This window comes from Pseudomonas sichuanensis, from assembly GCF_003231305.1.
In the GTDB taxonomy this organism is placed as follows: domain Bacteria; phylum Pseudomonadota; class Gammaproteobacteria; order Pseudomonadales; family Pseudomonadaceae; genus Aquipseudomonas; species Aquipseudomonas sichuanensis.
Map to the genome: position 1 here is coordinate 1 of NZ_QKVM01000032.1, position 55368 is coordinate 55368.

General features: G+C 66.1%; 53 protein-coding genes, 2 tRNA genes and 1 pseudogene (1 of these 56 only partly in view). 30 read left to right on the forward strand and 26 right to left on the reverse strand.

The genetic code is table 11. The annotated features are described in order from the left end of the window. Positions 1–134: 134 nt before the first annotated feature. Both DM373_RS17140 and DM373_RS17145 read right to left on the reverse strand, forming a co-directional pair. Positions 135–1421 (reverse strand): Zn-dependent hydrolase, encoded by a 1287-nt coding sequence (locus DM373_RS17140; protein WP_110994703.1) that lies wholly within the window; start codon positions 1419–1421, stop codon positions 135–137. Between the two features lie 82 nt (positions 1422–1503). Continuing rightward, positions 1504–2994 (reverse strand): NCS1 family nucleobase:cation symporter-1, encoded by a 1491-nt coding sequence (locus DM373_RS17145; RefSeq protein ID WP_110994704.1) that lies wholly within the window; start codon positions 2992–2994, stop codon positions 1504–1506. Between the two features lie 604 nt (positions 2995–3598). Here DM373_RS17145 and hydA point away from each other — a divergent pair. The 3 genes from hydA (at position 3599) to preA (ending at position 7881) form a co-directional block, all read left to right on the forward strand. Next, positions 3599–5038, forward strand: coding sequence for a dihydropyrimidinase (hydA, locus tag DM373_RS17150; protein ID WP_110994705.1), 1440 nt, complete (start codon positions 3599–3601; stop codon positions 5036–5038). 200 nt (positions 5039–5238) lie between these two features. Beyond that, on the forward strand, positions 5239–6606 hold the full coding sequence (locus DM373_RS17155; RefSeq protein WP_110994706.1) for an NAD(P)-dependent oxidoreductase: 1368 nt from the start codon (positions 5239–5241) through the stop codon (positions 6604–6606). Beyond that, positions 6607–7881, forward strand: coding sequence for an NAD-dependent dihydropyrimidine dehydrogenase subunit PreA (gene preA, locus DM373_RS17160; protein ID WP_110994707.1), 1275 nt, complete (start codon positions 6607–6609; stop codon positions 7879–7881). It begins immediately after the preceding gene. A 387-nt stretch (positions 7882–8268) separates the two neighbouring features. Here the strand turns inward: preA and DM373_RS17175 are convergent, their stop codons facing one another. After that, the gene (locus DM373_RS17175) at positions 8269–8676 is read right to left on the reverse strand and encodes a DUF4440 domain-containing protein (RefSeq protein ID WP_110994708.1); all 408 of its coding nucleotides are present in this window, start codon (positions 8674–8676) and stop codon (positions 8269–8271) included. After that, the gene (locus DM373_RS17180) at positions 8669–10024 is read right to left on the reverse strand and encodes an MFS transporter (protein ID WP_110994709.1); all 1356 of its coding nucleotides are present in this window, start codon (positions 10022–10024) and stop codon (positions 8669–8671) included. Before DM373_RS17180 ends, DM373_RS17175 begins: the two co-directional genes overlap by 8 nt. A 90-nt stretch (positions 10025–10114) precedes the next feature. Between DM373_RS17180 and DM373_RS17185 the strand changes: the two genes are divergently transcribed. Beyond that, positions 10115–11017 (forward strand): LysR family transcriptional regulator, encoded by a 903-nt coding sequence (locus tag DM373_RS17185; protein ID WP_110994710.1) that lies wholly within the window; start codon positions 10115–10117, stop codon positions 11015–11017. Positions 11018–11023: 6 nt separating this feature from the next. Here the strand turns inward: DM373_RS17185 and DM373_RS17190 are convergent, their stop codons facing one another. Beyond that, positions 11024–11608 carry a TetR/AcrR family transcriptional regulator gene (locus DM373_RS17190; protein ID WP_110994711.1) on the reverse strand — a complete coding sequence of 195 codons (585 nt, stop codon included), beginning with the start codon at positions 11606–11608 and terminating at the stop codon, positions 11024–11026. 109 nt (positions 11609–11717) lie between these two features. Here DM373_RS17190 and DM373_RS17195 point away from each other — a divergent pair, with 109 nt between their 5' ends. Both DM373_RS17195 and DM373_RS17200 read left to right on the forward strand, forming a co-directional pair. Further along, positions 11718–12803 (forward strand): sugar phosphate isomerase/epimerase family protein, encoded by a 1086-nt coding sequence (locus tag DM373_RS17195; RefSeq protein ID WP_110994712.1) that lies wholly within the window; start codon positions 11718–11720, stop codon positions 12801–12803. Continuing rightward, positions 12800–13684 (forward strand): alpha/beta fold hydrolase, encoded by an 885-nt coding sequence (locus DM373_RS17200; RefSeq protein WP_110994713.1) that lies wholly within the window; start codon positions 12800–12802, stop codon positions 13682–13684. Before DM373_RS17195 ends, DM373_RS17200 begins: the two co-directional genes overlap by 4 nt. A gap of 9 nt (positions 13685–13693) precedes the next feature. On the opposite strand, the gene DM373_RS17205 is transcribed toward DM373_RS17200, so the two are convergent. Then, positions 13694–14314, reverse strand: coding sequence for a TetR/AcrR family transcriptional regulator (locus DM373_RS17205; RefSeq protein ID WP_110994714.1), 621 nt, complete (start codon positions 14312–14314; stop codon positions 13694–13696). 113 nt (positions 14315–14427) lie between these two features. Between DM373_RS17205 and DM373_RS17210 the strand changes: the two genes are divergently transcribed. After that, the gene (locus DM373_RS17210; protein WP_110994715.1) at positions 14428–15048 is read left to right on the forward strand and encodes a LysE family translocator; all 621 of its coding nucleotides are present in this window, start codon (positions 14428–14430) and stop codon (positions 15046–15048) included. Positions 15049–15051: 3 nt separating this feature from the next. Here DM373_RS17210 and DM373_RS17215 read toward each other — a convergent pair whose 3' ends face one another. Both DM373_RS17215 and DM373_RS28765 read right to left on the reverse strand, forming a co-directional pair. Then, positions 15052–15921, reverse strand: coding sequence for an AraC family transcriptional regulator (locus DM373_RS17215; protein WP_110994716.1), 870 nt, complete (start codon positions 15919–15921; stop codon positions 15052–15054). A 114-nt stretch (positions 15922–16035) separates the two neighbouring features. Next, the gene (locus DM373_RS28765) at positions 16036–16227 is read right to left on the reverse strand and encodes a hypothetical protein (protein ID WP_157966853.1); all 192 of its coding nucleotides are present in this window, start codon (positions 16225–16227) and stop codon (positions 16036–16038) included. Between the two features lie 124 nt (positions 16228–16351). On the opposite strand from DM373_RS28765, the gene DM373_RS17220 reads away from it, so the two are divergent. The 7 genes from DM373_RS17220 (at position 16352) to DM373_RS17250 (ending at position 25220) form a co-directional block, all read left to right on the forward strand. Continuing rightward, positions 16352–17749 (forward strand): DUF3300 domain-containing protein, encoded by a 1398-nt coding sequence (locus DM373_RS17220; protein ID WP_110994717.1) that lies wholly within the window; start codon positions 16352–16354, stop codon positions 17747–17749. Further along, on the forward strand, positions 17746–18636 hold the full coding sequence (locus tag DM373_RS17225) for a DUF2950 domain-containing protein (protein ID WP_110994718.1): 891 nt from the start codon (positions 17746–17748) through the stop codon (positions 18634–18636). The genes DM373_RS17220 and DM373_RS17225 overlap by 4 nt, the downstream gene beginning before the upstream one ends. 86 nt (positions 18637–18722) lie before the next feature. Then, positions 18723–20510: a monovalent cation:proton antiporter-2 (CPA2) family protein gene (locus tag DM373_RS17230; RefSeq protein WP_110994719.1), complete on the forward strand. Its 1788-nt coding sequence runs from the start codon at positions 18723–18725 to the stop codon at positions 20508–20510. After that, entirely contained in the window at positions 20507–21604 is a 1098-nt protein-coding gene (locus DM373_RS17235) for an AI-2E family transporter (protein ID WP_110994720.1), read from the forward strand. Before DM373_RS17230 ends, DM373_RS17235 begins: the two co-directional genes overlap by 4 nt. A gap of 13 nt (positions 21605–21617) precedes the next feature. Next, positions 21618–23111: an efflux transporter outer membrane subunit gene (locus DM373_RS17240; protein WP_110994721.1), complete on the forward strand. Its 1494-nt coding sequence runs from the start codon at positions 21618–21620 to the stop codon at positions 23109–23111. Continuing rightward, positions 23108–24193, forward strand: coding sequence for an HlyD family secretion protein (locus DM373_RS17245; RefSeq protein ID WP_110994722.1), 1086 nt, complete (start codon positions 23108–23110; stop codon positions 24191–24193). The genes DM373_RS17240 and DM373_RS17245 overlap by 4 nt, the downstream gene beginning before the upstream one ends. Beyond that, on the forward strand, positions 24183–25220 hold the full coding sequence (locus tag DM373_RS17250; RefSeq protein WP_110994723.1) for a DUF2955 domain-containing protein: 1038 nt from the start codon (positions 24183–24185) through the stop codon (positions 25218–25220). The genes DM373_RS17245 and DM373_RS17250 overlap by 11 nt, the downstream gene beginning before the upstream one ends. Here DM373_RS17250 and DM373_RS28770 read toward each other — a convergent pair. From DM373_RS28770 to DM373_RS17265, 4 genes are all read right to left on the reverse strand, one after another. Further along, positions 25181–25345, reverse strand: a complete 165-nt coding sequence (locus tag DM373_RS28770; protein ID WP_157966854.1) for a hypothetical protein — start codon at positions 25343–25345, stop codon at positions 25181–25183. The genes DM373_RS17250 and DM373_RS28770 overlap by 40 nt on opposite strands. A gap of 13 nt (positions 25346–25358) precedes the next feature. Further along, the gene (locus DM373_RS17255; protein ID WP_110994724.1) at positions 25359–25598 is read right to left on the reverse strand and encodes a hypothetical protein; all 240 of its coding nucleotides are present in this window, start codon (positions 25596–25598) and stop codon (positions 25359–25361) included. A gap of 123 nt (positions 25599–25721) precedes the next feature. Beyond that, entirely contained in the window at positions 25722–27842 is a 2121-nt protein-coding gene (locus DM373_RS17260) for a TonB-dependent receptor (protein WP_208642804.1), read from the reverse strand. 587 nt (positions 27843–28429) lie between these two features. Then, positions 28430–29131 (reverse strand): YoaK family protein, encoded by a 702-nt coding sequence (locus DM373_RS17265; protein WP_110994725.1) that lies wholly within the window; start codon positions 29129–29131, stop codon positions 28430–28432. Positions 29132–29455: 324 nt separating this feature from the next. Between DM373_RS17265 and DM373_RS17270 the strand changes: the two genes are divergently transcribed. Continuing rightward, positions 29456–30193 (forward strand): alpha/beta fold hydrolase, encoded by a 738-nt coding sequence (locus DM373_RS17270; RefSeq protein ID WP_110994767.1) that lies wholly within the window; start codon positions 29456–29458, stop codon positions 30191–30193. A 9-nt stretch (positions 30194–30202) separates the two neighbouring features. Here the strand turns inward: DM373_RS17270 and DM373_RS17275 are convergent, their stop codons facing one another. Together DM373_RS17275 and nhaB are read right to left on the reverse strand one after the other, a co-directional pair. After that, positions 30203–30817, reverse strand: a complete 615-nt coding sequence (locus DM373_RS17275) for a dihydrofolate reductase family protein (protein ID WP_110994726.1) — start codon at positions 30815–30817, stop codon at positions 30203–30205. A 143-nt stretch (positions 30818–30960) separates the two neighbouring features. Next, positions 30961–32463 carry a sodium/proton antiporter NhaB gene (gene nhaB, locus DM373_RS17280; RefSeq protein WP_110994727.1) on the reverse strand — a complete coding sequence of 501 codons (1503 nt, stop codon included), beginning with the start codon at positions 32461–32463 and terminating at the stop codon, positions 30961–30963. A gap of 150 nt (positions 32464–32613) precedes the next feature. Between nhaB and DM373_RS17285 the strand changes: the two genes are divergently transcribed. Then, complete coding sequence (locus DM373_RS17285; RefSeq protein ID WP_110994728.1) at positions 32614–33426, forward strand: crotonase/enoyl-CoA hydratase family protein; 813 nt, start codon at positions 32614–32616, stop codon at positions 33424–33426. Between the two features lie 34 nt (positions 33427–33460). Then, positions 33461–34292: pseudogene (nudC, locus tag DM373_RS17290) on the forward strand (NAD(+) diphosphatase). Here nudC and DM373_RS17295 read toward each other — a convergent pair. The 4 genes from DM373_RS17295 to DM373_RS17310 form a co-directional block, all read right to left on the reverse strand. Then, the gene (locus tag DM373_RS17295; RefSeq protein WP_110994729.1) at positions 34260–35039 is read right to left on the reverse strand and encodes a TSUP family transporter; all 780 of its coding nucleotides are present in this window, start codon (positions 35037–35039) and stop codon (positions 34260–34262) included. The pseudogene nudC and the gene DM373_RS17295 sit on opposite strands and share 33 nt — an antisense overlap. Before the next feature lie 242 nt (positions 35040–35281). After that, on the reverse strand, positions 35282–36634 hold the full coding sequence (locus DM373_RS17300) for a glutamine synthetase family protein (protein ID WP_110994730.1): 1353 nt from the start codon (positions 36632–36634) through the stop codon (positions 35282–35284). 16 nt (positions 36635–36650) lie between these two features. After that, positions 36651–37211: a helix-turn-helix domain-containing protein gene (locus tag DM373_RS17305; protein ID WP_110994731.1), complete on the reverse strand. Its 561-nt coding sequence runs from the start codon at positions 37209–37211 to the stop codon at positions 36651–36653. After that, a complete protein-coding gene (locus DM373_RS17310; protein ID WP_110994732.1) occupies positions 37204–38493 on the reverse strand; it encodes an NAD(P)/FAD-dependent oxidoreductase in 1290 nt (429 codons plus the stop codon). The genes DM373_RS17305 and DM373_RS17310 overlap by 8 nt, the downstream gene beginning before the upstream one ends. Positions 38494–38703: 210 nt before the next feature. Between DM373_RS17310 and DM373_RS17315 the strand changes: the two genes are divergently transcribed. The 3 genes from DM373_RS17315 (at position 38704) to DM373_RS17325 (ending at position 41886) form a co-directional block, all read left to right on the forward strand. Beyond that, a complete protein-coding gene (locus DM373_RS17315; RefSeq protein ID WP_110994733.1) occupies positions 38704–39591 on the forward strand; it encodes a LysR substrate-binding domain-containing protein in 888 nt (295 codons plus the stop codon). A gap of 94 nt (positions 39592–39685) precedes the next feature. Continuing rightward, the gene (aguA, locus tag DM373_RS17320; protein WP_110994734.1) at positions 39686–40795 is read left to right on the forward strand and encodes an agmatine deiminase; all 1110 of its coding nucleotides are present in this window, start codon (positions 39686–39688) and stop codon (positions 40793–40795) included. Then, positions 40795–41886, forward strand: coding sequence for an extracellular solute-binding protein (locus tag DM373_RS17325; RefSeq protein ID WP_110994735.1), 1092 nt, complete (start codon positions 40795–40797; stop codon positions 41884–41886). Before aguA ends, DM373_RS17325 begins: the two co-directional genes overlap by 1 nt. A gap of 3 nt (positions 41887–41889) precedes the next feature. Here DM373_RS17325 and DM373_RS17330 read toward each other — a convergent pair whose 3' ends face one another. Continuing rightward, complete coding sequence (locus DM373_RS17330; RefSeq protein WP_110994736.1) at positions 41890–42069, reverse strand: hypothetical protein; 180 nt, start codon at positions 42067–42069, stop codon at positions 41890–41892. 154 nt (positions 42070–42223) lie between these two features. Here DM373_RS17330 and DM373_RS17335 point away from each other — a divergent pair, with 154 nt between their 5' ends. Further along, positions 42224–42967, forward strand: coding sequence for a peptidase C39 family protein (locus DM373_RS17335; RefSeq protein WP_110994737.1), 744 nt, complete (start codon positions 42224–42226; stop codon positions 42965–42967). Positions 42968–43052: 85 nt separating this feature from the next. On the opposite strand, the gene DM373_RS17340 is transcribed toward DM373_RS17335, so the two are convergent. After that, positions 43053–44336, reverse strand: coding sequence for an NAD(P)/FAD-dependent oxidoreductase (locus tag DM373_RS17340; protein WP_110994738.1), 1284 nt, complete (start codon positions 44334–44336; stop codon positions 43053–43055). A gap of 202 nt (positions 44337–44538) precedes the next feature. Between DM373_RS17340 and DM373_RS17345 the strand changes: the two genes are divergently transcribed. Next, positions 44539–44615 (forward strand) — tRNA-Val (locus tag DM373_RS17345). Between the two features lie 125 nt (positions 44616–44740). Here DM373_RS17345 and DM373_RS17350 read toward each other — a convergent pair. From DM373_RS17350 to DM373_RS17375, 6 genes are all read right to left on the reverse strand, one after another. Beyond that, positions 44741–45646 carry a MurR/RpiR family transcriptional regulator gene (locus tag DM373_RS17350; RefSeq protein ID WP_110994739.1) on the reverse strand — a complete coding sequence of 302 codons (906 nt, stop codon included), beginning with the start codon at positions 45644–45646 and terminating at the stop codon, positions 44741–44743. 82 nt (positions 45647–45728) lie between these two features. Beyond that, positions 45729–46493 carry an ABC transporter ATP-binding protein gene (locus DM373_RS17355; RefSeq protein ID WP_110994740.1) on the reverse strand — a complete coding sequence of 255 codons (765 nt, stop codon included), beginning with the start codon at positions 46491–46493 and terminating at the stop codon, positions 45729–45731. A gap of 19 nt (positions 46494–46512) precedes the next feature. After that, complete coding sequence (locus DM373_RS17360; RefSeq protein WP_110994741.1) at positions 46513–47625, reverse strand: succinylglutamate desuccinylase/aspartoacylase family protein; 1113 nt, start codon at positions 47623–47625, stop codon at positions 46513–46515. 9 nt (positions 47626–47634) lie between these two features. Further along, a complete protein-coding gene (locus DM373_RS17365) occupies positions 47635–48333 on the reverse strand; it encodes an ABC transporter permease (protein ID WP_110994742.1) in 699 nt (232 codons plus the stop codon). 13 nt (positions 48334–48346) lie between these two features. Next, complete coding sequence (locus tag DM373_RS17370) at positions 48347–49036, reverse strand: ABC transporter permease (RefSeq protein ID WP_110994743.1); 690 nt, start codon at positions 49034–49036, stop codon at positions 48347–48349. Positions 49037–49060: 24 nt separating this feature from the next. Next, positions 49061–49837 (reverse strand): ABC transporter substrate-binding protein, encoded by a 777-nt coding sequence (locus DM373_RS17375; RefSeq protein WP_110994744.1) that lies wholly within the window; start codon positions 49835–49837, stop codon positions 49061–49063. 351 nt (positions 49838–50188) lie between these two features. On the opposite strand from DM373_RS17375, the gene DM373_RS17380 reads away from it, so the two are divergent. The 8 genes from DM373_RS17380 to DM373_RS17415 form a co-directional block, all read left to right on the forward strand. After that, the gene (locus tag DM373_RS17380; protein WP_110994745.1) at positions 50189–50641 is read left to right on the forward strand and encodes an HvfA family oxazolone/thioamide-modified RiPP metallophore; all 453 of its coding nucleotides are present in this window, start codon (positions 50189–50191) and stop codon (positions 50639–50641) included. Positions 50642–50878: 237 nt separating this feature from the next. Further along, positions 50879–50955 (forward strand) — tRNA-Val (locus DM373_RS17385). A gap of 190 nt (positions 50956–51145) precedes the next feature. Continuing rightward, complete coding sequence (locus tag DM373_RS17390; RefSeq protein ID WP_110994746.1) at positions 51146–51934, forward strand: alpha/beta fold hydrolase; 789 nt, start codon at positions 51146–51148, stop codon at positions 51932–51934. Between the two features lie 63 nt (positions 51935–51997). Further along, the gene (locus tag DM373_RS17395; RefSeq protein ID WP_110994747.1) at positions 51998–52399 is read left to right on the forward strand and encodes a PaaI family thioesterase; all 402 of its coding nucleotides are present in this window, start codon (positions 51998–52000) and stop codon (positions 52397–52399) included. A gap of 77 nt (positions 52400–52476) precedes the next feature. Continuing rightward, positions 52477–53466: an acyl-CoA desaturase gene (locus DM373_RS17400; protein WP_110994748.1), complete on the forward strand. Its 990-nt coding sequence runs from the start codon at positions 52477–52479 to the stop codon at positions 53464–53466. 15 nt (positions 53467–53481) lie between these two features. Further along, a complete protein-coding gene (locus tag DM373_RS17405) occupies positions 53482–53751 on the forward strand; it encodes an acyl carrier protein (RefSeq protein ID WP_110994749.1) in 270 nt (89 codons plus the stop codon). A 2-nt stretch (positions 53752–53753) separates the two neighbouring features. Continuing rightward, on the forward strand, positions 53754–54617 hold the full coding sequence (locus tag DM373_RS17410; RefSeq protein ID WP_110994750.1) for a class I SAM-dependent methyltransferase: 864 nt from the start codon (positions 53754–53756) through the stop codon (positions 54615–54617). A gap of 25 nt (positions 54618–54642) precedes the next feature. After that, positions 54643–55368, forward strand: partial view of a cytochrome P450 gene (locus DM373_RS17415; protein WP_110994751.1) — the 5' portion only. Its footprint extends 525 nt past the window's final position; only the first 726 of its 1251 coding nucleotides appear in the window; it begins with the start codon at positions 54643–54645; its stop codon lies beyond the right edge, outside the window.

Sequence of the window (55368 nt, forward strand, 5' to 3'; positions counted from 1 at the left end):
CTTTGCCTACTTTGGCCAAGACCAAAGTAGGCCGCCGTAAGGGCGGAAAGGTGACTGCGCGTCACCATCGCCGCCGAATGCGCATACATCTATCAAAACCAACACTCTGAAAGCCGAAGCCGAAGCCGAACCCCTCAAGCCGCCAACCGCCCCCCCGCAATCGCCTCCGAAGCCGCCAGCATCGCCCGCAACAACACCGCACACCCCGCCGCCAAATCCCCAGGCGTAGCATTCTCGATCTCGTTATGGCTGATCCCCCCTTCGCAAGGCACGAAGATCATCCCCGCCGGCCCCAGCTCCGCCAGGAAAATCGCGTCATGCCCGGCGCCACTGACAATATCCATGTGCGCCAACCCCAGCGCCGCCGCCGAATGACGCACGGCATCAACGCAGACAGTGTCGAAATACAGGGCCGGGAAGTCGGCAGTCGGCGTCAGCTCATAGCTCAGTCCATGCTTGGCCGTGGTCGCCTCGATCACCCCGCGCACCTCGGCGATCATCGCGTCCAGCTGCTCGCCCTCCAGGTGACGGAAGTCAAGGGTCATGCGCACCTCACCTGGGATCACGTTGCGCGACCCCGGATAGGCCTGCAGGCAGCCGACCGTGCCACAGGCATGGGGCTGGTGAGCGAGGGCGGTGCGGTTGACCGCCTCGACCACCGCGACGGCGCCGACCAGAGCGTCCTTGCGCAGGTGCATCGGCGTCGGGCCGGCATGCGCCTCGACACCGCGCAAGGTCAGGTCGAACCACTTCTGCCCGAGCGCGCCGAGCACCACGCCGATGGTCTTGGCCTGGTCCTCGAGGATCGGCCCCTGCTCGATATGCGCTTCAAAATATGCCCCCACCGGGTGCCCGAGCACCGCCCGCGGGCCGGCATAGCCGATGGCGTTCAGCGCCTCGCCAACGCTGACGCCCTGGGCATCGCGCTTGGCCAGGGTTTCTTCCAGGGTGAACTTACCGGCGAACACCCCCGAGCCCATCATGCACGGGGCGAAGCGCGAGCCTTCCTCGTTGGTCCACACCACCACCTCCAGCGGCGCTTCGGTTTCCACGCCCAGGTCGTTGAGGGTGCGGATCACCTCCAGCCCGGCCATCACCCCGAAGCAGCCGTCGAACTTGCCGCCGGTGGGTTGGGTGTCGATATGGCTGCCGGTCATCACCGGTGGCAGTTTGGGGTTGCGCCCCGGGCGGCGGGCGAAGATATTGCCGACCCCGTCGACCGTCACCGTGCAGCCGGCGGCTTCGCACCATTGCACGAACAGGTCGCGGGCCTGGCGGTCGAGGTCGGTCAGCGCCAGGCGGCATACACCGCCTTTCTGGGTGGCGCCGAGACGCGCGAGGTCCATCAGCGATTGCCACAGGCGTGCGCTGTCGATGTGGTGCTTGCTTGATTGCAGGACTTCCTTGGCGAGGGTGGTCATGGGTGTCTCCTCAGGCTTTTTTTGTCGGGCTGTTGCGGCCCCAGCGCGGGGCAAGCCCGCTCCCACGCAGGGAGCGGTGCGTTCATGGCAACGGCTTGGCCAGCCGTGCCTGGCCGCGCAGGGCCACGGCGCCGAGGGCGTAGTACAAGCCGCCACCCAGCAACGAACCGGTGAACCAGCCGTAGTCGTAGAACCAGCTGAAACTGCTGTTGCCGATGGCCATCACGGTCAGCGCCACCGGCACGCCGAAGGCGGCGAAACCGGCCCAGTTCCACGCCGGGTACACGTCGTCGCGGTACAGCCCGGCCAGGTCCAGTTGTTGGCGCCGCACCAGGAAGTAATCCACCACCATGATCCCGGCGATCGGCCCGAGCAGGCTGGAGTAGCCCAGCAGCCAGTTGGAATACACGCTTTCAAGGCTCAAGTCGGAGACGATCCAGCCGAGCTTCTTGAGCAGCTCGTGGCCCATCAGCGCCAGGCCGATGAAGCCGGTCAGCCATACCGCGCGGCTGCGCCCGATCAGCCGTGGGGCGATGTTCTGGAAGTCGTTGGTGGGCGAGACGATGTTGGCCGCCGTGTTGGTCGACAGCGTGGCGATGATGATCAGCGCCATGGCCAGCGCCACCCAGCCCGGGCTCTGGATATGGCCGATCAGGCTGACCGGGTCGGACACCGTCTGGCCCACCAGCGAGGCCGAGGCCGCGGTCATGATCACCCCCAGCGAGGCGAACAGGAACATGGTCAGCGGCAGGCCGAAGATCTGCCCGAGGATCTGGTCCTTCTGGCTTTTCGCGTAGCGGCTGAAGTCGGGGATGTTCAGCGACAGGGTGGCCCAGAAGCCGACCATGGCAGTGAGCCCGGCGCAAAAATAGCCGACCACGCTGGCGCCTTCCGGGCGCTTGGGCGGTTGTGCCAGCAACTCGGTCATGGACATGTGCGGCATCGCCCACAACAGCAGGCCGATACCCACCGCCACCAGCAGCGGCGCCGACAGGGTTTCCAGCCATTTGATCGACTCGGCGCCCCGCAGCACCACCCACAGGTTCAGCGCCCAGAACAGCATGAAACCGATCACTTCGCCGGTGCCGCCCAGCGCCTTCCACTCGGGGAACAGCGAGCCGAGGAACAGGTGGATGGCCAGCCCGCCGAACATCGTCTGGATACCGAACCAGCCACAGGCCACCACGGCGCGGATCAAGCAGGGCACGTTGGAGCCGAAGATGCCGAACGACGAGCGCAGCAGCACCGGGAAGGGGATGCCGTACTTGGTGCCGGGGAAGGCGTTGAGGGTGAGCGGGATCAGCACGATCAGGTTGGCCAGCAGGATCGCCAGCAGCGCCTCGCCCACGCTCAGGCCGAAGTAGGCGGTGAGCACGCCGCCGAGGGTGTAGGTGGGCACGCAGATGGACATGCCGACCCACAGCGCGGTGATGTGCCACTTGTTCCAGGTGCGTTGGTGCACTTTGGTGGGGGCGATGTCGTGGTTGTAACGGGGGCTGTCGAGCACGTCGCTGCCGGCGTCGAGTTCGAACAGGCCATGCTGCTCGACCACTTGTGATCTGCTTTGTTGCATGGGGCCTTCTCCAGGGTTTTTTTCTTGTTGTTTGCTCATCGGGCTAATGCGATGGCCGGAGTACACACACCACCAGTACTGCACCTGCGGTCCGGCCATGGCGGTTGTGGCCGGGGTTACAACAACCGTGCCGGGTTGGCCGTGGCCTTTCCCGGTGATCGCTGCTGACCGCAGGTAACTTACTGACTTGCAAAAGCATTCCTGATTGCGCCTGGAACGTGCGAACAACTGCAACGTCGATACAGGGCGGCACGCCGTGATTCAAAGCGGTGCGGCCTGGTATTTGCGCTGCGCTGCCTGCGCCTGCCCAGCCGTTTTTAAACAGCTGAATTTGCGTAGAAAATCTTGACCAAATTTGCATCCTGTCAAGTGCGTCAAAATGGTGAAGGGCTGTTCCGTTTTGGTGATTCTTGCAATTAATTCATATAAATCAACAAGATAAAATTTTGAGTATTTGCATATATTTTTTCTTGATGAATGTCAGAACCACAACTAGCCTCGATTCTTGTCAGGCCTGACAGGATTGACCGAAACCCGCAGGCACTGGCCCATGAAAATTCCAAGAACCGGCCACAAAGACCGGTCAGCCTGCGAGGAAGACGGCATGTCCCTGTTGATCCGTGGCGCCACCGTGGTTACCCATGAAGAAAGCTACCGCGCCGATGTGTTGTGTGCCGACGGCGTGATCCGCGCCATCGGTGAAAACCTCGAAGCGCCCACCGATTGCCAGGTGCTCGACGGCAGCGGCCAGTACCTGATGCCCGGCGGCATCGACCCGCACACCCATATGCAATTGCCGTTCATGGGCACCGTGGCCAGCGAGGACTTTTTCAGCGGCACCGCCGCGGGCCTGGCCGGCGGCACCACCTCGATCATCGACTTCGTCATCCCCAACCCGCAGCAGTCGCTGCTCGAAGCCTTCCACACCTGGCGTGGCTGGGCGCAGAAGAGTGCGTCCGACTACGGCTTCCACGTCGCCATCACCTGGTGGAGCGAGCAGGTCGCCGAGGAGATGGGCGAGCTGGTGGCCCAGCATGGGGTCAACAGCTTCAAGCACTTCATGGCCTACAAGAACGCGATCATGGCCGCCGACGACACCCTGGTGGCCAGCTTCGAGCGCTGCCTGCAACTGGGCGCGGTGCCCACCGTGCATGCCGAAAACGGCGAACTGGTCTATCACCTGCAGCGCAAGCTGCTGGCACAAGGGCTGACCGGGCCCGAGGCGCACCCGTTGTCGCGGCCCTCGCAGGTTGAAGGGGAGGCCGCCAGCCGCGCCATCCGCATTGCCGAAACCCTCGGCACGCCGCTGTATCTGGTGCACGTGTCCAGCCGTGAGGCGCTCGACGAGATCACCTATGCCCGGGCCAAGGGCCAGCCGGTGTATGGCGAGGTGCTGCCCGGCCACCTGCTGCTGGACGACAGCGTTTACCGCGACCCGGACTGGGCCACCGCCGCCGGCTACGTGATGAGCCCGCCGTTCCGCCCGCGCGAGCACCAGGACGCTCTGTGGGGGGGCCTGCAGTCGGGCAACCTGCACACCACCGCCACCGACCACTGCTGCTTCTGCGCCGAGCAGAAGGCCATGGGCCGCGACGACTTCAGCCGTATCCCCAATGGCACGGCAGGCATCGAGGACCGCATGGCGGTGCTGTGGGACGCCGGGGTGAACAGCGGGCGCCTGTCGATGCACGAGTTCGTCGCGCTGACTTCCACCAACACCGCGAAGATCTTCAACCTGTTCCCGCGCAAGGGCGCCATCCGTGTTGGCGCCGACGCCGACCTGGTGCTGTGGGACCCGCAGGGCACGCGCACCATCAGCGCCCAGACCCACCACCAGCGCGTCGACTTCAACATCTTCGAAGGCCGTACCGTGCGTGGCGTCCCCAGCCACACCATCAGCCAGGGCAATGTGCTGTGGGCCGACGGCGACCTGCGTGCCGAGCCTGGGGCAGGGCGCTATGTGGAGCGCCCGGCGTACCCGTCGGTGTACGAGGTGCTGGAGCGCCGGGCCGAGCGGCACAAACCGACGCCAGTTCAGCGCTGATCCCGTGGGAGCGGGCTTGCCCCGCGAAGCGAGCATCGCAGTGTGTGGCACCGGCTTGGCCGGTGATCGCGGGGCAAGCCCGCTCCCACGCTGGTCTATGAAAATCCGCTCCCACGCCAGCCCCTATTGACTGCCATCCCCAAAACGGACGCGGCCCTTGACCACCGCCGCCTCCAATAAAAACGAGAGAGGCTACAACCGTGATCGACGCCCTGAACCACTTGCCGCGCCCCCGGGCCGGCGCCGACCAGCTGGCCGAGGCCTTCAGCGACCTTGCGCCCCCGCTCACCGCCCGCCAGGCCGCCGTCGAAAGCGCACGCTGCCTGTACTGCTACGACGCGCCGTGCGTCAACGCCTGCCCCAGCGAAATCGACATCCCCTCGTTCATCCACCGCATCAGTGACGAGAACCTGCAAGGCGCTGCCGAGCGTATCCTTTCGGCCAACATCCTCGGCGGCAGTTGCGCCCGGGTGTGCCCCACCGAGATCCTCTGCCAGCAGGCCTGTGTGCGCAACAACGCCCAGGAATGTGCGCCGGTGCTGATCGGCCTCTTACAGCGCTACGCCCTGGACAACGCGCACTTCAGCGCTCACCCGTTCCAGCGCGCGCCGGCTACCGGCAAGCGCATCGCCGTGGTCGGTGCCGGCCCTGCCGGGCTGTCCTGCGCCCATCGCCTGGCCATGCACGGCCACGACGTGGTGATCTTCGAGGCGCGAGACAAAGCCGGCGGCCTCAACGAATACGGCATCGCCCGCTACAAGCTGGTGGACGACTACGCCCAGCGCGAAGTGGAGTTTCTGCTGGGCATCGGTGGCATCGAGATCCGCCACGGCCAACGGCTGGGCAGCAACCTGTCGTTGACCGAGCTGCACAGCCAGTACCATGCCGTGTTCCTCGGCCTGGGGCTGGATGCCGTGCGCCAATTGGGCCTGGCCGATGAAGAAGCCCCCGGCGTGCTGGCCGCCACCGAATACATCCGCGAACTGCGCCAGGCCGACGACCTCCGCCAATTGCCGTTGGCCGACCGCTGCCTGGTGATCGGCGCCGGCAACACCGCCATCGACATGGCGGTGCAGATGAGCCGCCTGGGCGCGCGCGACGTCAACCTGGTGTACCGCCGGGGCGAGGCCGACATGAGCGCCACCGGCCATGAACAGGAGATCGCCAAACACAATCAGGTGCGCCTGCACACCTGGGCTCGGCCGGATGCCGTATTGCTCGATGACTCAGGCCGGGTGCGCGGCATGCGCTTCGTGCGCACCCAGCTGGTCGATGGCCGCCTCGGCGACACCGGCGAAACCTTCGAACTGGCCGCCGACGCAATCTTCAAGGCCATCGGCCAACGCTTCGACGACGCCAGCCTCAGCGACCCACTGGCCGCGCAACTGGCCCGCGACGGCGAGCGCATACGCGTCGATGCGCGCATGCAGACCAGCCTGCCGGGCATCTATGCCGGCGGCGACTGCACCGCCCTGGGCCAGGACCTCACCGTCCAGGCCGTGCAGCACGGCAAGCTGGCCGCCGAAGCCATCCATGCTCAACTCATGCTCAACGTGGAGGCTGCATAAATGGCCGACTTGTCCATCGTGTTCGCCGGCATCAAGGCGCCCAACCCCTTCTGGCTGGCCTCGGCGCCACCCACCGACAAGGCCTACAACGTGGTCCGCGCCTTCGAGGCGGGCTGGGGCGGGGTGGTGTGGAAAACCCTGGGTGAGGACCCGGCAGCGGTCAACGTGTCGTCGCGCTACTCGGCGCACTACGGCGCCAACCGTGTGGTGCAGGGCATCAACAACATCGAGCTGATCACCGACCGTTCGCTGGAGATCAACCTGCGTGAAATCACCCAGGTGAAGAAGGACTGGCCCGACCGGGCGCTGGTGGTGTCGCTGATGGTGCCGTGTGTCGAGGAATCCTGGAAATTCATCCTGCCGCTGGTGGAGGCCACCGGCGCCGACGGCATCGAACTCAACTTCGGCTGCCCCCACGGCATGCCCGAGCGCGGCATGGGCGCTGCGGTCGGCCAGGTGCCCGAGTACGTCGAGCAGGTCACCCGTTGGTGCAAGATCCACTGCTCGCTGCCGGTGATCGTCAAGCTCACCCCCAACATCACCGACATTCGCCAGGCCGCGCGGGCGGCCCATCGTGGCGGGGCGGACGCGGTGTCGCTGATCAACACCATCAACTCGATCACCAGCGTCGACCTCGACCGCATGGTGGCCCACCCGATCGTTGGCGATCAGAGTACCCACGGTGGCTATTGCGGTTCGGCGGTCAAACCCATCGCCCTGAACATGGTCGCCGAGATCGCCCGCGACCCCGAGACGCGGGGCCTGCCGATCTGCGGTATCGGCGGCATCGGCAACTGGCGCGACGCGGCCGAGTTCATGGCCCTGGGCAGTGGCGCGGTACAGGTGTGCACGGCGGCGATGCTGCATGGTTTTCGCATCGTCGAGGACATGCAGGACGGCCTGGCGCGCTGGATGGACCAGCATGGCCACCGCAACCTGGACGCCTTCCGTGGCCAGGCTGTGGGGCATACCACCGACTGGAAGTACCTGGACATCAACTACAAGTCGGTGGCGCATATCGACCAGGCCGCCTGCATCGGCTGCGGGCGCTGCCACATCGCCTGCGAAGACACCTCGCACCAGGCCATCGCCAGCACGCTCAAGGCCGACGGCACCCATGCCTACAGTGTGATCGAGGAAGAGTGCGTGGGCTGCAACCTGTGCCAGATCACCTGCCCGGTGGAAAGCTGCATCGACATGCAGGCGCAGGACACCGGCAAGCCGTACATGAACTGGACCCAGGATCCGCGCAATCCCTATCGCGAGGTGGGTTGAACCGGGGCCTTCACATGTCTTACGCCATGCACCAAGGCTGGCAGCGGTACCCTCACAGGCATAATTGGCCCGAAACAAATGTGGGAGCGGGTTTACCCGCGAAGCGCCGCGCGGGCGGCGCTCGATCTTGAGAGCGCTGGACATCTTTCGTCATGCACATGGTGGCCCACATGCGATCCCAAGGCAGGCGCTTGGGCATCGCATTGGTGACCCTGGAAAATCAGGATTGGGTAATGGCCACCAGGTGGATGGAGGGGTATTGGGTGAGGGCCACCACGTGCCTGCCGGAGTTTTTGCAGCGCCTATGAGATCGAGCGCCGCCCGCGCGGCGCTTCGCGGGTAAACCCGCTCCCACATTTGTTGCAACGTGACCATGTCTGGTAGGCCTCAGTTCGCACCCACCGGCGTCTCCTGCAAACACCGCCACACCACCCCGCGCTCACTGCATTCGAGTATCGCCAACGCCCAGCGAGCCTGCGCCACGCCCTGCAGCCGCTGGACCTCCTTGTAGCGCACCGCCATATTCATGCCTGCTCGCCACACGACCTGCACTTCGTCGATTTCGATCTCAAGCCCCGGCCGCGCCCCGGCGACGCGTTTGAACAACTGCTCGACCTGCTGGCGATCGAACACCGTCCCCGCGATACCGACCATGCTGAAATCCTCGGCGAACACTGCCATCAAGCCGCCCAGTACCGTCTGGGCCTCGGCGGCGGGGCGGCTGAAGACCATCTGGATCAGCTCGTGTACGTGATGGATGCTGTGCTCGGCACGGGCAATCGCGGTGTCAGGCATGCTGGGGGTTCTCCTTGGGTAATGTGTGTAGCCGCGCAAGCGGCGCCAGCCCGAGCAGCGCCGCCAGGGCGAAGCTCAGGTGGTAGGCGAGGGTGCTGCCCAGCCGATCGAGCAGCAGGTTGAAGACCATCAACAGCAGCGCCGCGCCAACGCTGAAGGCCATCTGCCGGTTGAGGTTCCACAGCACGCTGGCCTGCTGGGTCCGCTGGCCGGTGAAGTCGAGCAATGCAGTGGTCTGCGCGGTGTTGGCGCCGATGCCGCCACCGATGCCCATCAAGGCGTAGGCGAGGATCAGCAGGTGGCCGTCCCGTGCGCTGTCGACCAGCACCAGCAGGGCGATGCCCAGGCTGTGCAGGAGCATGCCCAGCAGGAATAGGCGCCTTGCCCCGGCGCGGTTGTAGGCCCGGCCCACCATCAGCATGGCGGCGAAGGCGCCGGCGGCGTACACCAGCATGAACAGACCGCTGGCCTGGGCACTCAGGTGCAGGGTGTCCTGGAGGTAGAAGAGGTTCAGCAGATTGACCCCGGTGAAGATCCCGGGGATGGCCTGGTAGATCCACATGGAAACCTTCAGCCGCGCACTGCCGAGCAGATCGAGTTCGAGGATGGCGCTGTTCGTGCGGCGGTAATGCCGGCGATACAGCAAGGCACACACCGCGCCCAGGGCCAGGCACGGCAATGCCCAGGCCAGGCCATGGCCGGCGCCGTACAGCGACATCCCCAGCAGCAGGGCGGCGAGCGCGGCGCTGACCAGCAGCAGGCCGAGAAAGTCTGGCCGTGCCTGCGCCGTGCCGGGTACGTCGCGGATCCACAGCCAGGCCAGCCCGGCCGCCAACAGCGCCAGCGGAATGTTGGCGTGAAAGACCCAGGGCCAGCTGCCTCGGTCGACCATCAGCCCGCCCAGGCTCGGCGACAGCGCAGGCGCAATCAGTGCCACGGCCATCACCAGGGTGGATATCCGGGCGCGCTCCGGCCCCTGGAACAGGTTGAACGTCAGTGCCTGGCCCACCGGGATCAGCAGCCCGCCAGCCATGCCCTGGAGCAGGCGCCAGGCGATCAGCCCGGCAAAGCCGTCGGCCTGCCCGCAGCCCCACGCCGCCACGGCGAACCCGAGCATGCTGGCGCTCAGCAGCTTCCTGGCGCCCCATTGCGCCGCCAGCCAGGTACTGACCGGCATCACCAGGGCCAGCCCGAGGATGTAGGCGTTGCCCACCCAGGCACTGTTGGCGTTGTCGATGGCGAAGCTGGCCGCGATCCGTGGCATGGCCACGGCCGGCATGAAGATGTTGATGCAGTCGATGAAGAAGCCCAACAGGAAAACAGTCGCCACGCGGTATCGATTAGTCATTGCCACTCCTTTGCCGCGCGCAGCCTAAGCGGCTTGGACTGACCCGGTCGATGCCGTTACCCTTGAAACTCTGTTTGATGGAAATGAACAATGCTGCGCACGGCCCTCCACACCCAGCTCAACCGGGTGCAGACGTTTTTGGCAGTGGTCGATTTCGGCTCGTTTACCAAAGCGGCGGACTTCCTCGGGATCAGCAAGGCGATGGCCAGCCAGCACGTCAAGGCACTGGAACAGGCCCTGGCGGTGACCCTGCTGGTACGCACCACCCGCGCCATCGCGCCGACTGAAACCGGCCAGGCGTTCTACGACGACTTCAAGGTGATCGTCGGCGATGTCGAGAGCGCCTTCGAGAGCGTCATGCAGCGGCACAACGGCGTGGCCGGCACACTGCGCATCAGCACCACCGGCGAGTATGGCGAGCGCTTCATCCTGCCGCTGATCCCGCTGTTCGCCGAGCGCTACCCAGGGCTGTCGATCAGCTACGACATCGACTCGTCATTGAGTGACCTGATTGCGCAACGGCTCGACCTAGTGGTGCGCCTCGGCACCTTGGTGGATTCGAACCTGCGCAGCCGCAAGCTGGCCGATTACGACATCCTGCTGGTGGCAGCACCTGGGTTCATCGCCCGCCACGGCATCGAGCACCCGGCGGACCTGGCGAACCTGCCGTGGATCGCCAACAGCAACCTGCACAACCCGACCAGCTGGACCTTGCAGGCTGGGGAGGGCGACTGCCTGAGCATCACCGGCACTGCCGCTTTTCGGTCCAACGCCAGCCACGCCATCCGCGCCATGGCCCGCGCGTCGTTGGGGGTGGCCGTGCTGCCGGCGTGGTTGGTGGAGCAGGACCTGGCCAGTGGTGAGCTGCAGCGGGTGTTGCCGCAGTACAGCCTGCCTTCGCAGCCGATCAGCGTGGTGTACCCGCACAGCAGCCATGTGCCGCACAAGACCCGGGTGTTCATCGATTTCCTCTGTGAGCATCTGGGCCGCTGAGCAGGCCTATCGCGGCAGCACGGCCAAGGCGCTGTGGCAGGCACTGCGCAGGGCCGCCGCGGGTACGCCATCACGTGCCTGCACCGAGATGCCATGGAGAAAGATCGCGTAGAAATGCCCCAGGGCCTGGACATCGGTGTGGGGCGGCAACTGGCCCTGCTCGCGGGCACGGCTTAGCCGGGCAATGATCGATTCGCTGCGCTGGCGACGGTGATCCGCCAACCACTGCTGCACCGCGACGTTGTCCGGTGCAACGCCGCTGGCCGCGCTTACCACCAGGCATCCCTTGGGCTCGTCGACACGGGTATAGGTAGCGATGGCGTCCTCGAGCATCTGCTCCAGCGCCTGGTGGATATCCGGCAGGGCCAGGGCACGGTCGGCAAAACCGCCTTCGGCCGATTCGTACAGTGCCACGGCTTCTTCGAACAGTTGCTGCTTGCTGCCGAAGGCCGCGTAGATCCGCGCCGAGGCGATACCCAGCCCGGCGACCAGCGCCGCCATCGAGGTGCCTTCGTAACCGTGTTCCCAGAACAGCCGCAGCGCCTTGCGCAGTGCCTGCTGCTTGTCGAATTCCCGTGGTCGTCCTGCCATTGCCTGTCTGCCTGAATGCGCCAAACGGGCATTCTAGCCAATTCGCGATTGACGGGCAGCGTCGATCACACCTATTGTTTGTTGATCGACAAACAATAGGAAGGAATCGATGAAAACGCTCAAAGGCCCAAGCCTGCACCTGGCACAGTTCAGCAGTGACAACCCGCCGTTCGATTCGTTGGACAGCATCGCCGGTTGGGCCGCGCAGTTGGGTTTCAAGGCCCTGCAGGTCCCGGCCTGGGATGCTCGCCTGTTCGATGTGGCCCTGGCCGCGCAGAGCACGGGGTACTGCGACGAGATCAAGGGGCAGCTGGCAGGGCACGGCCTGCAGATCAGCGAACTGACCACGCATATGTTCGGCCAGTTGGTCGCGGTGCACCCGGCCTATGACCCCCTGTGCGACGCGTTCGCGCCCGCTTCACTGGCGGGGCGGCCGGCGGCGCGCACCGACTGGGCCATCGAACAAATGAAGCTGGCAGCGCGCGCCAGCCGCAATCTGGGCCTGGCCGACATGGGTACGTTTTCCGGTGCCTTGGCCTGGCCTTATCTGTTCCCCTTCCCGCAGCGCCCGAAAGGCCTGGTGGAGGCTGCCTTCGAAGAGCTGGCGCGGCGCTGGCGGCCGATTCTCGATGTCTGCGACGAGCAGGGCGTGAACCTGTGCTTCGAGATCCACCCGGCCGAGGACCTGCACGACGGCACCAGCTTCGAGCGCTTCCATGCCCTGGTGGGCGAGCACGAGCGCTGCCGTATCCTTTTCGACCCCAGCCATTTCGTGCTCCAGCAGCTCGACTACCTGGCCTATCTGGACCTGTACCACCCGTTGATCCGCATGTTTCACGTCAAGGATGCCGAGTTCAATCCGAGCGGCCGGCAGGGTGTCTATGGCGGCTACAGCGACTGGGCCGAGCGCGCCGGGCGCTTCCGCTCGCTGGGCGATGGGCAGGTCGATTTCAAGGCGATCTTCGCCAAGCTGGCGCAGTACGACTTCGATGGCTGGGCCACCCTTGAGTGGGAGTGCTGCCTCAAGGACCAGGAGGTCGGGGCCCGGGAGGGCGTCGAGTTCATCGACCGACACATCATCCAGGTCACCGGGCAGGTCTTCGACGACTTTGCCGGCGCACCGCTCGCCCCTGGGCAGATACAGCGCATGCTGGGGCTTGCCGTGGCTGGCAACGCAGTGGGAGTACGGGCATGAACCCAGTCATCGAGTCCCGGGACGACGCGTTCGCCCATGTCTATGTGCAGGTGGAAGGGCTGCGCATCCATTGCGCCGTGGCCGGGGAGGGCGAGCCCGTGCTGCTGGTGCCCGGCTGGCCACAGACCTGGTATGCCTGGCGCCATGTGCTGCCTGCGCTGGCCGCGCGAGGCTTCAAGGCGATTGCCGTCGACCCGCCCGGCCTGGGTGACTCGGACCGGCCCGAGCACGGCTACGACACCGGCAACGTCGCCCGCCTGTTGCATGCGCTCATGGCGCAGCTGGGGCATGAGCGCTATCACCTGGTCGGTCATGATGTGGGCATGTGGGTGGCGTACGCCTTGGCCAGCGATCAGCCGCAAGCGGTGCGCTCGCTGGCGGTGGCCGAGGCGGTGATACCGGGTTTGGCAGCGGCGCCGCCGATCTTCGTGGACCCGCAGGAGAACATTTTCCTCTGGCATTTCCTGTTCAACCAGGTCCGAGACCTGCCGGAGTTCCTGATTGCCGGGCGTGAGGAGGGTTACTTGAATTTCATGTTCGATCGCTGGGCCATCCAGCGCCATGCCGTGGCATCCGATGTCTATGTTCGCGCCTATTCGTCACCCGGTGGGATGCGCGGTGGGTTTGCCTACTATCGGGCGATTCCTGAAACCATCCGGCAGAACCGCGAGCGTGCTGCCCGCCCGTTGCGCATGCCGGTGTTGGCGATCGGGGCCGAGCATGCCACCGGCGATGCGCCGTTGCAGACCCTGCAGGGGCATGCCCAGGCGGTGCGTGGCGTGATCCTGCCAGGCTGCGGGCATTTCGTGATGGAGGAGGCGCCGGCCTTGTTCAACGAACACCTGCTGGCCTTCCTGCAAGGCCCGGCGGCCAGTGGCTGAGCGCGGTGCTCAGGGCTCCAGCCCGATGCCGCGCAAGATGACGCTGGTCACAGTCTGTACCGCGCTTTCGAAGGCCAGGTCGGACAGCGGTTCGCCGCGGTTGAGCAGCGTCACCTGATAGCCGAAATCCGCATAGTGCTGGGTCGCCGCCCAGATCATGTACAGCAGCGCCGAAGGTTCCACCGGCAGGATCCGTCGGTCCTGCACCCAACTGCGGATCTTGGTTTCCTTGAGCTGCGCCCAGGGCACCAGGGTGTCGTCCAGGGTCGGGCCGAGCACCGGCGCACCGTGCAGGATCTCTTCCGCCCAGATCTTCGAGCCCAGCGGCCGCGAACGCGAATGGCCCATCTTGGCGCGGATGTAGCTGGTCAGCACCACCCGTGGGTCGTCGAAGCGCTCGAAACACAGTGCGTCCTGCTTCCACACATCCAGCAGGTCCTGCAGTACTGCGCGGTACAGCTCGTCCTTGGTGCTGAAGTAGTAGTGCAGGTTAGAGCGCGGCAGCTGCGCCTGCTCGGCGATGTCGCCCATCGAGGTGGCGCCGTAGCCTTTGGCGGCGAACACCTGCTCGGCGGCCTGGAGGATCTTGTCGATGTTGCGTCGACGGATCTCGATCTTGTGGTTGGCCATGGGCTGTCCGTGGTGACCTGAACAGGGCAAGGCTAACAGCTTTGCAAGGCGTGTGGTGAAGGCTTCGCGGCCATCTGTTAACGTGCCCGCATTGCCTCGCCGAGCCCTGCGCCATGCCCTTCGCCGACAACCTGATCGCCTTCACCCTGGCCGCCACCTTGCTGACGCTGACGCCCGGCCTGGACACCGCGCTGATCCTGCGCACCGCCGCCGTGGAAAGCCGCCAGCAGGCACTGCGCGCCGCGCTGGGCATCAATGCCGGCTGCCTGCTGTGGGGCGCGGCGGTGGCCTTCGGCCTGGGCGCACTGATTGCGGTGTCGGAGCTGGCCTACAACCTGCTCAAGTACTGCGGCGCCGCCTACCTGGCCTGGCTGGGGGTGAACATGCTGCTGCGCCCGCGCCAGTCGATGGCACCGGCTGGCGAGCGGGCGCCGTCCACCGGCAACTGGTTCGTCAAGGGCATGCTGGGTAACCTGCTCAACCCCAAGGTCGGCATCTTTTATGTGTCCTTCCTGCCCCAGTTCATTCCCCAGGGCCAGCCGCTGGTGGCCTGGACTTTCGGGCTGGTGGGTATCCATGTGCTGCTGGGGCTGCTCTGGGCGACCGGCCTGATCGCCGCCACCCGGCCGCTGGCCGAGGTGCTGCGCCGCGAACGCGTGATCCGCTGGATGGACCGCTGCACCGGCCTGGTGTTCGTGCTGTTCGCGGCGCGGCTGGCGTTGAGCAGGCGCTAGACCCTAGGCCAGCGGCAGGTAGATGTCGGTCTGCCACTGTGCCTGCGGCGTCTGCGGGTACACGCTCAGGTAATGGAAGAACAGCGGGTGGTCGCGTAGTTCTTCGCCGCTGGTCGGCAGCCAGTCGCGGTAGAGCGGGTAGATGGTCTCGCCGATATGGTCCGGTGAGCCCACATGCCGCACCACGGCGCAGCGCCCACCGGGGATGACCAGTGTTCGCACGCCGAATGGATTGGCGGCCACTTCGGCATCGATCTCGCCGCAGATGGCGAAGCGAAAGTCCTCTGGTGCGGTGGTATCGGGATTGTTGTAGGGAATGCCGAAGGTGCGCCGGGTGGCCACTGGCGACTCATCGCCATGGGTGCGCCATTGGATGAAGCGGCCCACGGTGGCCGGCAGTTGCGCGGGTGGGCCAAGGTGTTCCAGGGCGGCCACCCGGGTTTGCGTGAAATCGACGATACGGACTTGCATGCTGATGCTCCTGGCAAAGTGGGGAATGCGAAATGCCGTGTTCCAGGCGCGCCAGTCCGGCGCCCGGCGAAAGGCGCTCGGCGACAGTGCGAAGTCACGCCGAAAGGCACGGGCGAAAGCCTCCGGGCTGTCGAAACCGGCATCCAGCGCCACCTGCAGCACCGCCAGCGCCGGGTCGGCGGCCAGCGCGTGGCCGGCACGGCGCAGGCGCATCAGTTGCACGTAGCGCGCCACCGGCACACCGACATAGGCGCTGAACTGGCGGTGAAAGTGGTGCACCGAGAAGTTCGCCACCTGGCTCAGGCGCTCCAGCGACAGGTCGCCGTCGAGGTTGCCCTCGATATGCGCGAGCACGGCGGCGAAGCGTTGGTCGTAGGGGCGGCTGGGCGAGGGGCTGGGCATCGGTGCGGGTTCCTGGGGTCACGGGCAGGCACAGGATGCGGCAGGTGGGCCGGGGTACGCCTAGCCGGGTTTGCTCAGGTGGCGCCGTTACGCGCCACAAGCATGGGTGAGCGGTCAGTATGGCGCTGCGATCCTGCCGGTGTATTGCGCATCGAACAGATCAGCAATTTCTCGCATGCGGACCTGCGCGAGGGCCCCCTCGAGTTCCTTCATCCAGCCGTGAGTACCTTTGTGCAGAATCGAGCTGGCGAGGATCGACTCGATATGACCCTGCAATTCCTTGTCTGTCACAACCCGAATGCTCACGGATCCCTCTGCTACCCTTGCCACTCAGCACCGAAGCTGAAATCAGTCGCTGGCAGTTCAAGCGTTCACCTCCCGGTCTTCGACTTACCCATTTCGAGCGGTATGACCCACCTGGGAGGTGTGAATGCGCACTCGATTGTCCTGCGTACTGGCCGTAATGCTGGCGTTGCATGCTGCCCCTTCGTTCGCCGAGACGGCGGACTCTGGCCCGGTGGCGCCCGAGCCCGCCGCCACCAAGCAGGCGGTGTTCACCCAGGAGCAGCTGGACCAGATGCTCGCGCCTATCGCCCTGTACCCCGACCCGTTGCTGGCGCAGGTGCTGATGGCCAGCACCTACCCGGGCGAGGTGGCCGAAGCGGTCACCTGGTCGAAGGCTCACCCGGACGCCAAGGGCGATGACGCGGTCAAGCAGGTGGCCAGCCAGCCCTGGGACCCCAGCGTGCAGGCGCTGGTGGCCTTCCCCCAGGTGCTCGCCACGCTGGGCCAGGACCCGGTCTGGGTGCAGCGCCTGGGCGATGCGTTCCTGGCCCAGCCGGACGACCTGATGAACGGCGTGCAGCGCCTGCGCCAGCAGGCCAAGGCCGCCGGCAACCTGCAGAGCAACCAGTACCAGAACGTCACCGTGCAGGCCGCGCCGGCCAGCAAGCCCGCGGACAGCCAGAGCGCCCCGGCCAGCAACCAGACCATCATCATCCAGCCCGCCGACCCGCAGACGGTCTACGTGCCCACCTACAACCCCACGACCATCTACGGCACCTGGGCCTACCCGGCCTCGCCGCCGGCCTACTATCCGCCGCCGCCGGCCTACTACCCGGGCCAGGCGCTGGTCGCCGGGTTGGCCTTCGGTACCGGGGTGGCGATCGTCGCCTCGCTGTGGGGCGACTGCGACTGGAACAACCATGACGTAGACATCGACGTGAATCGCTACAACAACATCAACCGCAACAACCAGATCAACAACATCAGCAACAACAAGTGGCAGCACAACCCCGTGCACCGCGACGGGGTGCCGTACCGCGATGCCCGCAACCGCGAGCAATACGGCCGCCAGCTGGACGGCGCGCGCGACCGCGCCGCCTACCGTGGCGACGACGCCCAGCGTGCCAAGGCGCGGCAGAACGCGCTCAGCTCGATGGACCGCCACGGCATCGAGCGGCCCGCCAGCAACAATGTGCAGGCCCGCGAACGCATGCGCGAGGCACAGACCGAGCGCAACAACAATCCGCGCCTGGCCGAACGCCGCCAGGACGCGCCACGCGCCAACCAGGGCACGCAGCTCAACCAGCGCCGGCAGAACGAAGGCCAGGCCCGTCAGCAGGTGGCGCAACGCCAGAACACCGGTCGCGCCCGTAACAACGCCTTTGATGGCGTGCGCTCGCCGTCGCGCAGCAGCGCCCAGGCCAGCCGCGGGCGCACCAGCCAGGCCTTCGCCCAGCGCGGCAGCGCGCCGCGCGCCAGCGGGCAGCCGGTTTCCCGCCCGAGCTTTTCCGGCGGGCGTCAACGGGGAGGAGGCCGTCGATGAGCGCGCGCATCTTGAGTGCCTGCTGGCTGGCCGCCAGCCTGGCCTGGCCAAGCCTGGCGACGGCCCAGGCAGTGTTCGCCACCCCGCAGGCGGCCGTCGACGCCTTCGTTGCCGCGCTGGGTACCCAGCCACCTGACGAAGCACGCTTCGGCAAGCTGCTCGGCGAGGACTGGCGCACCTACATACCGCGTGGCGGGGTGCAGCACCGCGACGTCGAGACCTTCCTCGAGCAGTACCGCGCCGAACACCGCATCGAACACACCGGCGAGCGTGGCGCGGTGCTGGCGGTGGGGCGCGAGGGCTGGACCCTGCCGATCCCCCTGGCCAAGGGCGCCGACGGCTGGCGCTTCGACCTCAAGGCAGGCAGCGCCGAGATCCGTGCCCGGCGCATCGGCCGCAACGAACTGGCGGCGTTGCAATCGATGCTGGCTTACCACGACGCGCAGATGGAATACGCCAGCCAGGACCGCAACGGCAACGGCGCGCTGGAGTACGCCCGCAAGATCTTCAGCACGCCCGGCGAGCACGATGGCCTGTACTGGGCCGACGAAAGCGATGGCCAGATCAGCCCGCTGGGCCCGTTGTTTGGCCAGGAGCAAGCCGGCGACGACTGGCATGGCTACCACTTCCGCATCCTCGACGCCCAGGGGCCATCGGCACCCGGTGGCGCCTACGACTACCGGGTAGGCGACCGCATGATCCGCGGCTTTGCCCTGGTCGCCTGGCCGGCCCGTTACGACGACAGCGGGGTGATGAGCTTCATGATCAGCCACGACGGCGAAGTGTTCGAAAAGGACTTGGGGCCCGACGGCGAAAAAGTGGCCCGGGCGATGAAAGGGTTCGACCCGGACAGCAGCTGGACGGCGGTGGCGGTGCAGGGCGAGTAGTGGGCTCCCGGTAAGGGCGATCATCCTGGCCGCATCGCCGGCAAACCGGCGCCTACAGGGGTTTTCGGGTTCAGGGGAGGGCACACATGCCACATGACGGCAGCCTGTTGCAGGCGACAGTGGTTTTCCTGCTGGCAGTGGTGCTCCTGGTACCACTGGCCCAGCGCCTGAAACTGGGGGCGGTGCCGGGCTACCTGCTGGCCGGCATTCTCATCGGCCCGTCGGTGATGGGGCTGATCGACAACCCGCACAACGTCGCACGGCTGTCGGAGATGGGCGTGGTGATGCTGTTGTTCGTCATCGGTCTGGAGCTCTCGCCACGGCGCTTGTGGACCATGCGTCGGGCACTGTTCGGCATCGGTTCGTTGCAGGTGGGGCTGACCGCGTTGCTGCTCGGGCTGCTGGCCTGGCTGCTGTTCGGCCAGGCCCCGGCCACCGCCGTGGTGCTGGGCCTGGGCTTGGCGCTGTCGTCCACCGCCTTCGGCCTGCAAGTGCTGGCCGAGCGTAAGGACCTGGGCAAGCCCCATGGCCGCCTCGCGGTGGCCATTCTGCTGTTCCAGGACATCGCGGCCATCCCGCTGATCGCCGTGGTGCCCTTGCTCGGTGGTGGCGTCGGGACCACCGACGAAGGTACCTGGCCGCTGCTGGCGGTGCTGTTGGGTATCGGGGTGGTGGTGATCGCCGGGCGCTACCTGTTGCGCCCGGTGTTCCGCTGGACGGTGGGCAGCGGCCTGCATGAGCTGTCGACCGCCACCGCGCTGCTGCTGGTACTGGGGACGGCCTGGCTGATGGAGCATGTCGGCGTGTCGATGGCGTTGGGCGCGTTCCTCGCCGGGGTGCTGGTGGCCGAGTCGGAGTTCCGCCATGAGCTGGAGTCGCAGATCGAGCCGCTCAAGGGCCTGCTGCTGGGGTTGTTCTTCGTGGGTGTGGGCATGACCGCCGACCTGCGCCTGCTGGTCGGCATGCCGCTGCAGGTGCTGGGGCTGACCGTGATGCTGGTGGCGCTCAAGCTGCCGCTGCTGTGGGGCATCGGTCGCGTGTTCGGCGGCCTCGACCGACCCCAGGCGCTGTGCCTGGCGGTGGTGCTGGCGTCCGGGGGCGAGTTCGCCTTCGTGGTGTTCAAGCTCGGCTTGCAGCACCAGGTGCTGGAGCAGCGGGTGCACGATCTGCTGGTGCTGGCCATCACCCTGTCGATGGCCTTGGTGCCGCTGGTGATGATGGCCCTGGCCCGGCAGCTGCGCCCGGCCGATCAGGCCGACCTGACGCAGGAACCGCCGCAACTGCAAGACACCCCGCAGGTGGTGATCGCCGGCTTTGGCCGCCTGGGGCGCGCCATCGGGCGCATGCTGCATGCCGAAGGCATTCGCGTGGTGGCCCTGGACGCCTCGGCTGAAGCCCTCGCGCGCAAGGCCCGGCCACGCGGCGATGGCCCCACGGTGTTCTACGGCGACCCGTCGCGCTCGGAAATCCTGCGCGCGGCGAAGGTCGACCAGGCCGCGCTGGTGATCGTCGCCGCAGATGACGCGCAGAGCAACCAGAAGACCGTCGACGTGCTCGTGCACCTGTACCCCAAGGCCCAGGTGATCGCCGCCGCGCGCAATCACCGCGACGTGCTGCGCCTGCTCGACCTGGGGGTCAACCCGGTGCGCGAGACGTTCCACTCCAGCCTCGAGATGGCCCGTCGCGCCTTCATTGCGCTGGGCCGCAGCGAGGCGCAGGCGGCCGCCTGGATGCAGCGTTATCAGCAGCAGGAAGCGCAGTGGCTGCTCGAGCAGCATCGCCAGGGCACGGTGCTGGATGAGGATGGACCAGCCACCGGCGACCGAGCCGAACAGCCTGTCGCCACCGTGATCCGACCCGGAGAAGAAGGATGATGCCGAGCTTCAAGCTGGACAGCGAATTGTCGCGCGGGATGCTCGACGTGTTGATCAAGGCCGGGCTGGTGGCGGCGCTGGTGCTGTTCGCCTACCGGGTGTTCCAGCCGTTCCTCGACCTGATGCTCTGGGCGGTGATCCTGGCGGTCACCCTGTACCCGTTGCATGGCCGGATCAAACGCCTGACCGGGATGCGCGAGGGCCATGCCGCGAGCCTGGTGGTGGTGTTGGTGCTGCTGGTGCTGCTGGTGCCGATCTACCTGGTGGTGGCGTCGATCATCGAGTCGCTGGACAGCCTGACGAACCTGGTCAAGAGCGGTGCCTGGCAACTACCCCCGCCACCGGACTCGGTGGCCGGCTGGCCGCTGATCGGGCCACGGCTGCACGACGTGTGGCTGGCGGCGTCGCAAAGCCTGAGCAGCGTGCTCGCCAACCAGGCGTCCAACCTCAAGAGCACCGCCCTCGCGGTGCTGGGCGTCGCCGCCAGCGCGGGCGGCGCCTTCCTGATGTTCATCGGCGCGATCATCATCGGCGGGGTGATCATGGCCTTCGGCGAGAACGGCCAGCGCGCGGCGCAACGCATCGCCATGCGCGTGTCCGGCGAAGAGCGCGGCAAGCCCATCGCCAGGTTGTGCACGGCGACCATCCGCGCGGTGGCCCAGGGGGTGATCGGCATCGCCTTCATCCAGATGCTGCTGATCGGCGTCGGTTTCGTGGTCAAGGGCGTGCCGGCCGCCGGCATGCTGGCGATCGTCATCCTCATGCTGGGCATCGCCCAGGCCCCGGCGACGCTGGTGACCCTGCCGGTGATCGCCTACGTGTTCTACAGCGAGGGCTTCAGCCTGGTGACCATCGTGTTCGCCGTGTACACCTTCGTCGCCGGCCTGGCCGACAACGTGCTCAAGCCGCTGCTGCTGGGACGCGGGGTGGACGTGCCGATGCCGGTGGTGCTGATCGGCGCCCTGGGCGGGATGGTGGTGCAGGGCATCATCGGCCTGTTCCTCGGCCCGGTGATCCTGGCGGTGACCTACAACCTGTTCTGGCAGTGGGTGGACCAGCAGGTGCCCGCCCGGCCCGACGGGCCCGCGGTGTGAGCGCGGATCTGCCATGCCCGGCTCACCACGTCGTTGTGCCTTGAGCCTGCTGGCGCTGCTGGCGGGCTGTACCCAGGTCGGGCCGGACTTCAACCCGCCGCAGGATCCCTGGCTGGACCGCTGGAGCACACCATTGCTGAGCCAGGCCACCGCCCCTGGGGCCGACCCGCGCCAGTGGTGGCAGCTGTTCGCCGACCCCACCCTCGATGCATTGATCACCGAGGCCGAGGCGCACAACAGCAACCTGCAAGTGGCTGGCCTGCGTATCGCCGAGGCCCGAGCGCAACTGGCCATCGTGCAGACCGGGCGCTACCCGCAGCTGCAGCAGCTGCGCGCGCAGAGCCTGTACCTCAAGCAGGATCAGTCCGGCACCTCTACCGCGCGCGACTCGGTGTTCTGGCAGTCGAGCCTGGGTTTCGACATCGCCTGGGAGATCGACTTCTGGGGGCGCTTCAGCCGCGCCGTCGAGTCGGCCGATGCGCTGTACTTCGCCTCCCAGGCCAACTACACGGACGCCCTGGTACTGCTGCGCGCGCAGGTGGCCGACAGCTACTTCGCCCTGCGCACCACCGAGGCGCGGCTGGACATCGCCCGGGACAACGCGCGGCGCCAGGCACGCAGCCTCGAAATCACCGAGCGGCTGTTCCGCCATGGCGAGAACGACGAACTCGACTGGCAGCAGGCGCGTACCCAGCTGCTGGCCACCGAGGCCACCATTCCGGAGTTCGAGAACCAGCTCAATGCCTTGCGCAACGTGCTCTGTTCGCTGCTGGGCCGCCCCCCGGGGCCCCTGCCGGAGCTGGACGCCCGGCACGCTCAGCTGCCGTTGCCGGACCGCGCCGTGTTGCAGGCAGTGCCGGCCGAGCTGTTGCGCCGGCGCCCGGACATCCGCGCCGCCGAGCAGGCCGTGGCGGCGCAGTCGGCGCTGGTGGGGGTGGCCGAGGCCGACCTGTACCCACAACTGAGCCTGCTCGGCAGCATCGGCTGGACCTTGGCTTCGGCCAGCCATGTGCCCGACAGTTTCGACATCGCCGCAGGCCCCGGGCTGATCTGGAACCCGTTCGACTATGGGCGGCGCAAGAATGCCGTGCGTATCGAGGACGCCCGCCTGCAGCAACTGATCAGCCTTTACCACCAGCAGGTGCGCGAGGCGGCGCGCGAGGCCGACGACGCCGCCAGCGCCCTGGTGCGGGCGTTGCAGAGCGCGGCCATCCGCGACCGCGCCTCGGCGGCGGCGAGCCGCTCGCTGGGCCTGGCCAGCGCGCAGTATCGCGAGGGTTTCGCCGACTTTCAGCGGGTGCTCGACGCCCAGCAACTGCTGTTGCAGCAACAGGATGGCTACCTGGTCAGCCGCGGCAATGCGGTGGGCAGCCTGGTGGCGCTGTACAAGGCGCTCGGCGGTGGCTGGGAGCGCCGTGTGCCGACCATCGACGCGCCGACCCGGCGGCAGATGGAACGACGCACCGACTGGGGCGACCTGCTCGATGAACAAGGTGACGCGCAATGACTGACACAACCACGCCAGCCGCCGATCGCAGCCTGCGCTGGGTCCTGCTGCTGATCGTCATGAGCCTGGCATGGTACCTGCTCGCCGACCGCTTCACCCCCTACACCCAGCAGGCCCGCCTGCAAGCCTACGTGGTGCCGGTGAGCGCCGAGGTGGCCGGGCAGGTGCGGCGGGTAGCGGTGGGCAACAACCAGCAGGTACGCCGAGGCGAGCTGCTGTTCGAGCTGGACCCGGAGCAGTACCGCATTGCCCTGGGTCGGGCCCAGGCCGACTACGATGCGGCGCGGCGCCAGGTCGGCGCCCACACCGCCGGCATCGATTCGGCCCAGGCCTCGCTGGCCGCGGCTCAGGCCAACGAACGCAAGGCGCGCCAGGACGCCGAGCGCCTGCGGCGCCTGTACGAGGAGGACCAGGGCACGGTGTCGGTGCGCCGCCTCGAAGGCGCCCAGGCCACCTACGAACAGGCGCGCAGCCAGGTGGCCGCGGCCCGCGCCGAAGTCGAGCGGGCCAGGGAGCAGGAAGGTGGCAGCGACGACGACAACGCCCAGTTGCGCAGTGCCGCCGCCAACCTGGAAAAGGCCCGGCTCGACCTGGCGCGCACCCAGGTGCGCGCCGACTCCGACGGGCGTATCACCGACCTCAAGGTGGACGTGGGGCACTACGTGGGAGCCGGCAGCCCGTTGATGACCCTGGTTGCCACCCACGACCTGTGGATCAGCGCCGACATGACCGAGAACAACCTCGGCCGCCTGCGCAGCGGCACACCCGTGCTGGTGGTGCTCGACAGCCTGCCGGGCGAGGTGCTGCACGGGCGCATCCGCAGCATCGGCCAGGCCGTCAGCAGCGGCCAGGCGCCGCCGCCGGGGCAACTGCCGACGGTGCAGAACAGCCGCGAGTGGCTGCGCTCGGCGCAACGCTTCCCGGTGATCGTCGGGCTCGACCCGGACCAGGAGGTGGACACCACGCAACTACGCGTCGGCGGCCAAGCCGAGGTGATGGCGCTGCCTGGGGAGGGGAACCCGCTGAACCTGCTCGGACGGCTGTTCATGTGGTGCATGAGTTGGCTGTCGTATGCCTATTGAACTGCGCCGCCGCCGCGCGCTGCGCCTGGCCTGGGGCGCGGCCATGAGCCTGGCGGCGAGTTTCGGCATCGGCCTGCCGGTGCCGGTACTGGCACCGGTGCTGTGCGTGCTGCTGCTGGCGATGCGCAACACGGCGCTACCGTTGCGCATGGCCCCGGTGCTGGCGCTGCTGGTACTGCTCAGCTGCGGCAGCGGCCTGCTGCTGATCCCGTTGCTGCGCCACGCGCCGCTGAGCGGCGTGCTGCTGGTGGCGGTCGGCCTGCTGCTGGTGTTCCGCTGGGCGCTGCGCGGGGGCAACGCGTTGCTGGCCAACCTGCTGGTGATCGGCCTGACCATGATCGCCGCCGCCGGTACCAGCGATTTCACCCTGGCGCTGTCGGTGGTCGAGGCAATGGCCAAGGGCATGTTGCTGGCGGTGCTGAGCACCCTGGTGGCCCACTGGCTGTTCCCGGAGCCGGCCGATGCGCCCGCCGCACCCGTCATGCCGCGCCTCGACCCGCGCGAGGCCGGCTGGATCGCCCTGCGTGCCACGCTGATCGTGATGCCGGCGTTCCTGCTCGCACTGATCGCCCCGGACCGTTTCATGCCTCTGATCATGAAGTCGGTGAGCCTGGGCCAGCAGGCCGGCGAGACCGACGCGCGCCAGGCGGCCCGCGAGCTGGTGGGTTCGACCTTGCTGGCCGGGGTGTTGGCGATACTGGTGTGGGGCGCGTTGAGCCTGTTCGTGCACCTGTGGATGTTCTTTCTCTGGGTGCTGCTGGCCGCGCTGTGGCAGGCGCGGCGCCTGCAACGGCTGGTGGCGAGCCGGCATGCTCCGGCGTTCTGGGTCAGCTGCCTGACCACCATGCTGATCCTGCTTGGCCAGTCGGTGCAGGACAGTGTCGCCGGGCAGGACGTGTACCGGGCGTTCGCCGTGCGTCTGGCGCTGTTCCTGCTGGTATCGCTGTATGCCAGCGCCATGCTGGTGTGGATAGACCGGCGCAGGCGCTACTCGACGATGGCGAGCCACGGCCAGCGCGCCCGGTAGCTTTCGGCCTTGGCGCGGAACATTTCAGGCGGGTGGTTGAGCGGATTGTTGCGCAGCAGGTCGAGTGCTGGCAGGCGGTCGAGCAGAATGCGGTTGATCGGGTTTTCCAGCGCCAGCGCGATCACGCGCTCGGGTGTGTTAACCGCGTGTCGAGGTGGGGCGGGTGGCCGTTTCGGTCACCGCTTGCTGCTGGCCCGCACGCAGCACGGCAAGCCTGCGTTGTTCGTATTGCTCCTGGCTGAGCCCTTGGCGTTGCAAGGCTTCGAGCTGCAGCTGGCGCGCTTCGCTGGCGGTGAAGGGGCGCAGTTCGGGGTGGTTGGCACAACCGCTCAATACGGCGATGGCCAAGGCGGCGAGCAACAGGCGGGGAGTGTTCATCGGGCGCTTTCCATGATCGGTGGATCGATGGAACGATGGAACGATGGAACGAGCTTAGGGCGCACGCCCGATGAGGAGAAATTGCCGCGCTCGATAGTGACTATCGAGGCGGCCAGGGGGCGGTCAGAACTTGTAGTTCACGCTGGCTTCGAGGGTACGCGGCGCGCCCGGGGTGGCCAGGTCGACAGAACCGTGGGCCGAGGCATAGTAGTCGCGGTCGAAGGCGTTCTTCAGGCGCAAGGCCGCATCCCAGTGCTGCACGCTGTACAGCAAGGCGGCGTCGAAGGTGGTGTAGGCAGGCATCACCACCTTGTTATCCAGCGCGGTGTAGCGGTCGTCGACGTAGTTGGCGCCGGCGGCTACGCGCCACTCGGGGGTGAGGGTGCGCACCAGCCAGACGTTGGCGCTGTTGCGTGGCGTCAGGGTGGGCACCTGGCCTTCGTTGGCCACGCCGTTGGTCTTGCTGTTGGACTTGGTGATCTCGGCGTCCAGGTAGGCGTAGCCGGCATACACCTGCCATTTGTCGCTGAGCTGGCCGCTGAGGGTCGCCTCGAAGCCGTCGGTACGTTGTTCGCCGGCCAGGATGGTCAGGTTGGGGTTGGCCGGGTCGGCGGTCTTCATGTTGGTGCGTTCGAGGCGGAACACCGCCGCGGTCAGCGACAGGCGGCTGTCGAGCAGGTCCCACTTGGCGCCCACTTCATAGTTGGTGGTTTCTTCCGGTTCCAGGCCTGCGTTGCTCGGGGCGACCGCGAACACTTCGCCCGAAGGCTGGTAGCTGCGGCTGACCGACACGTAGTAGGACTGGATCTGGTCAGGCTGGAACACCAGGCCTGCACGTGGGCTCCAGGTCTTGTCGGTGCGGTCGAGGTCGACGTTCTGCACCCGGGCGTCGTTGTACTCCTGGCCGAAGATGTCGTAGCGCACGCCCAGCAGGGCTTTCCACTGCGAGGTCAGCTCGATCAGGTCCTGCACGTAGAAACCGCTGGTCTGCTGGTAGTTGGTGCCGTCGGACGTCAGGTTGGCGGCGTGGTCCGGCACGCCCACCAACGCGTCGCGGTACACCGGCACGCGGGCCACGTTGTTCTGGCTGTAGACGCGCTGGTACTTGTCCTGGAAGCCGACTTCCACGCCGTACAGCAGGTTGTGCTGCATGCCGGCCAGTTGCGCCTGCTGCTTGAGCTCGGTCTGGTTGAACACACCGCTTTCGTCGCGCGCCACGTTGCCGCGGTTGAGCTTGACCAGCAGTTCGCCGTTGGGCGCGGTGACGAAGCGGGTCGGGCTGCTGTCGGCCAGGGTGTTGTTGCGGTCCAGGTCGTAGCGGTAGTAACGGCTGGTGTTGGTCAGGGTGAAGTCGTCGTTGATGCGGTAGTCGAGGCTGGCGGTGAACGAGAACACCTCGCTGCGGGCGTAGTCCTGCGAGGCGTTGCCCGAGCCGAAGCGCTTGTCGCGGTCGACGTTGGCCGGGCGGTTGCCCACCGCCGGGATACCGAAGTCGATCAGGCGCTTGTCGTACAGGTAGGTGGCGCCGAGGTTCAGCTCCAGGTCGTCGGACAGCTTGAACCAGGCCGACGGGGCGATGGCCTTGCGGTCGATGTAGCCGTCGTCGCGGAAGGTGTCGCTGTCTTCGAAGGCACCGGTGACGCGGTAGGCCTGGTTACCCTCGGGGGCGGCCCAGCCGCTGTCGAACTGGGTACGGCGTTTGCCCTCGGTGTCGAGGGTCATGCCCACTTCCTGCTTCGGCGCCAGGCCCGGTTTCTTGCTGATGCTGTTGATCAGGCCACCGGACGAGCCACGGCCGTAGAGCACGGCGGCAGGGCCCTTGATCACTTCGACGCGCTCGACGTTGGAGAGGTCGCGAAAGTACAGGGCATCGTCGCGAATGCCGTCGACGTACATGTCGCCGATGGCGCTGAAGCCGCGAATGGTCACCTGGTCGCGCTGGCCGTCGCCGTTCGACAGGCCGACGCCGGGCACGTTCTTGAGCACGTCTTCCATGGACTGGGCGCCCTGGTCCTTGATCACGCTTTCGGGCACCACGTTGACGGTTTGCGGGATATCGCGCAGCGGTGCGTCGATCTTCAGCGCGCTCTTGCTCTCGCTGGCCTTGTAGCTCTGCTGCTCGTAGGCGCTGGTCACCGAGGTGGCCGGCAGGGCCAGCGGGTCCTTGGTCTGCGCATGGACAGCAGGGATGACCAGCAGGCTCAGCATCGACAGGGATACCGGAGCAACCGACTTTTTCGCCATGGTAATACGACTCGTTGTTGTTTGAGGTGGCGAATGGTAATGGTTCGCAAATGTAAAGCAAGTGTAAAGATGAAATATTCGGAAAAATATTTATGTTGTGGGGTGGATATCCGTTTGGGTGTGTTTTTTGTCGCGATGGGGGGGCCGGGCTCTCATCGGATTTGGGTAATCAGGGTTGGGTAATGGCCACTAGGTGCATGGCGGGATACTGGGTGAGGGCCACCAGGTGCCTGCCGGTGTTTTTGCAGCGCCTATGAGATCGAGCGCCGCCCGCGCGGCGCTTCGCGGGTAAACCCGCTCCCACAGTTTGTTTCGGGCCAATTATTTCTGTGAAAGCACCGGCGCCTGCCTTGGTGCATGCCTTGAGTCATGTGGGGCGGCGGCAACGCCCACGCTGAAACTGCGTCATACCAACAAGGCGGACCAGGTAAAGGCACAGGAGAGACTGGCCCGAAACAAACTGTGGGAGCGGGTTTACCCGCGAAGCGCCGCGCGGGCGGCGCTCGATCTCATAGGCGCTGCAAGACTGTCGCCCTGCACCTGGAGGCCCACATACGATCCCAAGGCATGCCACCCCAGCTACCCCCTCAACGCGGCATGTACCCCAACTGCCACGCCCTCGGAATAAACCGGCTCACCAAGGCCAGCACGCAGGCCAGGCCACAGCTTGCAAACAACGCCATTAACCCCAGCCGCTGCTCCAGCCAGGCGCCGATGGCCGCGCCCAGCAGCATCCCGCTCCAGGGCACCAACTGCACCCGCCAGCCATGCCGCCGCTCCCCCAGCAACCAGCGCCCCAGCCCGCGGCCGAACCGCGAAAGCGCGCCGGTGACGTAGGTCAGGCCGATCGGCAGGCCATTCACCTGTTCGACCACGGCATTGAGCATGCCCATGGCCAGGATCGCCGCGACCAGCGCCGGGAAGCTCGTGGCCAGCGGCCAGGCGGCGGCAAAGGCAAGCAGGCCGGCGACCACCAGCAACAAGGGTGAGGCTCGCCGACGAAAGTGCCGGGCCAGCAGCACCCCCAGGGCATTGCCCAGCACGAAACTGAAGATCGCCAAGGCCAGGCGCAGCACCAACGCCAGGTCGGCCTGGCTGATGGCCACCGCCAGGCGCGTGGTATTGCCGCTCATGAACGAAACGAAATCACCCAGCGCCAGCAGGCCGATGGCGTCGGTCATGCCCGCCAGCACCGACAGCCCGGCCACCAGCCCCAGGCCGACGCGGCCGCGCAGCACCTGCAGCCTGGCGCGGCGGGCACTGTGCAGGGAAGAGGCGGTGGGCAGCATGAGGGTATGTCTCCGGCAGTGGGGCCCCGATTTTATACCGGCGCCAAGGCCTTGCGCATGGGCACGCAGGGGAGTTCCAGGCCGCTCGATTTCATAGGCGCTGGAAAACACCGGCAGGCACCTGGTGGCCCTCACCCAATTTCCCGCCATGCGCCTGGTCGCCCTCAAACGATCCCAAGGCAGGCACGGCTGTAGACGATACGCGGTAATTGCAATGGCACCCAGGCAAACAACGCAGTGGGCCGGCGCAATCAGTCGCTGCTGGCGATCCCCGGGCTGCAGGCCCATGCTGCGGGCTCCCCATGGCTGGCCGCGAGGCATGCGATGCAAAAAAATACGCCGGTGGTCCTGGTCAACGGCCTGATTGGCTGTCTGGATCATCCCGCACTTCACGACACCCTGCCTACCCAGGTGATCGCCCCCGACCTGCTCGGCTATGGCACGTTGCAGGACACCGCGCCGAAACTGATCGATATTGCCGGCCAGGTCGAGCACCTGCACCGCCAGTTGCAGGCGCGCAACGTGGCGCGGGCACACCTGGTCGGGCATTCGGTGGGCGGGGTGGTGGCGCTGATGTTCGCTCACCGCTACCCGCAGCAGGTGGCCAGCGTGACCAGTGTCGAAGGCAACTTCACCTTGAACGATGCGTTCTGGTCGGCAGCGGTGGCGCGCATGGACCGCGAAGCGGTCGAAGAGCTGCTGGCAAGCTATCGGGCTGATCCCGGCACGTGGCTGGCGCGGGCCGGGGTCGGGCCCGATGCGCGGCGGCTGGCCCTGGCACAGCGCTGGCTGGCCCACCAGCCGGCAGCCACGTTGCAGGCCATGGCCGCTTCGGTGGTCGCGGTCACTGGCGCGGCCCGCTACCCGCAGCAGTTGCAGGCGGTGTTTGCGGCAACGCCGGTGCACCTGGTGGCCGGCGAGCACTCACGCGCCGGCTGGGATGTGCCCCACTGGGCCGAGCGGGCGGCGGCAAGCTTTACCGAGCTTGCGGGGGTGGGCCACCTGATGATGCTCGAAGACCCGCAAGGCTTTGCCAGTGCCATCGCCCGCCTGATCGGCTGACGATCACCCTCAGAACGAGCCGGTGAGGACTTCGCCACTGCGCAGGTAATGGGCGAGCAGCACGCCTTTGGGGGTGGTGGCTGATTCCACCAGTTCGAAAGCGGCGGCTTGCGCGTCATCACCGAACAGCCGCTTGCCACGGCCTAGCAGCAGGGGGTGGATCAGCAGCCTCAGCTCATCCACCAGGCCTGCAGCCAGTAGCTGGCGCACCAGTTCGCCGCTGCCCTGGGTCAGGAGTACGTCGCCGTCCTGCTGCTTGAGCGCGCGAACCGCGCCGGTCACATCCGGGCCCAAGCCATGGCTGTTGTGCCAGTGGAGTGAGCCGGGATGGTGGGTGGCAACGTGCTTGGGCACGCGATTGAACAGGTCGGCCAGCGAGCGATCGCCTGGTTGATGCTCAGCGTGCGGCCAGTACCCGGCGAAGATGTCGTAGGTGCGCCGTCCCAATAGCAGCTCGAACGGCTGGCTGAACAGCGTCTGCATGGCCTGGCCGAAGGCTTCGTCGGCCAGCGGCGGGATCCAGCCTCCGTGGGTGAAGCCGCCGCTGGTGTCTTCCTGCGGGCCGCCGGGGGCCTGCATGACGCCGTCGAGGGTGATGAAGGCGGCGACGATCAGTTTGCGCATGGGGTGTTCCTCTTCAGGTTGCTGTTCGAGGGGTAGTCGAACGGGGCAGGCTGAAATCGACAGGAACGATAGAGCATGGGCAACGCGTCGGCAGGTTCAATCGCCGGCAAGCCGGCGATTGCGGTGGTGTGGGCGGCCCTGGTCTACAACCAGTACGTCACCGCCCACCAGCCCAGCCCACCCATGACCACGGTGTAGGGCAGCGCCATGCACACCATGCGCCCGTAGGACAGGCGAATCAGCGGCGCGATCGCTGAAGTCAGCAGGAACAGGAACGCCGCCTGCCCGTTGGGCGTCGCCACGCTGGGCAGGTTGGTGCCGGTGTTGATCGCCACTGCCAGGGTCTCGAAGTGCTCGCGGCTCATGGCGCCGCTGACGAACGCCTGCTTGACCTCGGTGATGTAGATGGTGGCGACGAACACGTTGTCGCTGATGGCCGAGAGCAGGCCGTTGGCCAGGTACAGCATGCCCGGCTGCTGCTCGGTCGGCAGCGCCAGCACCCAGGCGATCAGCGGGCTGAACAGCTGCTGCTGGTGGATCACCGCCACCACCGCGAAGAACACCACCAGCAGCGCGGTGAACGGCATGGCGTCCTGGAACGCGCGGCCCAGGCGGTGCTCGTCGGTGATGCCGGTGAACGCAGTGATCAGCACGATCACCAGCAGGCCGATCAGCCCCACCTCGGCGATGTGCAGGCCCAGGCAGACGATCAGGATCAGCGCCGCCAGCCCCTGCACCACCAGGGCGATGCGTTGCGCCGGAGTGCGTGCGGCGTCGTCTTCGGCGGCGTAGGCGGCCAGTACCTGGCGCACGCGCTCAGGCATCAGCGTGCCGTAGCCGAACAGGCGTAGCTTCTCCAACAGCACGCAGGTGACCAGGCCTGCGGCCAGTACCGGCATCGACACCGGCGCGACCTTGAAGAAGAAGTCGGCGAAGTGCCAACCCATCTCATGGCCGATCAGCAGGTTCTGCGGCTCGCCCACCAGGGTGCACACGCCGCCCAGCGCGGTGCCCACCGCGCCATGCATCAGCAGGCTGCGCAGAAAGGCGCGGAACTGGTCGAGGTCGTCGCGGTGCAGCTGTTCGACCTGGTGGTCGCTGTCCAGTGCCGACTCCTCGCGGGGGTTGGTGCCGGAGGCGACCCGGTGATAGACCGCATAGAAACCCACGGCGGCACTGATGATCACCGCAGTCACCGTCAGCGCGTCGAGGAACGCCGAGAGGAACGCCGACAGCACGCAGAACAGCAGGGCCAGCACGGCCTTGCTGCGCACCCCCAGCAGGATCCTGGAGAACAGGTACAGCAGCAGCTCTTTCATGAAGTGGATGCCGGCGACCATGAACATCAGCAGCAGGATCACCGGAAAGTTGTGCTGCAGCTCTTCATACAGCGCTTCGGGCGTGGCCATGCGCAGCAGCAGCGCTTCGACCAGCAGCAGGCCACCGGGCATCAGCGGGTAGCACTTGAGCGCCATGCCCAGGGTGAAAATGAACTGCAACACCAGCGCCCACCCCGTGACCACCGGGCCGAGGGTTGCCAGCAGCAGCGGGTTGAGCAGCAGGAACAGGCAGATGACCGCCTTGTACCAGCGCGGCGACTGGCCCAGGAAGCCGTGGGCGAAGGCGCTGGGTAGGGATTGCGACATGAATTTGTATCCTTTTGATTCAGCAGTGGCGCACGGTGCCGGATCGGGCCTCAGGGTGCAAGGCGTGCAGTCCCGCTTTTGGCACATGTGCGGCCTTGTGGGTGCGCTAAGATCCTGCGCGTGAACCCTTTCCCCACAGGAGTGCCGTCCGTGACCGAATACACCGCATTCAAGGTTGAACTGACCGACAACATCGCCCACGTGCAGATCAACCGCCCGGAAAAGATCAACGCGATGAACGCGGCGTTCTGGGAGGAAATCGTCGACATCTTCCAGTGGATCGACGACACCGACGCGGTGCGCGCCGTGGTGATCAGCGGCGCCGGCAAGCATTTCTCCTCGGGCATCGACCTGATGATGCTGGCCTCGCTGGCCGGCCAGCTGGGCAAGGACGTCGGCCGCAACGCCCGCCTGCTGCGCCGCACCATCCTGCGCCTGCAAAGCTCGTTCAACGCCGTGGACAACTGCCGCAAGCCGGTGCTGGCGGCGATCCAGGGTTACTGCATCGGTGGCGCCATCGACCTGGTCTCGGCCTGCGACATGCGCTACTGCGCCAGCGACGCACAGTTCTCGATCAAGGAAATCGACATGGGCATGGCCGCCGATGTCGGCACCCTGCAACGTTTGCCGCGTATCATCGGCGACGGCATCATGCGCGAGCTGGCCTTTACCGGGCGCATGGTCGATGCCGAAGAGGCGCTGCGTATCGGCCTGGTCAACCGGGTTTATGCCGACCACGCGGCATTGCTCGACGGAGTCTTTGCCATTGCCCGCGAGATTGCCGCAAAATCGCCGATCGCGGTGGCCGGCACCAAGGAGCTGATCAGCTACATGCGTGACCATCGCGTCGACGATGGCCTGGAGTACATTGCCACCTGGAACGCCGCCATGTTGCAGTCCGAAGACCTGCGCGTGGCGGTGGCCGCCCACATGAGCAAACAGCAACCGACGTTCGCCGACTGACCCCGTTGGCGGGCGCCTTCAAGGGACCGCAACGATGTCAGCACGCTGGACAACCGCAGTACTCGACCCGCAGATCACCGGGGGGCTGGCCGTCGCCCGCAGCCCGGAAGGGTTCCTGGTGGACGCCAACGGCGCGCTGTTCCCCCGCGACTGGCTCAAGCGTCAGGCACTGGACGTGCTGTGCGAGCACGGCATCGGCCACTTCGACGGCCAGCCGGTGTTCCTGCTCGAACTGCGCAGCGCCGGCGAGGTGCCGGGCTGCACCTGGCAGGGCCTGCGCCGGTTCATGCTCGAAGGCGACTTCGACACCTACAAGGTGCTGGGTTACGCCGCGCAGATCGGCACCTGGGCCCGCGAACACCGTTTCTGCGGCAGTTGCGGCCAGGCGATGGCGCAGATCCACTGGGAGCGAGCGATGTACTGCCAGCCTTGCGACCTGCGCAGCTACCCGCGCATTTCACCGAGCATGATCGTGCTGGTCACCCGTGGCGACGAGGTGCTGCTGGCGCGTTCGCCGCGTTATCGTGACGGGCGTCTACAGCACCCTGGCCGGTTTTGCCGAGCCGGGCGAGTCGGCCGAGGACTGTCTGGTGCGCGAGGTGCGCGAAGAGGTGGCGGTGGAGGTGAAGAACATCCAGTACGTCGGCAGCCAGTGCTGGCCGTTCCCGCACTCGATGATGCTGGGCTTCCATGCCGAGTACGCCGGTGGCGAGATCGTCATGCAGCCGGACGAGATCGAGGATGCGCAGTGGTTCAGCGTGCATGACTTGCCGCCGCTGCCGGCCGGGCGTTCCATCGCCCGCTACCTGATCGACTTGTATGTGGCGCGGCGCTTAGGCCTGGCCGAACCAGTGCTGCCACGCTAGGCGTACGGTCAAGGCCAGCACCACGGCGATGAACACCGGGCGGATGAACTTGCTGCCGCCGCTGATCGCCGTGCGTGCGCCGAAGAACGCGCCGACCATCACCGACAGGCCCATGCACAGGCCGACGATGTAGTCCACCTGCCCGGAAATGATGAACACCGTCAGCGCCGCGATGTTGCTGACGAAGTTCATGCTGCGCGCCACGCCGCTGGCGCGGACCAGGTCGATGGGGTAGAGCAGCAGCGTGCTGACAGTCCAGAACGCGCCGGTGCCGGGGCCGGCGACGCCGTCGTAGAAGCCCAGGGTGAAGCCCTGGGGGAACTGCCATTTCTTCTTGATCGGCGCATCGGCGTCCAGCGGCGCCTTGGGCGTGCCGCCGAACAGCAGGTAGACGCCGCAGGCGAAGACGATCACCGGCAGCATCTTGTTCAGCCATTCGGCCGGCATGTAGTGGGCCACCACCGCACCCAGCAGCGCGCCCGCCAGGGTGCCCGCTATCGCCTGGCGCCATTGCGCCGGGTGGAACAGCTTGCGCCGGTAATAGGTGATGCTGGCCGTGGCCGCGCCGAAGGTGGAACTGAGCTTGTTGGTGCCCAGCACCAGGTGCGGTGGCATGCCGGCGGTGAGCAGTGCCGGGGTGGTGAGCAGGCCGCCGCCACCGGCGATGGCATCGATGAAACCGGCGACGAAGGCGACCAGGGCGAGGATCAGCAGGGTGAGCGGTTCTACGGTGAGTTCGAAGGGCATGGGGGTCGGCAGGCTGGAAAGGCAGGGGTGCGGCAAACTGCCGCGCTAGAGGCGGTACATGGTAAGCCGCAAAGTATGCGTTGTCAGCACTGACGCCATCGCGGGGCAAGCCCGCTCCCACGTTGTGGACTGCCCCCAGGCGTTGGATTCATTTCCTACTTATGGGGGCCGTCCATTTTCCTGGCTCTCTGGCTCTCTGGATCTCTGGCAGCGTGGGAGCGGGCTTGCCCCGCGATCGGTTGCTACAGGAACCAGCGATACTCCCGCGCACTCACCTCTTGCATGAACGCCAGATGGTCCTGGCGCTTGTTCTCGCAATACACCATCACGAACTCCGCCCCCAGCCCCTCATTCACCGCCGAATGCCCGCGCATGGCTGCCACCGCGCCGAGCATGTCCTTGGGGAAATCGATGCCGCTGCTGCGATCCTCGTTCAGCGGCGCAATCGGCTCCTGCCCGGCATCGAGCCCGTGCTCCATACCGCACAGGATCGCCGCCAGCACCAGGTACGGGTTGGCATCCGCCCCCGCCAGGCGATGCTCGATACGCAGGTTGCGTGGGTCCGACTCGGGGATGCGGATGCATGCGTCGCGGTCTTCGAAGCCCCAGCTGGCGCGGCTGGCGGCATTGACCATGGCGCCGTAGCGGCGGAACGCGTTGTGGTTGGCGGCGAAGATCGGCATGCAGTGCGGCAGCAGCTCCAGGCAGCCGGCCACGGCGTGGCGCAAGGGGCGTTGGTCGTTGGCCGCGAGTAGGTTGTTGCCTTGCGGGTCGTAGAGGCTGACGTGCACATGCATGCCGCTGCCCGGCGCCTGCAGGTAGGGCTTGCTCATGAACGAGGCGCGCAGCCCATGCTTGAGTGCCACGCCGCGGGTGCTGCGGCAGAACAGCGCCGCCCAGTCGGCGGCGCGCAGGCCGTCGTCGCAGTGGCCGAAGTTGATCTCGAACTGGCCTGGGCCCAGCTCGGCGGTGATGACGTTGGCGTCCACCCCTTGTGCGTTGGCGGTCTCGACCATGTCGCGCAGCACGTCCGAGAAGCGTGACAGACGCTCGATATGCATGTTCGGCTGGTCGTCGGCGTCGGCACTGAACGGGTCGTGGGGGAACTGCGGCAGGCCTTCCTTGAGCGCCCGGTCGAACAGGTAGAACTCCAGCTCGAACGCCACCACCGGGCGGATACCGCGACGCTCCAGGCGCTGCAGCACGCGGGCGAGCACTTCGCGCGGTTCGAATTCGATGGGGGCGGCGGTGCCGTCGGAGGTGATCAGCATCTGCCCCAGCGGCTCGCGCTCCCAGCTCACCGGCTTGAGGGTGCCGGGCACCAGGCGCCGTGGGGCGTCGGGGTCGCCGTCGTTGAAGCAGTAGTCGCCGATCGGGAACAGACCGCCTTGCACGCCCAGCAGTACGCAGTTCTGCGGCAGCTTCAGCGGGCTGCCGGCGGCGACCTTTTCCAGCATGTCGATGGGGTAGCGCTTGCCGTAGAAGTGCCCGGGGATGTCCAGGCTGATCAGGTCGACATAGCGCACCTGCGGGTGTTGGGCGCGGAAGGCGCGGACTTCGCCGAGCAGGTCGGGCATTGTTTTTGTAGTTGTCATGGTCATGCTCATGCTCTTAACGGAAGACCCAGAGGACCCGGGTCGGCTCGGTGGTGAGGTTGGCGTAGCGGAACTGGTTGTGCGGCGGCAGCTGGAAGCTGTCGTTGGGGTACAGGGTGACGGCCTGATCAACGCCTTCGAGCCACAGCGTCAGCTCGCCTTCGAGGACGAAGCCGCCCTGTTCCGAGCTGTCGTCCAGGTGCCCATCGCCACTGCTGGCACCCGGTGCCAGGTGGCTTTCGAGCATGGCGAAGCGGCCATTGAGGGTGGGCGAGACCAGCACGTCGGTGACGCCGGCGGCGTAATACAGGGTGCGCCGCTCGCCGGGGCGGGTGACCCAGTCGATCTCCCGTGGCGGCACGGCCTGGTAGAAGTAGGTGGTCGGCACCTGCAGGGCTTCGCTGATGGCGGTGAGGTCGGCCACGGTCGGGCGCGACAGGCCGCGTTCCACCTGCGAGAGGAAGCCCAGCGAGCGGTTGACCCGCCCGGCCAGCTCGTCCAGCGTCAGGCCTCGGTGCTTGCGCAGGTCGCGCACCAGCCGCGCCAGGCCTTGGCTGTCGTCGGTCGACTCAGACATGGTCGCGCATCCTGTACCAGGCCTTGGCCGCGGCCTCCAGTGGTGCAGCCAGGAGGTCGCCGCCGGGGAAGCGGCCGTTGTCGATGCCCTGGTACAGCGCCAGCAGATCGTCGTCGCCAAGAATCGCGTCACTGACCGCCCGCGCCCCGGCCAGGGTCGGCAGCACGCCGTGCCCGGAGAAGCCTTGCAGCCAGTAGCGCTGGCCTTGGCGACCGATGTCCGGGGTGCGCTGGATGCTGCAGTCGATGTGGCCGCCCCAGGCATGTTCGATGGCCACCCCGCGCAGTTGCGGGAACACCCGTTCCAGGTAGGGGCGAGTGGCGGCGGCGACATCCTTGGGGATGCCGCCCAGGTAGGTGCAGCCACCGCCGAACAGCAGGCGGTGGTCGGGGGTGAGGCGGAAGTAGTCGGGGACGAACTGGTTGTCGATCACGCAGCTGTTGCGCGGCAGCAGCGAGGTGGCGAAGTCTGCGTCCAGCGGCGCGGTGGCCACCTGGTAGGAACCCACCGGCAGCAGGCGCCGCGCCAGGTTGCGGTCGAGGCGGTCGATGTAGGCGTTGCAGGCCAGCACCAGCACGCTGCTGAGCACTTCACCCTTGTCGGTGCGGGCGACGAAGCCTTCGGCCGTTTCCTGATAGTCGAGCACCTGGCTCTGTTCGAAGATGCGCCCGCCGGCCTGTTCGATCGTGGTAGCCAGGCCCTGGGCCAGCTTCAGCGGGTTGAGGTGGGCGCCGTTGGGGTCCAGCAGGGCGGCCTGGTAGCGTGGGCTGTCGATCCACTCGGGCAGCTCGTCGCGGCCGATCAGGCGCAGGCAGTCGTAGCCGAATTTCTGTGCCGCGTCGCGTTGCGCTTCCTCCAGCAGCTTTACCCGCCTCGGCAGCACTGCGGTCCACAGGCTGCCCCGGCGGTAGTCGATGTCGAAGCCGTGGCGCGCCGGCAACTCGCCCATCTCGCGGGCGGCCCAGCACATGCTGTCCCACAGACGCCGGCTGCGTTCCAGGCCCAGGGCCTTTTCCAGCGGTGGCATGTCGCAGGACCAGCCCGGCAGGGCCTGGCCGCCATTGCGCCCGGAGGCGGCCCAGGCGACGCGGCTGGCTTCGAGCAGGGTCACGCGTTTACCGGCCAGGGCCAGGCGCAGGGCAGTGTGCAGGCCGCTGAAACCGGCGCCGATGATGAGGATATCGGTGTCGTGCTGGCCTTGCAGGGTAGGGCGCAGGGGGATGGCGCTGGGGTAGGTCTGGGCGTAGTAGCTGGCGACGTGCTGGGCGGATTGCTTGAACATGCCGGTGCCTCGTGAAATTTGTTTTGATTATTTTCATGAAAAAATAGCAGATAAATTTCATTGCGCCAGTGAGGCGAGGTTGGCGATATGATCCGGGGACCGCGTTGCGGTCCTTTCGTGGTACAGAGGAATGCGTATTCCTGTAGGAGCGGCCTTGTGCCGCGAAAGGGCTGCGCAGCAGCCCCAATGACAAATACAAGGCTTACGCCCATGCGCCGCCTACCCTCGCTAACCGCCCTGCGCACTTTCGAATGCGCCGCCCGTCACGGCCACTTCGGCCGCGCCGCCGCCGAGCTGTGCGTCACCGACAGCGCCGTCAGCCACCAGATCCGTCAACTGGAAGAACAACTCGGCGTCGCCCTGTTCGAGCGGGTCGGCCGCCAGGTGCGCCCAAGCGCCGAGGCCGAGCGCCTGCTGCACCACCTGCAGCAGGCCTTCGAACTGATCGGCAAGGCCTGCGACGAGCTGCGCGACCCGGCCTCCCAGGCTGTGCTGCGGGTGGCGGTAACGGCGGAGCTGGCGCAGAAATGGCTGGTGGCGCGGCTGGCCGACTTCAGCAGCCGCTACCCGCACATCACCCTGCACCTGCACGACCAGCCGATCGACGCCGGCGCCCCGGCGCTGGACGTCGACCTGGCCATCACCTACGGCACCAGTACCCTGGATGCCAGCACCCACTTCGTGCGGCCCTTGCCGCTGCTGCAGTTCTTCCCGGTGTGCAGCCCGGGCCTGTTCAACCAGGGCGGCCTCAAGCGCCCGCGCGACCTGGTGCGCCATTGCCTGTTGCACGACGACCAGGATGGCCGCACCTGGACCACCTGGCTGGCCACCCACGCCGAAGACGCCTTGCCCACCCGGCAACTGTATTTCCCCCATGCCGCCCTGGCGCTGGAGGCGGCGTTGCTGGGGCAGGGCGTGGCCATGGGCGATAACCTGACCTGCCAGGCCGACCTGCAAAGTGGCCGCCTGGTGCGCCCGTTCAGCGCCAGCGTCACCGCCCAGGGGCAGTACGCGCTGGTGTGCGAGCGCCTGCGCCTGGAACGCGGCGCGGTGGCGCAATTCATCGAATGGTTCATCGAACAGTTGGGCGATAGTTGAATCAAATTCAGCTATCGCTGAGTTTTCATCGTTGGAAGGCAAGAGCGCCGCGGCGTAGCGTGCAGTCATCACTCAACGACCCCGAGGTTGACCCATGGCACGTTCGTTCACCACCACCCCCAAGGCCGATGGTTTCCGCTTGCCCGGCGAATTCGAAGCCAAGGCCGGCTGCTGGCTCGGTTGGCCGGAGCGCCCGGATGTGTGGCGCAATGGCGGCAAACCGGCGCAGAAAGTCTGGGTCGAGATCGTCACGGCCATCGCCAGCAGCGAGCCGGTGACGGTCTGTGCCTCCGCCGCCCAGTACGCCAACGCCCGCAACCTGCTGCCGGCCCATGTACGGGTGGTGGAAATGACGTGCAACGACACCTGGTTCCGCGACAGCGGGCCGTGCTTCGTGGTCAACGATCAAAGCGGCGAGGTGCGCGGCGTGGACTTCGAGTTCAATGCCTACGGCGGCCTGGACGGCGGCCTTTATTACCCTTGGGACAAGGATGACCAGATCGCCCGCAAGATCCTCGAGATCGAAAACCTCGACCGCTACCGCGCGCCGTTGATCGCCGAGCTGGGCGGTATCCAGAGCGACGGTGAAGGCAGCCTGCTGACCACCGAGCAGTGCCTGCTCAACCGCAACCGTAACGCCCACCTGGGCAAGGACGAGGTGACCCGCCGGCTGCAGGACTACCTCGGCGCCGAGCAGGTGATCTGGCTGCCGCGCGGGTGCAAGTTCGACGAAACCGATGGCCATGTCGACGACCTGGCCTGCTTCGTGCGCCCCGGCGAGGTGGTGCTGCAATGGACCGACAACCGCGACGACCCGCAGTGGGAGATCTACCAGGAGGCCTATGACATCCTGCGCAGCACCCGCGACAGCCGTGGCCGCGCGCTCAAGGTGCACAAGCTGCCGCAGCCCGAAGTGCTGCGCTGGACGGCTGAAGAGGCGGCGGGCCTGGACCATGTCGAGGGCACCCATGTGCGCCAGGCGGGTACGCAGATCTGCGCTTCCTACATCAACTACTACGCCGGCAACTCGGCGATCGTCGTGCCGCTGTTCGGTGACCGTAACGACAGCATCGCCCAGGCCACCCTGGCCGAGCTGTTCCCCGGCCACCGCATCATCGGCATTGAAAACAGCCGCGAGATCCTGCTCGGTGGCGGCAACGTCGCCTGCATCACCATGCCGCAATATGCCGGAGGCCGCCGCTGATGAAACGCCTGGCCCTCGCACTCGCCTTGGGCTGCATGGTGTCGGCGGCCACGGCCGCCGATGCCGACAAGCCCACGGTCAACCTGTACATCTGGGGCGAGTACCTGGCCCCGGACACCTTGGCCAACTTCGAGAAGGAAACCGGCATCCGCGTGGTGGCCGACCATTTCGATTCGCTGGAAACCGCCGAGACCAAGCTGCTCACCGGCGGCAGCGGCTACGACCTGGTGCTCAGCGCCGGCCAGCACCTGAGCCGGGCCATCGCCAGCGGCGCACTGCAGCCGCTGGACAAGTCGCGCTTGCCGCACCTGCAAGGGGTAGGGGAGGCGTTTCTTGAGCACATGGCGGTGTTCGACCCAGGCAACCGCTACGCCGGCACCTACGCCTGGGGCACCACCGGCGTGGGCTTCCAGCAGCAGGCGGTGGCCGCGCGGTTGGCCGACGCCCCCAAGGACAGCTGGGCGATGCTGTTCGACCCGCAGGTGGTGGCGAAATTCGCCGATTGCGGGGTCAGCCTGCTCAACGACCCCAACGAAGTGTTCGCGGCGGTGATGCGCTACATGGGCCTGGACATCAACCAGCAGCGGCTGGAGGACCTCAGGGCCGCCGAGGCGCAGTTGCGCAAGGTGCGTCCGTACATCCGCTATTTCGACAACGACCGCAACATCAATGACCTGGCCAATGGCGAGACCTGCGTGGCGATGTCGTGGAACGGCAACGTGGCCATTGCCCAGGCCCAGGCGCAGCAGGCCGGCAAGCCGTTCGGCCTGGACTACAGCATCCCCCGCGAGGGCACGTTGATCTGGCTCGATGCCTTGGTGGTGCCCAAGGACGCACCGCATCCGCAAGCGGCCTGGGCCTTGATGGATTACCTGATGCGCCCGGAGGTGATTGCGCCGATCACCGACACCATCCACTACGCCAATGCCATCACGGCGGCCGACGACCTGGTGGATGCGCAGATCCGCGATGCCCCGGGCACCTACCCGCCGGCTGCGGTTCGGGCGCGGCTGTACAGCAAGAACGACAACGACAAGGCGTTCAACCGGGAGCTGACTCGGGCGTTCAGCCGTTTGAAGAGCGGCACCTGAACCTCAGTGCGCCCCTGCATGCCGCCGTGCACGGCGTGCCTGCTGCGGTTTGGCCAGGGGCGGCGTGGGCAGGTGGTGGGGGTGGGAATGCCGCCGCACGATGCGCAGCACGCCCCAGAGCATGGCGGCTGCAACGCTGAGCCACATGCCGACCAACATGAGGATTGCCATGGACAGGGTCATGAATGCCTCCTTCTTCGTGACGGGCACTGCGTCATCCCGGGCACAGTTGATAGTCTAGCCCGGCGCCTGTGACGTTCCATTGACCGAAGGTCGAGTGCTTGGGCCGTTTGGTTCCAAGCACGGCCCGGGCTATACCCGGGCGCGGTGGCAGCCTATGATCGGTGGCCATGGCCGGGCGGCATCCGCCTGGCGTCGGAACAAGCGAGTGCCCATGTTGCAAGACCTTCCCAAGTCCCGGGGTTTGAGCCCCCGTCGTCTGCTTGCCGCTTGCCTGGTGGCCGCCGCCCTGACCGGCTGCGCCAGCACACCGCCGGCGACGCTCAAGAGCCTGCCGCAGCGGGTCGAGATCAGCAGCGTGCCGTTCTACCGCGGCAATGCCAACCACAGCGGGTCGATGGCCTTGGCGGCGGTGCTGTCGGCCAAGGGCGCGCCGATCACCCCGGGCTTGCTGGACAAGCCGCTGGGCCTGCCTGGGGCCGCCGAGTCGCTGGACAGCGCGATCCCCAAGGTCGCGCGGGAATACGGCATGCTTGTGTACCCGCTGGACAAGCGGCTTGACGCGCTGCTGGCGCAAGTGGCCGCCGGTTACCCGGTGCTGTTGCGTTTTCAGGAAGGCTCGGCCTGGTGGAGCGAGCCACGCTACGCCGTGCTGATCGGTTATGACCGCTACAAGCAGCGGGTACTGCTGCGCGCAGGCATGCACCGGCGGCAATTGATGAGCTTCGATAGTTTCGAGTCGGCGTGGGCCAAGGAAGGCAGTTGGGCGGTGCTGGTGCAGTCGCCTCGGCAGTTGCCGGCCCAGGTGGATCGCCAGCGCTGGTTGCAGGCGGCGGATGAGCTTGCGCGCTCGGGGCAGGAGATTGCGGCGAAGCAGGCGGTCAATAGCCTGGGGCATTGAGGTGAAAAATCGCGGGGCAAGCCCGCTCCCACGTTAATGACGTGGGAGCGGGCTTGCCCCGCGATGGTTTGTCGCTTTTGGTCTGTCAGAAGCCCAGGCGGTCACGCAGGCTGTAGTACCAGGCGCCGAGGGCGCTGAACGGTACACGCAGCATCTGGCCACCCGGGAACGGGTAGTGCGGCAGGCCGGCGAACGCGTCGAAGCGCTCTGCCTGGCCGCGCAGGGCCTCGGCCAGCACCTTGCCCGCCAGGTGGGTGTAGGTCACGCCGTGGCCCGAGCAGCCTTGCGAGTAGTAGATGTTGTCGCCAATGCGACCCACCTGCGGCAGGCGCGACAGGGTCAGCAGGAAGTTGCCGGTCCAGGCGAAGTCGATCTTCACGTCTTTGAGCTGCGGGAAGGCCTTGAGCATTTTCGGGCGGATGATCGCCTCGATGTTGGCCGGGTCGCGCGCGCCGTACACCACGCCGCCGCCGAAGATCAGGCGCTTGTCGCCGGTCAGGCGATAGTAGTCGAGCAGGTAGTTGCAGTCCTCGACGCAGTAGTCCTGCGGCAGCAGGGTGCGGGCCAGTTCCTCGCCCAACGGCTCGGTGGTGATCACCTGGGTGCCGCACGGCATGGACTTGGCGGCCAGTTCCGGCACCAGGTTGCCCAGGTAGGCGTTGCCGGCGACGATGATGAACTTGGCGCGGACCTTGCCCTGCGGGGTGTGCACCACCGGGTTGGCGCCACGCTCGATGCGGATGGCCGGGGTCTGCTCATAGATGATACCGCCCAGCGACTCGACTGCCGCGGCTTCGCCCAGGGCCAGGTTGAGCGGGTGGATATGGCCGCCGCTCATGTCGAGCATGCCGCCGACATAGCTGTCGCAGGCGACCACTTCACGGATGCGCTTCTGGTCCATCAGCTCCAGCTGGGTGTGGCCGAAGCGTTCCCACAGGCGCTTTTGCGATTCCAGGTGGCCCATCTGCTTGCTGGTCAGCGCGGCGAACACGCCGCCGTCCTTCAGGTCGCACTGGATGTTGTACTTGGCCACGCGCTCACGGATGATGCGCCCGCCCTCGAAGGCCATCTTGCCCAGCAGTTGTGCTTCTTTAGGGCCGACGGTGCGTTCGATCACGTCGATGTCGCGGCTGTAGCTGTTGACGATCTGGCCGCCGTTGCGGCCCGAAGCGCCGAAACCGACCTTGGCGGCCTCGACGATGCTCACCTTGAAGCCGTTCTCCAGCAGGAACAAGGCGCTGGACAGGCCGGTGTAGCCGGCACCGATGATGCACACATCGGTTTCCACCTCACCCTGCAGCGCCGGACGTGGCGGCACCGGGTTAGCCGAGGCGGCGTAGTAGGACTGGGGGTAGGGGGTAGTGGCCATGCTCGAGGAACCTCGTGTTTTATATTTTTAACGAATGTACCGATGCTATCAATAATAATAAACACCCGCTAGTCGTCCGGTGAAAATCCTTTACGCCGACCCTGCCGCTATCCTTTTTTAAATATTTTTAAGATTCAGTGGCTTAGCGTGAAAAAAAGCGTTGACAGCGTTTTTGTAACGGGTAGAATGCGCCCCACACGACAGGCACATAGCTCAGTTGGTTAGAGCACCACCTTGACATGGTGGGGGTCGTTGGTTCGAGTCCAATTGTGCCTACCAAACAAAAGCCCCGGGTAACCGGGCATCGAAAAGGGCGATCCGCAAGGGTCGCCCTTTTTGTTTGCGCAAGATTCCTGTCTCGGCACTTCGGCACGGGAGCGGCGGCTCCCGCGCCAGCCCCGCCGCTAACCCCTGCTGCCTTTGCCGCCAGGCACATGCAGATAGGCCATCACGCTCTCGGTCAGCTCGGTGGCCAGTTTCACCGCTTCCTTATTACGTGCCATGACGCCGGCCACCAGCCCTTCGATCAACGCCAGCACGGCGATGTTGGAACTGGTAAGCACCGGATGGTCGGCGGGCGCGAACAGCACATGGTGGGCAATGGCGGTCAGCGGCGAGGCCGGTGAGTCGGTGATTGCCAGTACCGTGGCGTTGCGCTCGCGGGCATAGCGCGACAGTTGCAGCGTGTCCTGGGAATAGCGCGGCAGGGCGATCGCCAGCAGCACGTCCTGCTCGTCGATCACCGCCAGCCTGTAGGCTGCGTTCTCGTTGCCACCTTCCATGCTGATGGCCAGGGCGTCGTTGCAGAACGGCACCAGCGTCGAGGCTGCCAGGCTGGCCAGGTAGGCGCTGTTGCCAAACCCCAGCACATAGACCTTGCGTGCCGCGAGCAGGCGCTTGACGAAGGTTTCGAAGGTGTCGGCCTGGTTGTTGCTGGCGGTCGTCGCCAGGTTGCTGCTGGCGCTCTGGATCTGCTCGTGCAGGCCAAAGTCGCCATCGGGGCGTTGGGCCAGCTCGTTGCGCAGCTTGTCCACCGGCGAAACCATCTGCTGCAGGGTCGTCACCAGCTCTGCTTTCATGCCGCTGTAGCCGCCCAGGTCCAGGGCCTTGGCCAGGCGATTGACCGCCGCCGGCGAGGTCGCGGTGGCCTGGGCCATCTCTTCGATGGTCAGGGTCGCGGCCTTCAAGGGGTGACGCAGGATATAGTCGGCGACCTTGCGCAGCGAAGGCGGCAGCTCGGCCAGGCTTTGCGACAGTTTGCGCATGACCGGCGAGGCATACACGGTGGTGTTCTTCGTATGGCTCGGCATCCGGCGCGAAGCTCCCTGAAAATTTGGGCCGTAGTGTATCCCAAGGCGCCCCGCGGCGGACGGCCGCAGAGCGCCGGGGGGCTTACTTGAGGCTGCCCGCAAGGAACTGGCGCAGGCGCTCGGACTGCGGCCGTGCCAGCACTTCGCGCGGCGCGCCGCGTTCTTCGGCAACGCCCTGGTGGAGGAACAGCAACTGGTTCGACACCTCGCGGGCAAAGCCCATCTCGTGGGTGACCACGACCATGGTGCGGCCTTCCTGGGCCAGGTCCTGCATCACCTTGAGCACTTCGCCGACCAGCTCCGGATCGAGCGCCGACGTGGGTTCGTCGAACAGCATCACCTCGGGCTCCATGGCCAGTGCCCGGGCGATTGCCACCCGTTGTTGTTCGCCACCGGACATGTGCGCCGGGTAAGCGTCGCGCCGGTGGCTGACGCCCACCTTGTTCAGGTAATGCTCGGCCTTTTCGCGTGCCTCCTTGCGGTTGATGCCCAGCACCTGCACCGGCGCCTCCATCACGTTGTCCAGTGCGCTCATGTGCGACCACAGGTTGAAATGCTGGAAGACCATGCTCAGCCGTGAACGCAGGCGCTGCAATTGCCGCGGATCGGCCGTCCGCAAACCGCCACGCGGGCATTCGCGCAACTTGAGTTGCTCGCCGTTGACCACGATCTGCCCGGCATTGGGTTGTTCGAGCAGGTTGATGCAGCGCAGGAAGGTACTCTTGCCCGAGCCACTGGAGCCAATGATGCTGATCACGTCGCCGGCGTTGGCCGCAAGCGACACGCCCTTGAGCACCTGGTGGCTGCCGTAGCTTTTATGCAGGTCCTGGATGTGCAGTTTGTTCATCGGTCGGTACTCGTAGGTATCAGTCGCTGAGCAAGCGACCCTGGCGGATGGGGGTACTGCCGGCGACCTTGGCCAGCCACAAGCCCGGCTGGGCAAAGCGCAGGCGTTCGCGGGCGTAGAGAATGCCGTCGGTGGTGGCCCGGACCACGCTGTGGCGGTCACTGAGCGGGTCGATCACTTCGAACAGCGGGTCGCCGACCCGCACCTGGGCCCCCAGGGCTTGCAGGTAGCTGACCACGCCGGGGTGCTCGGCGTAGGCGTACTGGGCGCCAGCGAATGGCGTGGCCTGGCAGCCAAGCGTCGGTGCGCTTGGCCAGTGGCCGCTGATCAAGCCTTGCTCGGCCAGGTAGCCGAGGATCTGCTCGGCGCTGGCCTGGCACTGCTCGCGGCCGGTGTCGGCCATGCCGCGTAGCTCGATGGTGGTGGCCACGCAGGCCAGGGGGATCTCGGCCTGGGGGAAGTGCGTGCGCAGTTGCAACCACGGCGCCGCGCAGGCTTCATCGAACGCGTCGCCGCCGGCACCCTCGGCCAGCAGCACCGCTTCGGCGCCCAGGCGCGCGGCCAGCGAACGCAGCTGCGGCCAGTGCTGTGGCATTGCGTAGAGCAGCATCACCGATTCGAAATCGCAGTGCAGGTCCAGCACCAGGTCGGCGTCGCAGGCATGGCGCAAGAGCAGGCGACGCAAGCCGTCCAGCTCCGACTGCGGCGGTGGCAGGGCATCGATGAGCTCGACCATGGCTTGGCGAACCGTTGCCACGTTGCTGGCCTCGTCGTCGCCCAGGCGACCTTCCAGGCGGGTGGCCAGCGCCTGGGTCAGTGCCGGGAAGTCGCGGTTGAAATTCTTGCCGCTGTTGAATTCGAAACGGCCCTGATGAGTGGCCTGGAACATCTGGCCGATGCCGATCGGATTGGCCAGGGGCACCAGTTCGATGGTCCCGTTGAGCCGGCCTTGGGCCTCGAGCTCGAGCAGGCGCCGCTTGAGTTCGACGGCAACGCGCATGCCCGGTAGTTCGTCGGCGTGCAGCGCAGCCTGGATGTAGGCCTTGCGCGGCCCGCTGCCAAAACGCAACACGCGCAGGCTCCGCTGGGTGCCGCAGGCGCTCCAGGGCAAGGTATGGTCAATGTGCTGCATGCAGGCTCCTTAATGCTTGCGTGGGGCCAGGTAGGCCAGCCAGTGGCGCTCGGCCAGTTTGAACAGGCGCACCAGCAGGAAGGTCAGGGCAAGGTAGATCAGCCCGGCGGTGATGAACGCCTCGAAGGGCAGGTAGTAGCGCGCGTTGAAGGTTTTTGCAGCGCCCGTGATGTCCACCAGGGTGACGATCGAGGCCAGGCTGGTGGTCTGCAGCATCATCAGCACCTCGTTGCTGTACTGCGGCAGGGCCCGGCGCAAGGCCGAGGGCAGCAGGATGCGCCGGTACAGGGTCAGGGGTGACATGCCCATGGCGCGGGCCGCTTCCAGCTCGCCGCGCGGGGTTGCCCGCAGGCTGCCGGCCAACAGCTCGGCGCTGTAGGCGCTGGTGTTGAGGGCGAAGGCCAGGCAGGTGCAGAAGGTCGCGCTGGACAGGTACGGCCACAGCGGGCTTTGGCGCACGGCTTCGAACTGGGCCAGGCCGTAGTAGATCAGGAACAGCTGCACCAGCATCGGCGTGCCGCGGATCACATAGGTGTAAAGCCAGGCGGGGTAGCGCAGCAGGCACCTGCGCGAAACCCGCATGAGCCCCAGGGGGATTGCCAGCGCCAGGCCGCAGGCCAATGAAATCAGCAGAACCTTGAGGGTCAGGGCAATGCCGTTCAGGTACAGCGGCAGGTTCTGCCAGATCAGCTGGTAGTCGAGCATCATCGCAGCGGCTCCCTTACAGCTCGGCGGCTTTGTAGCCGGCCGAGTAACGTTGTCCCACGCCGCGCAGCAGCACCAGCGACACACTGGTCAGCAGCAGGTACAGCGCCGCCACGGCGAGGAAAAAGGTGAATGGCTGGTGGGTGGCGTCGGCCGCGTTCTTGGCCTTGAACATCATGTCCTGCAGGCCGATCACCGAGATCAGCGCGGTGGACTTGGTCAGCACCAGCCAGTTGTTGGTGAACCCCGGCAGCGCCAGGCGCACCATCTGCGGCAGGCTGATCCGCCAGAACACCTGCAGGCCGCTCATGCCATAGGCCGCGCCAGCCTCGGCCTGGCCCTTGGGAATGCCCAGGAAGGCACCGCGGAAGGTTTCCGACAGGTACGCGCCGAAAATGAAGCCCATGGTGCAGACCCCGGCGATGAAGGGGTTGATGTCGATGTACTGCGAGTAACCCAGGGCCAGCGCCAGGCGGTTGACCAGGTCCTGGCCGCCGTAGAACACCAGCAGGATCAGCACCAGGTCGGGGATGCCGCGCACCACCGTGGTGTAGACCTCGCCCAGCGCCGCCAGCCATTTGAGGGGGGACAGCCGGCAGGCGGCGCCGAACAGGCCCAGGCCGATGGCCAGCGCCATGGCCAGCAGGGCCAGTTCGATGCTCAGCCAGGCACCCTCGAGAATGCTCGATCCATAGCCGTGAAGCATGATGAAAACCCTCGCAAGCCAGCGTTACTGGCCGTAGATATCGAACGGGAAGTACTTGCTCTGCACCTGCTGGTAGGTGCCGTTGGCGCGGATCGCGGCGATGGCGGCGTTGAGGCGCGCCAGGTTGGCAGTGTCGCCTTTGCGCACGGCGATACCGGCGCCACGGCCGAAGTACTGAGGGTCGCTGATGTCCGGCCCGACCAGGGCAAAGCCTTGGCCGGCGGGGGTCTTGATGAAGCTCTCCGCGGTGTTGACGATGTCGGCGAGGGTGGCATCCAGGCGCCCGGACACCAGGTCGAGGAAGGCTTCGTTCTGCGAGGCATAGCGCACCACTTCGACGCCCGCGGGCTCCAGTTGCTCGGTGGCGAAACGGTCATAGGTGGAGGCGCGCTGCACACCTACCTTGCGGCCCTTCAGGTCCACGGCAGGTACGGCGAGCTGGCTGCCGGCCTTCATCGCGAACTTGCCCGGGGTGTGGTAGTAGCGGTCGGTGAAATCGACCGACTTCAGGCGGTCTTCGGTGATCGACATGGACGACAGCACGGCGTCGATCTTGCGCACCTTCAGCGACGGAATCATCCCGTCAAACTCCTGGATCACCCACTGGCACTTGACCTGCATCTGCGCGCACAGGGCATTGCCGATGTCGTAGTCGAAGCCGGCAAGTTCGCCTTCGGGTGTGCGGTAGGAGAAGGGCGGGTAGGCCGCCTCGATACCGATCCGCAGGCTTGCTTCATCGGCGTGGGCGAGGGCGCTGCAGGCACAGAGGGCCAGTGCGCCGAGAAGTCCGGTCTTGTTCATTTTATCGACTCCGGTGGGTGGGCAATGCCGCCCGGCGCTGCATGGGCGAGGGGGCGGCGGAACTGAAATTGACACAATTAATTTCACAAATCAATACGGTGAAAATAAACATGTCAAAAAAGGCGATGCCCGGTTCACCCTGGCGGCCGAGCGGGCGCCGGCAACCACTCCGACCCGAGGATGTATCTCTTTGTATCCGCCCCCGGCCTTTGCAATCTCGCTTACAAATACCGCTGCCGATGGATACGCCCCGGATACACGCCTGGGGCCAAATGCGTCAGCCCGAACGAAAAGCCTGTCGGCGATGTTCCGGGCCCTCATGGCACAACCCAACCGCTATCGGAGCAACATATGTCCAACACCAAGACTCGTATCGGCCTGCTCACCATCGCCCTGGTGGGCGGCATCAATCTCACCACCTCGGCCTTCGCTGTGGAGGCGTTGCCCCAGGGCTACCAGGTAGCCGCTGCCGGCAAGACCGCGGAAGGCAAGTGTGGCGAGGGTAAATGCGGCGCGGGCGCAGCCCAGGCCAAGGGCGCCCAGACGGAAGGCAAGTGCGGTGAAGGCAAGTGCGGCGATGCTTCCTTCGCCCGCACCGACACCGACCACGATGGCCGCGTCTCGCGCGCCGAACTGCTGGCGGTGGCGCCCAAGGCCAATGCCGAGTTCGACGCCATCGACGCCAACCACGACGGCTACCTGTCGGAAGGCGAGGTGTACCAGTTCCGCAAGGGCCAGTTCGACGCCAATGGCAAGCCATTCCCGGCCGACCTGTACAGCAAGCTGAGCCAGGCCAAGAACTGAACCTCGGTAATGCCCAAGCGCGGCGCCGGGCACCTGGCCCGGCCAAGCTCTTCGCTCGGTTTTTCCGATGCGCCGATCATGGAGCGCTTGAGTTTCGACCGGGCAATGGTCAGCGGTCGGTTGGCGTGGGCCGCGGGTGTTGCCGGCCGCTCTGGCTTGTTTCGCAAAGTTTTTGATTTTTTTGAAAAAAACGCTTTACAGGTAGGTCTTCGATCACTAATATGCGCCCCACACGACAGGCACATAGCTCAGTTGGTTAGAGCACCACCTTGACATGGTGGGGGTCGTTGGTTCGAGTCCAATTGTGCCTACCAAACAAAGTCCCGGTTTACCGGGCATCAAGAAAGGCGACCCGCAAGGGTCGCCTTTTTTGTTTTGGCCATCTGCCATGGCTTCCTTGGGCATCCGACCCAGGCGCGCGGAAAAATATCTGACATGGAAATTTGACAAGGCCCCGTCCTTGGCTATTTTCAGCCGAGCGCCTGAATATCAAGGAAGATAAAAATGAGCGTCATCAGGATCAATGGACGATCGATCCACTATACCGACACCCTACAAGGTGATGTCGCCCTGGTCTTCTCCCACGGCCTGCTCATGGACCGCAGCATGTTCGACGCACAAGTCGAAGCGTTGCGCGAGCACTACCGGGTCATCACCTGGGACCAGCGTGGGCATGGGCAGGCGGGGCCGAACCGTGAACCCTTCAGCCTGTGGGACAGCGCCGACGACCTGGCCGCGCTGCTCGACCATCTCGATATCCCCCAAGCCGTTCTGGTCGGTATGTCCCAGGGTGGCTATGTCAGCCTGCGCGCCGCCTTGCGCTACCCCGAAAAGGTCCAGGCATTGGTGTTGATCGCAACCCAGGCCGGGCTCGACGCGCCTGGGCAGCAGCAACTGTATGCGCAGTTGCTCGACGCCTGGATGAACTATTCGTTGACCGATGCCTTGGCGCAAACCGTGGCGGGCTTCATCCTCGGTGACGACCCGGCGTTGGCCGCGCCATGGATCAGCAAGTGGAAAGCCCTCGATACCACCACCCTCGCCCTGAACTTCAAGGCCCTCGCCGAACGCGATGACCTGCTGCCCCAATTGGCTCGCCTGCAACAGCCGGCCCTGGTGATCTGGGGCGACGCAGACCGCGCCATCAGCCAGGACAAGGCCCAGCAACTCAAGGCGGGGCTGGCCCACAGCCAGTTCTCCAGCGTCGCCGGTGCCGCGCATGCGGTGAACATGACCCACGCCGAGCGCGTCAACGCCGATATCCGCAGGTTCCTGTCCGAAGCCGTGACCTAGAGCGAACGCCACATTCGCCCTTCGATGACCTGACTCCAATTACAAAAGCAACAGGACGTTGATATGGATATCCCCGAGGGTTTCAAACCGTTGTTTCGCAGCAGCCCGTTCCTCGACCTGCTGGGCCCGTTCCATTACCGCGAAAGCCGCGATGGCTTTACCGTGGGTATTCGTGTGCAGGAAAAACACGCCAATGCGCGCGGCCTGGCCCATGGCGGCCTGTTCATGGCCCTGGCCGACATTGCCCTGGGCTACAACGCCGCGTTTTCCAAGGACCCGCCCCTGAAACTGGTGACCACCAGCCTGACCGCCGATTTCGCCGGCTCCGCCAAGGTCGGCGACTGGCTGGAGGCGACGGTCGACATCCAGAAAACCGGCAGCCGCCTGGTCTTCGCCAACAGCTACATCAACGTCGGCGAGGAACGCGTGGTCCGCGCCAGCGCCTCGTTCCTGGTGGCTGGCTGACCGTACCACCGGCTGCTGGCTGAGCGCCGGCCGCCGCCCCCCAAGTGCCATTCATCCTGAATCATGGAGTGATCGACATGGACAGTGCCGCGCGCGCGCCGGAAAAACTTTCCGGGGTCGAAGACCGACCTGAACGCAAGGACCCCAAACGCAAAGCCATCAGCAGCCCGTACTTTCATCGGCTGCAACGCAAGCATTTCCTGCTGTTCGACGTGTTGCCCATCCTCGGCGTGGTCCTGGCGATCGCGCTGGCCTTCATTCACCCGGTCAGCACCGTGGACATCGGATTGTTCGTTGCCTTCTGGGCCCTGTCGGGCATCGGTATCAGCGTCGGCTACCACCGCTATTTCACCCACCGTTCGTTCAAGGCCAAGCCGATGGTCGGCGCCGCGCTGACCGTGCTCGGTTCGATGGCGGGGCAGGGCGCGCTGCTGTCCTGGGTCGCCATGCACCGCCGGCACCATGAACTGAGCGACCAGCCTGGCGACCCGCACTCGCCAAACCTGCATGGCCCGGGCCTGGTGGCCGGCATCACGGGCCTGGTGCACTCGCACTTCACCTGGATGAAGGAGCACGACTACCCCAACGTTGCCTACTATGCCCCGGACCTGCTGCGTGACCCGCTGGTGGCGCGCACCGCACGTCACTACTACAGCTGGGTCGCGCTGGGCCTGGTGCTGCCGGCCATCCTGGGCGGGTTGCTCAGCCAGTCCTGGTGGGGTGCGCTGACGGGCTTCTTGTGGGGGGGCGCCGTGCGCATGTTCGTCGTCGGCCACATCATCTGGTCGATCAACTCGCTGTTGCACCGCTTCGGCACCCGGCCCTACCAATCCCGCGACTTCAGCCGCAACGGCGGCGTGTTCGGCCTGCTGACGTTCGGTGAGGCCTGGCACAACAACCACCACGCCTTTCCCGAGTCGCCCTCGTTCGGCCTGCAATGGTCGGTGTTCGACCCAGGCTACTGGGTGATCCGCGGCCTGAACCTGGCCGGCCTGGCCTGGGACCTGCGGGTGCCCAGCGCGCAGCGAAGAACCAGCCGTAAAAACAGAACACTACAACCACGCTAACAAGGAAGCTCGATCATGACCTCATTCGAAGTTGTCACCGCCGACAAGGACACCGTGGTTCACTGGTGCAGGGAGCAGATCGGCCAGTTGCTCAACGCCCCTGCGAGCACTGTGGATGAACGCAAGGATTTCAGCGAACTGGGCCTGGACTCGTCGCTGGCCGTATCGCTGCTGATCGAGATCGAGCAAGCCTACGGCGTCGAGATCTCCGCCGAGGAGCTGTTCGACAACCCCTCGATCACGGCGGTCGCCAGCCTGATCGTGGCGCGCAGCAGGAAGGCCTGACCATGAGCACCGCGCCTGCCGAACAACGCCTGCACGCCGAGTCGCAAGCCATCCGTCATCACTACGACGTGGGCAACGACTTCTATGAATTGTGGCTGGACCCGACCTTGTCCTACTCCTGCGGGCGTTGGGTCGGCTGCGACACCCTCGAAAACGCCCAGAACAACAAGATCGCCTACCACCTCGACGCGATCGATGCACCACGCCTGCAGTCGGTCCTGGATGTCGGCTGTGGCTGGGGCGGGGTGCTGCAGGCCCTGGAACGGATGCCCAACATCAACCGCGCCGTGGGCCTGACGCTGAGCGAGCAGCAGGCCCGGCATATCGAGGCCCAGCCTTGGGGCAAGGTCGCGGTGCACGTCAGCAACTGGCAGGAATATGAGCCCGAGCAGCCATTCGACGGGATCATTTCCGTTGGCGCCTTCGAGCACTTTGCCGCCCCCACCGACAGCATCGAGGAAAAGATCGCGATCTATCGCCGGTTCTTCAGTGCCTGCCGTGGCTGGCTCAAGCCCGGCGGCCGGCTCTCGCTGCAGACCATCGCCTATGGCGCCATGGCCCGGGAGCAGGCCAGCCGGTTCTTCAACGAGCAGATATTCCCCAACGCGGACTTGCCGACCTTGAGCGAGATCGCCGAAGCGGCCCAGGGCGTGTTCGAGATCGAGCGCGTCGAGAATGGTCGCCTGGATTACGCGCGCACCTGCGAGCACTGGTACCGGCGGCTGTCCGCCAACCGGGCGCTGGCGGTGGAGCGGGTGGGTGAAGAGGTGGTCAACCGCTACCTGCGTTACCTGAAGATGTCGGCCTATGGCTTCCAGTTCGGCAAGATCCAGTTGTTGCGGCTCCAGCTCCACGCTCTGCGCTAATCCATCTGATGGAAGGAAACTGTCGATGTCCGAAAGTGCCCAGAGTCAGCGATCCTGCGCTGACAAACCCCTGCAGTTGCCGCGTTTCAACCCGTTCAGCGCCGAGTTCCGCGAAACGCCCTACCGGGTCTACGGCCAGTTGCGCGAACACAACCCGCTGCACAAGGTGCTGGGCATGTGGGTGGTCACCCGGCATGCCGATGTCATGGGCATCCTGCGCGACCGCAGTTGCAATGCCAGCATCATTCCCCAGCAGGTGGACAACCAGGCGGCCAGGTTCGGGCGCGACAATGCGCCGTTCCAGCGCCTGGCCTACAAGTCGATCGTGTTCACCGAGAACCCTGACCACAATCGCCTGCGCAAGCTGATGAACATCGCCTTCAGCGCCAAGGCGCTGGATCAGCTGCAGGCGCCCCTCGAGGGCATGGTCGAGGAGCTGCTGGCCGAGGGTTACCGGCATGGCGGCCTGGACATCGTCGCCGGGCTGGCCCAGCCCTTGCCGCTGCGCATCATGTGCCACTGGGTCGGGCTGCCGAGCGAGATGCACGCCACCATCGATGCCTGGACCCATGCCATTCGCTTCCTGCTCGAGCCGGGGTTGATGGTCAAGGACGATTTCGAGAAGGTCAGCGCCGTGCTCGATGACTACATGGCGTACCTCTCGACGGTGATCGACGAGCGCAGGCGAGCGCCCCGGCAGGACCTGATCAGCCAGCTGCTCGACCTGCAGTTGGATGGTGACCGCCTGAAC

Coding starts and splice junctions, on each gene's coding strand:
- DM373_RS17365 (WP_110994742.1), bottom strand. CDS start 48,333: ATGATGCTCGACTACCAGCTGATCTGGCAGAACCTGCCGCTGTACCTG.
- DM373_RS17335 (WP_110994737.1), top strand. CDS start 42,224: ATGATCGGTGGCCATGGCCGGGCGGCATCCGCCTGGCGTCGGAACAAG.
- DM373_RS17295 (WP_110994729.1), bottom strand. CDS start 35,039: ATGCCCTTCGAACTCACCGTAGAACCGCTCACCCTGCTGATCCTCGCC.
- DM373_RS17355 (WP_110994740.1), bottom strand. CDS start 46,493: ATGAACAAACTGCACATCCAGGACCTGCATAAAAGCTACGGCAGCCAC.
- DM373_RS17225 (WP_110994718.1), top strand. CDS start 17,746: ATGAGCGCGCGCATCTTGAGTGCCTGCTGGCTGGCCGCCAGCCTGGCC.
- DM373_RS17270 (WP_110994767.1), top strand. CDS start 29,456: ATGCAAAAAAATACGCCGGTGGTCCTGGTCAACGGCCTGATTGGCTGT.
- DM373_RS17220 (WP_110994717.1), top strand. CDS start 16,352: ATGCGCACTCGATTGTCCTGCGTACTGGCCGTAATGCTGGCGTTGCAT.
- DM373_RS17400 (WP_110994748.1), top strand. CDS start 52,477: ATGGACAGTGCCGCGCGCGCGCCGGAAAAACTTTCCGGGGTCGAAGAC.
- DM373_RS17340 (WP_110994738.1), bottom strand. CDS start 44,336: ATGGCCACTACCCCCTACCCCCAGTCCTACTACGCCGCCTCGGCTAAC.
- DM373_RS17395 (WP_110994747.1), top strand. CDS start 51,998: ATGGATATCCCCGAGGGTTTCAAACCGTTGTTTCGCAGCAGCCCGTTC.
- DM373_RS17215 (WP_110994716.1), bottom strand. CDS start 15,921: ATGCCCAGCCCCTCGCCCAGCCGCCCCTACGACCAACGCTTCGCCGCC.
- DM373_RS17330 (WP_110994736.1), bottom strand. CDS start 42,069: ATGACCCTGTCCATGGCAATCCTCATGTTGGTCGGCATGTGGCTCAGC.
- DM373_RS17380 (WP_110994745.1), top strand. CDS start 50,189: ATGTCCAACACCAAGACTCGTATCGGCCTGCTCACCATCGCCCTGGTG.
- DM373_RS17180 (WP_110994709.1), bottom strand. CDS start 10,024: ATGACTAATCGATACCGCGTGGCGACTGTTTTCCTGTTGGGCTTCTTC.
- DM373_RS17410 (WP_110994750.1), top strand. CDS start 53,754: ATGAGCACCGCGCCTGCCGAACAACGCCTGCACGCCGAGTCGCAAGCC.
- nhaB (WP_110994727.1), bottom strand. CDS start 32,463: ATGTCGCAATCCCTACCCAGCGCCTTCGCCCACGGCTTCCTGGGCCAG.
- DM373_RS17390 (WP_110994746.1), top strand. CDS start 51,146: ATGAGCGTCATCAGGATCAATGGACGATCGATCCACTATACCGACACC.
- DM373_RS17275 (WP_110994726.1), bottom strand. CDS start 30,817: ATGCGCAAACTGATCGTCGCCGCCTTCATCACCCTCGACGGCGTCATG.
- DM373_RS17360 (WP_110994741.1), bottom strand. CDS start 47,625: ATGCAGCACATTGACCATACCTTGCCCTGGAGCGCCTGCGGCACCCAG.
- DM373_RS17210 (WP_110994715.1), top strand. CDS start 14,428: ATGCCCTTCGCCGACAACCTGATCGCCTTCACCCTGGCCGCCACCTTG.
- DM373_RS17195 (WP_110994712.1), top strand. CDS start 11,718: ATGAAAACGCTCAAAGGCCCAAGCCTGCACCTGGCACAGTTCAGCAGT.
- DM373_RS17235 (WP_110994720.1), top strand. CDS start 20,507: ATGATGCCGAGCTTCAAGCTGGACAGCGAATTGTCGCGCGGGATGCTC.
- DM373_RS17325 (WP_110994735.1), top strand. CDS start 40,795: ATGAAACGCCTGGCCCTCGCACTCGCCTTGGGCTGCATGGTGTCGGCG.
- DM373_RS17145 (WP_110994704.1), bottom strand. CDS start 2,994: ATGCAACAAAGCAGATCACAAGTGGTCGAGCAGCATGGCCTGTTCGAA.
- preA (WP_110994707.1), top strand. CDS start 6,607: ATGGCCGACTTGTCCATCGTGTTCGCCGGCATCAAGGCGCCCAACCCC.
- hydA (WP_110994705.1), top strand. CDS start 3,599: ATGTCCCTGTTGATCCGTGGCGCCACCGTGGTTACCCATGAAGAAAGC.
- DM373_RS17230 (WP_110994719.1), top strand. CDS start 18,723: ATGCCACATGACGGCAGCCTGTTGCAGGCGACAGTGGTTTTCCTGCTG.
- DM373_RS17140 (WP_110994703.1), bottom strand. CDS start 1,421: ATGACCACCCTCGCCAAGGAAGTCCTGCAATCAAGCAAGCACCACATC.
- DM373_RS17200 (WP_110994713.1), top strand. CDS start 12,800: ATGAACCCAGTCATCGAGTCCCGGGACGACGCGTTCGCCCATGTCTAT.
- DM373_RS17175 (WP_110994708.1), bottom strand. CDS start 8,676: ATGCCTGACACCGCGATTGCCCGTGCCGAGCACAGCATCCATCACGTA.
- DM373_RS17260 (WP_208642804.1), bottom strand. CDS start 27,842: ATGGCGAAAAAGTCGGTTGCTCCGGTATCCCTGTCGATGCTGAGCCTG.
- DM373_RS17305 (WP_110994731.1), bottom strand. CDS start 37,211: ATGTCTGAGTCGACCGACGACAGCCAAGGCCTGGCGCGGCTGGTGCGC.
- DM373_RS17240 (WP_110994721.1), top strand. CDS start 21,618: ATGCCCGGCTCACCACGTCGTTGTGCCTTGAGCCTGCTGGCGCTGCTG.
- DM373_RS17350 (WP_110994739.1), bottom strand. CDS start 45,646: ATGCCGAGCCATACGAAGAACACCACCGTGTATGCCTCGCCGGTCATG.
- DM373_RS17315 (WP_110994733.1), top strand. CDS start 38,704: ATGCGCCGCCTACCCTCGCTAACCGCCCTGCGCACTTTCGAATGCGCC.
- aguA (WP_110994734.1), top strand. CDS start 39,686: ATGGCACGTTCGTTCACCACCACCCCCAAGGCCGATGGTTTCCGCTTG.
- DM373_RS17205 (WP_110994714.1), bottom strand. CDS start 14,314: ATGGCCAACCACAAGATCGAGATCCGTCGACGCAACATCGACAAGATC.
- DM373_RS17185 (WP_110994710.1), top strand. CDS start 10,115: ATGCTGCGCACGGCCCTCCACACCCAGCTCAACCGGGTGCAGACGTTT.
- DM373_RS17250 (WP_110994723.1), top strand. CDS start 24,183: ATGCCTATTGAACTGCGCCGCCGCCGCGCGCTGCGCCTGGCCTGGGGC.
- DM373_RS17265 (WP_110994725.1), bottom strand. CDS start 29,131: ATGCTGCCCACCGCCTCTTCCCTGCACAGTGCCCGCCGCGCCAGGCTG.
- DM373_RS17245 (WP_110994722.1), top strand. CDS start 23,108: ATGACTGACACAACCACGCCAGCCGCCGATCGCAGCCTGCGCTGGGTC.
- DM373_RS17370 (WP_110994743.1), bottom strand. CDS start 49,036: ATGCTTCACGGCTATGGATCGAGCATTCTCGAGGGTGCCTGGCTGAGC.
- DM373_RS17190 (WP_110994711.1), bottom strand. CDS start 11,608: ATGGCAGGACGACCACGGGAATTCGACAAGCAGCAGGCACTGCGCAAG.
- DM373_RS17405 (WP_110994749.1), top strand. CDS start 53,482: ATGACCTCATTCGAAGTTGTCACCGCCGACAAGGACACCGTGGTTCAC.
- DM373_RS17310 (WP_110994732.1), bottom strand. CDS start 38,493: ATGTTCAAGCAATCCGCCCAGCACGTCGCCAGCTACTACGCCCAGACC.
- DM373_RS17255 (WP_110994724.1), bottom strand. CDS start 25,598: ATGAACACTCCCCGCCTGTTGCTCGCCGCCTTGGCCATCGCCGTATTG.
- DM373_RS17375 (WP_110994744.1), bottom strand. CDS start 49,837: ATGAACAAGACCGGACTTCTCGGCGCACTGGCCCTCTGTGCCTGCAGC.
- DM373_RS17300 (WP_110994730.1), bottom strand. CDS start 36,634: ATGACAACTACAAAAACAATGCCCGACCTGCTCGGCGAAGTCCGCGCC.